39 protein-coding genes (1 of these 39 running past the window's edge) are annotated in these 57,671 nt (G+C 47.9%); 20 read left to right on the forward strand and 19 right to left on the reverse strand.

Annotated features, from left to right (window positions below):
* The 4 genes from COW15_RS18795 to pfaD all read left to right on the forward strand — a co-directional run.
* Positions 1–4,798, forward strand: a 4,798-nt coding sequence (locus COW15_RS18795; RefSeq protein ID WP_293634950.1) for a phosphopantetheine-binding protein, incomplete at its 5' end; no start/stop codon positions are given.
* Positions 4,795–7,065 (forward strand): PfaB family protein, encoded by a 2,271-nt coding sequence (locus COW15_RS18800; protein ID WP_293634952.1) that lies wholly within the window; start codon positions 4,795–4,797, stop codon positions 7,063–7,065. The genes COW15_RS18795 and COW15_RS18800, both read left to right, overlap by 4 nt.
* The gene (locus COW15_RS18805) at positions 7,062–12,986 is read left to right on the forward strand and encodes a beta-ketoacyl synthase N-terminal-like domain-containing protein (RefSeq protein WP_293634954.1); all 5,925 of its coding nucleotides are present in this window, start codon (positions 7,062–7,064) and stop codon (positions 12,984–12,986) included. The genes COW15_RS18800 and COW15_RS18805 overlap by 4 nt, the downstream gene beginning before the upstream one ends.
* Positions 12,987–13,080: 94 nt before the next feature.
* Positions 13,081–14,727 carry an eicosapentaenoate synthase subunit PfaD gene (gene pfaD, locus COW15_RS18810; RefSeq protein ID WP_293634956.1) on the forward strand — a complete coding sequence of 549 codons (1,647 nt, stop codon included), beginning with the start codon at positions 13,081–13,083 and terminating at the stop codon, positions 14,725–14,727.
* Between the two features lie 334 nt (positions 14,728–15,061).
* Here pfaD and COW15_RS18815 read toward each other — a convergent pair whose 3' ends face one another.
* The 3 genes from COW15_RS18815 to COW15_RS18825 all read right to left on the reverse strand — a co-directional run bounded on the left by COW15_RS18815 (position 15,062) and on the right by COW15_RS18825 (position 16,856).
* Positions 15,062–15,982: a redoxin family protein gene (locus COW15_RS18815; RefSeq protein ID WP_293634958.1), complete on the reverse strand. Its 921-nt coding sequence runs from the start codon at positions 15,980–15,982 to the stop codon at positions 15,062–15,064.
* Between the two features lie 77 nt (positions 15,983–16,059).
* Complete coding sequence (locus COW15_RS18820; RefSeq protein ID WP_293634960.1) at positions 16,060–16,539, reverse strand: carboxymuconolactone decarboxylase family protein; 480 nt, start codon at positions 16,537–16,539, stop codon at positions 16,060–16,062.
* Positions 16,540–16,682: 143 nt separating this feature from the next.
* Positions 16,683–16,856 (reverse strand): NAD(P)H-dependent oxidoreductase, encoded by a 174-nt coding sequence (locus COW15_RS18825; protein ID WP_293634962.1) that lies wholly within the window; start codon positions 16,854–16,856, stop codon positions 16,683–16,685.
* A 101-nt stretch (positions 16,857–16,957) separates the two neighbouring features.
* On the opposite strand from COW15_RS18825, the gene COW15_RS18830 reads away from it, so the two are divergent.
* Positions 16,958–18,349 carry a PLP-dependent aminotransferase family protein gene (locus COW15_RS18830; protein WP_293634964.1) on the forward strand — a complete coding sequence of 464 codons (1,392 nt, stop codon included), beginning with the start codon at positions 16,958–16,960 and terminating at the stop codon, positions 18,347–18,349.
* A gap of 362 nt (positions 18,350–18,711) precedes the next feature.
* Here COW15_RS18830 and COW15_RS18835 read toward each other — a convergent pair whose 3' ends face one another.
* From COW15_RS18835 to COW15_RS18845, 3 genes are all read right to left on the reverse strand, one after another.
* Positions 18,712–19,134, reverse strand: a complete 423-nt coding sequence (locus COW15_RS18835) for a DUF3224 domain-containing protein (RefSeq protein WP_293634966.1) — start codon at positions 19,132–19,134, stop codon at positions 18,712–18,714.
* A gap of 147 nt (positions 19,135–19,281) precedes the next feature.
* Positions 19,282–20,067: a hypothetical protein gene (locus tag COW15_RS18840; protein WP_293634968.1), complete on the reverse strand. Its 786-nt coding sequence runs from the start codon at positions 20,065–20,067 to the stop codon at positions 19,282–19,284.
* Between the two features lie 215 nt (positions 20,068–20,282).
* Complete coding sequence (locus COW15_RS18845; protein WP_293634970.1) at positions 20,283–21,410, reverse strand: polysaccharide deacetylase family protein; 1,128 nt, start codon at positions 21,408–21,410, stop codon at positions 20,283–20,285.
* Positions 21,411–21,753: 343 nt separating this feature from the next.
* Here COW15_RS18845 and COW15_RS18850 point away from each other — a divergent pair, with 343 nt between their 5' ends.
* Both COW15_RS18850 and COW15_RS18855 read left to right on the forward strand, forming a co-directional pair.
* Entirely contained in the window at positions 21,754–24,390 is a 2,637-nt protein-coding gene (locus COW15_RS18850) for a TonB-dependent receptor (protein ID WP_293634972.1), read from the forward strand.
* 67 nt (positions 24,391–24,457) lie between these two features.
* Positions 24,458–25,969 carry a tryptophan halogenase family protein gene (locus COW15_RS18855; RefSeq protein WP_293634974.1) on the forward strand — a complete coding sequence of 504 codons (1,512 nt, stop codon included), beginning with the start codon at positions 24,458–24,460 and terminating at the stop codon, positions 25,967–25,969.
* Between the two features lie 9 nt (positions 25,970–25,978).
* Here the strand turns inward: COW15_RS18855 and COW15_RS18860 are convergent, their stop codons facing one another.
* A complete protein-coding gene (locus tag COW15_RS18860; protein ID WP_293634976.1) occupies positions 25,979–26,908 on the reverse strand; it encodes an AraC family transcriptional regulator in 930 nt (309 codons plus the stop codon).
* A 426-nt stretch (positions 26,909–27,334) separates the two neighbouring features.
* On the opposite strand from COW15_RS18860, the gene COW15_RS18865 reads away from it, so the two are divergent.
* From COW15_RS18865 to COW15_RS18880, 4 genes are all read left to right on the forward strand, one after another.
* Positions 27,335–28,633: an MFS transporter gene (locus tag COW15_RS18865; protein WP_293634978.1), complete on the forward strand. Its 1,299-nt coding sequence runs from the start codon at positions 27,335–27,337 to the stop codon at positions 28,631–28,633.
* Positions 28,630–29,505: an ROK family protein gene (locus tag COW15_RS18870; protein WP_293634980.1), complete on the forward strand. Its 876-nt coding sequence runs from the start codon at positions 28,630–28,632 to the stop codon at positions 29,503–29,505. The genes COW15_RS18865 and COW15_RS18870 overlap by 4 nt, the downstream gene beginning before the upstream one ends.
* A 117-nt stretch (positions 29,506–29,622) precedes the next feature.
* Positions 29,623–32,400, forward strand: a complete 2,778-nt coding sequence (locus COW15_RS18875) for a family 20 glycosylhydrolase (protein WP_293634982.1) — start codon at positions 29,623–29,625, stop codon at positions 32,398–32,400.
* 171 nt (positions 32,401–32,571) lie between these two features.
* On the forward strand, positions 32,572–32,814 hold the full coding sequence (locus COW15_RS18880; RefSeq protein ID WP_006080930.1) for a hypothetical protein: 243 nt from the start codon (positions 32,572–32,574) through the stop codon (positions 32,812–32,814).
* 143 nt (positions 32,815–32,957) lie between these two features.
* Here COW15_RS18880 and COW15_RS18885 read toward each other — a convergent pair whose 3' ends face one another.
* Entirely contained in the window at positions 32,958–33,584 is a 627-nt protein-coding gene (locus tag COW15_RS18885; RefSeq protein WP_293634995.1) for a fumarylacetoacetate hydrolase family protein, read from the reverse strand.
* A 201-nt stretch (positions 33,585–33,785) separates the two neighbouring features.
* On the opposite strand from COW15_RS18885, the gene COW15_RS18890 reads away from it, so the two are divergent.
* Complete coding sequence (locus COW15_RS18890) at positions 33,786–35,813, forward strand: methyl-accepting chemotaxis protein (RefSeq protein WP_293634997.1); 2,028 nt, start codon at positions 33,786–33,788, stop codon at positions 35,811–35,813.
* 26 nt (positions 35,814–35,839) lie between these two features.
* On the opposite strand, the gene COW15_RS18895 is transcribed toward COW15_RS18890, so the two are convergent.
* The 3 genes from COW15_RS18895 to COW15_RS18905 form a co-directional block, all read right to left on the reverse strand.
* Positions 35,840–36,853, reverse strand: coding sequence for a succinylglutamate desuccinylase/aspartoacylase family protein (locus COW15_RS18895; protein WP_293634999.1), 1,014 nt, complete (start codon positions 36,851–36,853; stop codon positions 35,840–35,842).
* A 140-nt stretch (positions 36,854–36,993) separates the two neighbouring features.
* On the reverse strand, positions 36,994–37,551 hold the full coding sequence (locus COW15_RS18900) for a MarR family transcriptional regulator (protein ID WP_293635056.1): 558 nt from the start codon (positions 37,549–37,551) through the stop codon (positions 36,994–36,996).
* A gap of 220 nt (positions 37,552–37,771) precedes the next feature.
* Complete coding sequence (locus COW15_RS18905) at positions 37,772–38,335, reverse strand: alkylphosphonate utilization protein (protein ID WP_293635001.1); 564 nt, start codon at positions 38,333–38,335, stop codon at positions 37,772–37,774.
* A 320-nt stretch (positions 38,336–38,655) separates the two neighbouring features.
* On the opposite strand from COW15_RS18905, the gene COW15_RS18910 reads away from it, so the two are divergent.
* Positions 38,656–39,369: a DUF2461 domain-containing protein gene (locus tag COW15_RS18910; protein ID WP_293635003.1), complete on the forward strand. Its 714-nt coding sequence runs from the start codon at positions 38,656–38,658 to the stop codon at positions 39,367–39,369.
* Positions 39,370–39,510: 141 nt separating this feature from the next.
* Here COW15_RS18910 and COW15_RS18915 read toward each other — a convergent pair whose 3' ends face one another.
* Positions 39,511–40,101: a TetR/AcrR family transcriptional regulator gene (locus COW15_RS18915; protein WP_293635005.1), complete on the reverse strand. Its 591-nt coding sequence runs from the start codon at positions 40,099–40,101 to the stop codon at positions 39,511–39,513.
* A 183-nt stretch (positions 40,102–40,284) separates the two neighbouring features.
* Here COW15_RS18915 and COW15_RS18920 point away from each other — a divergent pair, with 183 nt between their 5' ends.
* The 5 genes from COW15_RS18920 to COW15_RS18940 all read left to right on the forward strand — a co-directional run bounded on the left by COW15_RS18920 (position 40,285) and on the right by COW15_RS18940 (position 47,119).
* A complete protein-coding gene (locus COW15_RS18920) occupies positions 40,285–40,911 on the forward strand; it encodes a glutathione S-transferase (protein WP_293635007.1) in 627 nt (208 codons plus the stop codon).
* Positions 40,912–40,977: 66 nt separating this feature from the next.
* A complete protein-coding gene (locus COW15_RS18925; protein ID WP_293635009.1) occupies positions 40,978–41,646 on the forward strand; it encodes a glutathione binding-like protein in 669 nt (222 codons plus the stop codon).
* A gap of 231 nt (positions 41,647–41,877) precedes the next feature.
* Positions 41,878–43,284: an RsmB/NOP family class I SAM-dependent RNA methyltransferase gene (locus COW15_RS18930; protein WP_293635011.1), complete on the forward strand. Its 1,407-nt coding sequence runs from the start codon at positions 41,878–41,880 to the stop codon at positions 43,282–43,284.
* A gap of 287 nt (positions 43,285–43,571) precedes the next feature.
* Positions 43,572–43,730 carry a hypothetical protein gene (locus COW15_RS18935; protein ID WP_007646662.1) on the forward strand — a complete coding sequence of 53 codons (159 nt, stop codon included), beginning with the start codon at positions 43,572–43,574 and terminating at the stop codon, positions 43,728–43,730.
* Between the two features lie 266 nt (positions 43,731–43,996).
* Positions 43,997–47,119 (forward strand): NAD(P)-binding protein, encoded by a 3,123-nt coding sequence (locus tag COW15_RS18940; protein WP_293635014.1) that lies wholly within the window; start codon positions 43,997–43,999, stop codon positions 47,117–47,119.
* A gap of 65 nt (positions 47,120–47,184) precedes the next feature.
* Here the strand turns inward: COW15_RS18940 and COW15_RS18945 are convergent, their stop codons facing one another.
* A complete protein-coding gene (locus COW15_RS18945; protein ID WP_293635016.1) occupies positions 47,185–48,858 on the reverse strand; it encodes a diguanylate cyclase in 1,674 nt (557 codons plus the stop codon).
* A gap of 207 nt (positions 48,859–49,065) precedes the next feature.
* Here COW15_RS18945 and COW15_RS18950 point away from each other — a divergent pair, with 207 nt between their 5' ends.
* Positions 49,066–49,917 (forward strand): DMT family transporter, encoded by an 852-nt coding sequence (locus COW15_RS18950; RefSeq protein ID WP_293635018.1) that lies wholly within the window; start codon positions 49,066–49,068, stop codon positions 49,915–49,917.
* Between the two features lie 63 nt (positions 49,918–49,980).
* Here COW15_RS18950 and COW15_RS18955 read toward each other — a convergent pair whose 3' ends face one another.
* The 3 genes from COW15_RS18955 to COW15_RS18965 all read right to left on the reverse strand — a co-directional run bounded on the left by COW15_RS18955 (position 49,981) and on the right by COW15_RS18965 (position 52,642).
* Positions 49,981–50,520: a YfaZ family protein gene (locus tag COW15_RS18955; protein ID WP_293635020.1), complete on the reverse strand. Its 540-nt coding sequence runs from the start codon at positions 50,518–50,520 to the stop codon at positions 49,981–49,983.
* A gap of 185 nt (positions 50,521–50,705) precedes the next feature.
* The gene (locus tag COW15_RS18960) at positions 50,706–51,218 is read right to left on the reverse strand and encodes a GNAT family N-acetyltransferase (RefSeq protein ID WP_293635022.1); all 513 of its coding nucleotides are present in this window, start codon (positions 51,216–51,218) and stop codon (positions 50,706–50,708) included.
* Positions 51,219–51,271: 53 nt separating this feature from the next.
* A complete protein-coding gene (locus COW15_RS18965) occupies positions 51,272–52,642 on the reverse strand; it encodes a magnesium transporter (RefSeq protein ID WP_293635024.1) in 1,371 nt (456 codons plus the stop codon).
* Between the two features lie 147 nt (positions 52,643–52,789).
* Between COW15_RS18965 and COW15_RS18970 the strand changes: the two genes are divergently transcribed.
* Positions 52,790–53,275, forward strand: coding sequence for a glutathione peroxidase (locus COW15_RS18970; RefSeq protein WP_293635026.1), 486 nt, complete (start codon positions 52,790–52,792; stop codon positions 53,273–53,275).
* 607 nt (positions 53,276–53,882) lie between these two features.
* On the opposite strand, the gene COW15_RS18975 is transcribed toward COW15_RS18970, so the two are convergent.
* From COW15_RS18975 to phoR, 3 genes are all read right to left on the reverse strand, one after another.
* A complete protein-coding gene (locus COW15_RS18975; protein WP_293635028.1) occupies positions 53,883–55,703 on the reverse strand; it encodes a M1 family metallopeptidase in 1,821 nt (606 codons plus the stop codon).
* 414 nt (positions 55,704–56,117) lie between these two features.
* A complete protein-coding gene (locus COW15_RS18980; protein WP_293635030.1) occupies positions 56,118–57,089 on the reverse strand; it encodes a phosphate ABC transporter substrate-binding protein PstS family protein in 972 nt (323 codons plus the stop codon).
* Positions 57,090–57,314: 225 nt separating this feature from the next.
* Positions 57,315–57,671 carry the 3' portion of a phosphate regulon sensor histidine kinase PhoR gene (phoR, locus tag COW15_RS18985; protein ID WP_293635032.1) on the reverse strand. 942 nt of this gene lie beyond the right edge of the window, so 357 of the gene's 1,299 nt are visible here — the last part of the coding sequence; its start codon lies off the right edge, out of view; it ends in the stop codon at positions 57,315–57,317.

Consider the following 57,671-nt stretch of genomic DNA (forward strand, 5'->3'; position numbering starts at 1 on the left):
GACCCAAGCTAAGATGGCCAAATCCCTCGCCACAGGCAGCGTGACTAGCCAAGTGCAATATGTGGATCGCATCGTTGAAACGGTTGTCGAAAGAGAAGTCGAAAAAATTGTTGAGAAAGAAGTCATAGTCGAAAAAGTGGTTGAGAAAATAATAGAAGTGGAAGCGAATCAAGTGGCAGCTGTTGAAATGAAACAAAAACTCCTAAGCGTTACGCAAGGCTTAAGCAATCACCAGCAGCAAGCGACGGCGCAGTTAAACCCAAGCACAGCAAGCGTCAGCGGCGATGCGTTAACGGCATTTTTCAGCGCACAATCTCAAGCGGCGCAGTTACATCAACAGTTTTTAGCTATCCCGCAGCAATATGGCGATACCTTCACGACACTGATGACTGAACAAGCCAAGATGGCGAGCCTTGGCATTGCAATCCCAGAAAGCCTGCAACGCTCAATGGAGATGTTCCACCAGCATCAAGCGCAAACCCTGCAAAGCCACGCCGAATTTATGCAACTGCAAAGCAGTAGCAGCCAAGCGGCCTTGGCGATGTTAAACAATGCGCCGATTCACTTCATCCCTGCGGTTGCAAGTCAGCCACGAGCAACTGCGCCGGCTCCTGCACCTGTTGCTACATCGACAGTGGCACACAATGCCGCACCAGTAGCGGCTCAGGCTGTTGCGACGAGACCAGCCGTTAGCACACCCGTTGCACCTGTTATGCAAACGGCTCCCGTTGCTTATGCACCTGCTGCGACAGTACAAGTTGCGCCAGCAGCTCCTGCCGCACCCGCATTAGTCATGCCTGCTGTGGTGATGCCAGAAGTGACACCTGTGGCACCAACAATGAACGGTTTAAGTGCTGAAAAAGTACAGCAAACAATGATGGCTGTGGTGGCCGATAAAACAGGCTACCCCACTGAAATGCTGGAACTTGGCATGGATATGGAAGCCGATTTAGGTATCGACTCTATCAAGCGCGTTGAAATCTTAGGCACAGTGCAAGATGAACTGCCGGGCTTACCAGAGCTCAGCCCAGAAGATCTGGCCGAGTGTCGCACCTTGGGTGAAATCGTAAGCTATATGAATAGCAAATTACCAGCAGCGGGAGCTATTGCTTCGGCAGCTGCGCCAGTTGCTCAAACCATTGCGGCTACTGCATCTAACGCTTTAAGCGCTGCACTTGTTCAACAAACCATGATGGCTGTGGTCGCCGATAAGACAGGCTACCCCACTGAAATGCTGGAACTCAGCATGGATATGGAAGCCGATCTAGGTATCGATTCAATTAAGCGCGTTGAAATCTTAGGCACAGTGCAAGACGAACTGCCGAGTTTACCTGAACTCAGCCCAGAAGATCTGGCCGAATGTCGTACCTTAGGTGAAATCGTAAGCTATATGAATAGCAAATTACCAGCAGCGGGAGTTATTGCTTCGACAGCAGCGCCAGTTGCTCAAACCATTGCCGCTCCTGCCGCAAGCGGCTTAAGCGCTGCTCTTGTTCAACAAACCATGATGTCTGTGGTGGCCGACAAGACAGGCTACCCCACTGAAATGCTGGAGCTCAGCATGGATATGGAAGCCGATCTTGGTATCGATTCGATTAAGCGCGTTGAAATCCTAGGTACAGTACAAGACGAACTGCCGGGCTTACCTGAGCTAAATCCTGAAGATTTGGCCGAGTGCCGTACCTTAGGTGAAATCGTTGACTACATGAATAGCAAGCTGCCCGCTGCGGGATCTGTTATTGCTAAGCCGATTACAACAGCAAATGTAGTCACTCAAGTGGTAACAGCCGCGCCTGCCGCCAACGGTTTAAGCGCTGCATTAGTGCAACAAACTATGATGGCTGTGGTGGCTGACAAAACAGGCTACCCCACTGAAATGCTGGAACTCAGCATGGATATGGAAGCCGATCTCGGTATCGATTCCATCAAGCGCGTTGAAATCTTAGGCACAGTGCAAGACGAACTGCCGGGTTTACCTGAGCTGAATCCTGAAGATCTGGCCGAGTGTCGCACCTTAGGTGAAATCGTTAGCTATATGCAAGGTAAGTTAGGACAGAATACTGCGGCAAATGTGGTAAACGTCGCTGTCGCAGTTGAACCAGCTATAGATTTGCCACCACATGATTTACCCCCACACAGTGAGGTGGTGCTAAAAAAGTTGCCAGCGGCGGCTGAGCTAACGCAACTATCAGCGCAAGGTGAGTCGCAAAAGGCTCTAACACGCGTTTTTGCTAAAGATGCCTGCATTATCATCGCTGATGATGGTCACAATGCTGGCGTACTTGCCGAGAAATTGCATGCTCAAGGTCTAGTGGTTGCGGTTGTGCGCTCACCAGAAAGCCTTGTAACAGGTGCATCGCCCCTCGATAGCCACATTGCCAGCTTCACCTTGGCCGCGATTGACGATGCTAGCATTAGCGCAGTGATTAATGAGATCAAAAAGTTAGGTACGGTTGCAGGCTTTATTCATCTGCAACCACAACATAAAACCTCCGCCGATGCGAAAGGTTTAGTGTTGTCCAATGCCGCCAAAGCGTCGGTCGAGCAAGCCTTCTTGTTCGCTAAACACTTGCAACCTTTGTTGATTACGGGACAAAGCAGCTTTATCAGCGTCAGTCGTATCGACGGTGGATTTGGCTACCTCAACCACAACCAAATTGCCCGCAGCGAGTTAAACCAAGCGGCATTGGCAGGCCTAACGAAAACCTTGAGCCACGAGTGGCCAAGCGTGCATTGCCGCGCCTTAGATATCGCGCCCGCACTTGATGCCAAACAACTGGCCAATGCGGTGATCGCAGAGCTATTTGCAACCGATAAGCTATTGGAAGTCGGTGTTAGCCAAGGCGCTGCCCAAGCACTTGAGCGCGTGACCTTAGTGGCAGGCAAGGCCGATACCCGCCACGGCGCGGCGAACTTGACGAGTGCAGATAAAATACTGGTGACCGGCGGCGCAAAAGGCGTGACCTTTGAATGTGCGCTAAGTTTGGCCAAACGCAGCAAGGCGCACTTTATCCTTGCCGGCAGAAGCAGCCAACAAGCGATTCCCGCTTGGGCACAAGGTAAAAATAACAGCGAACTTAAAGCCGCTGCTATTGCTCATATTCAAAACTTAAATAAACAAGGAATTGGCGAGAAACCCACGCCAAAACAAGTGGATGCCTTAGTATGGCCAGTGCAAAGCAGCCTAGAAATTGCAGCAGCACTAGCAGCCTTTACCGCAGTAGGCGCGAGCGCTGAGTACTTAAGTCTCGATGTTAACAACCCTGATGCCATCGCCAGCACTATAGTGCCGATCACCGAGTTATCGCCTATTACTGGCATTATCCATGGTGCGGGCGTACTCGCCGATAAACACATCCAAGACAAAACCTTAGATGAGTTGGCACGGGTGTATGGCACTAAGGTCACAGGCATTAGCAATCTGCTAGCCGCACTGGATTTAGATAAGTTAAAACTGGTTGCTCTGTTCTCATCGGCGGCGGGTTTTTACGGCAATACCGGCCAAAGCGATTACGCTATGTCCAACGACATTCTCAACAAAGCCGCACTGCAACTGGCACAGCAACTGCCTAATGCCAAGGTGATGAGCTTCGATTGGGGTCCGTGGGACGGCGGCATGGTGAATCCTGCGCTGAAAAAGATGTTTATCGATCGCGGTGTGTATGTGATCCCGTTAAAGGCGGGTGCTGAGTTATTTGCTAGCCAATTGTTGAGCAACACAGGCGCACAATTGCTGGTCGGTACTGATATGCAAGGCACAGTTCCAAGTGACGAACCAGCAACTCAAGGTAGCAATCTAAAAAAGCCTGAAGCGGATCTGACCACTGACGCGTCGGATCCGCATGCTTTGGCATCAACACTTGCTGCTATCGCTTTCACGCAACCGCTAACACTGCAGCGCACACTGGACCCTAAGGCAATGATCTTTGTTGAAGATCACTGCATTAATGGTAATCCCGTATTACCAACTGTGTGCGCGATTCAGTGGATGCGTGAAGCCGCCTTTGATGTGCTTAAGCAGCCTGTCAAAGTGCAAAGCTACAAGCTGCTGAAGGGCATTATTTTCGACACTGCCGTGTTACAAAATGGAGTGTTAGAAAGTGCAGCCCCCATCATGCTGGAACTTGAGCTAACGCCCTTGGATAATGCACAAGCATTCAATGCCTTAATCAGCTTTGAAGGTCGTCCGCAATATCAAGCTATTTTAGTGGTTGATGACACGGCTAGCAGCTTGAACAAAGCAACTGCTTTTGACGCGCAAAGTTTAGCGGGACTTTCTGTCATCACAACCGCGGGCAGCCTTTACAGCGATGGCACGCTGTTCCACGGCCCAAGACTGCAAGGTATTGAGTCAGTGTTGAAGTTTGACGATGCGAGCTTAGTCGCCAAGGTGAACCTACCCCATGTTGCGTTAGCGGACTGCGGGAGTTTTGCACCCAATCTCACCCCTAAAGGCTCACAAGCTTTTGCGGAAGATTTGTTGCTGCAGGCGATGCTGGTATGGGCGAGACTCAAATATGGTGCGGCGAGTTTGCCATCAAGCATTGGTGAGTTTATCTCCCATGCGCCATTTGCCTTTGGCGATAAAGGTCATCTAGTGCTCGAGGTGGTAAAACACTCTGGCCGCACCCTTGAAGCCAATATCACGCTATATCATCAAGATGGCCGCTTAAGCTGCAAAATGAGCAACGCCAAAGTCACCATCAGCAAAAACCTTAACGGTGCGTTTTTAGCGAATAAAGTTGCCAATAAAATTGCTAATAAAAGCATTGAAAGCGTGGAGGCAAAAGTCGAGTGAACTTAGCCTCTCCTTTAGCGACGACAAATAACGCCAAGCCACTGCGTATTGCAGTATTGCTTGGCGATGCGCTCAACCTTGACTCTCACTCAGCCCAAATATTAGGGAGGTTTGCGGAACATGAAAGCGTTCAGATTTGCGCTTTAGATGCCGACCTCTCGCCAACACATGGACCAAAAGCACATGAACCAATAGTGCATGAGCAAAGGTCGCTTACTGCATTATTGAGCCAAGCTGTGGCGGCCATTGAGCAAGGCAAGCTGGTTGAACTTAAATTCAATGATGGCAATCAGCCGCAGCCTTTGACTCAGTCTTTATATTTGCTCGATGGTTTAACCGCCGCCAAACTGCGCCTGCACGCCCACGGGTTTATTGCGGGCTTTGCCGCAGGCAATGAGGCAACAAATGGCGTGAATGCGGCTGTTGCTAATACGGAAGCAGTTGCTAATGCGGCAGCTGTTGCTAATAAGGCATTAGCGGCGGCAAAGCGCAGCCCTGCACAAACCGTTCAGCATCAGCTTGTCGCCAACACACTCAACGAGGCATTTGTTGCGCTGCGCCAAGGCGTAACCGCCCTCGCTGCGCGAACACAAGCGCCGCTTCATGGTAAAAAAGGGGAAAATAAGCAAACGGGTTATTGGTTTAGCGACCAACATCAAGCGCGGGTGTTGTGCCTAAATCTTGTCGCAAAAACGTCAAGTCAAACGGATGAGCCTCGACATCTAAACCAAAGTATTGTGCTGACCCAAGGCACACAAGCTATCGCGCCCAAAGCTCTTGTTGATGAAAATCGGCTGTTTGTGCCGATAAGCGCTGACAATATTGATGCACTCATAGCGCAAGTATTGCAACTAGTTAACACTCAAGAAAATGGTGCGGGCACACTGGAAAATGGCGCCGGCTTGCACGCTGACTTTCGCGCTGAGCAACTCAAACCTTGGTTTGAACGCTACGATGCCAACGCACCTCTGGCATTGGTCTTGATGGCGGCATCGATTGATGACCTCAAACTGGAAGCCAAAGCTATGGTTTCGGCGCTTGAAAGTGATGCTGTTCGTCATCATGGTCAACACTTTAAAACGCCAGCGGGTAGCTGTTTCACCGCTAAGCCGCTAGGGGATGCAGGACTTACCTTTGTATACCCCGGCGTTGGCACTGTTTACGCCAATATGTTCAATAACTTGCATGAATATTTCCCCACGCTGTATCACCAGCTAGAACGTGAAGGCGATTTAAGCGCCATGCTGCAATCTCCGCTGATTTATGCCGCAGATGTTAAAGCTGCGGCCAACATGAGCCTAAGCCAGCAAGCGATTAGCGGCGTGGGTGCCAGTTATTTATTCACGAAACTGTTGACCCAAGTCTTTAATATTAAGCCAAAAATGGCGCTCGGTTACTCAATGGGCGAAGCCGCCATGTGGGCAAGCCTTAATGTGTGGCAAACGCCCCATGCTATGATCAACGCCACCGAAAATAGCGATATTTTCAACCATGCCATTTCTGGCGAGCTAACCGCAGTGCGCCGAGCATGGCAGCTTGCGGATGATGAAGCCATAGTGTGGAACAGCTTTGTGGTGCGTTCAGGTAGCCATGAAATCAAGGCATTATTGCCAGAGTTCCCTCGCGCCTACTTAGCCATCATTCAAGGTGATACTTGCGTCATTGCCGGCTGCGAAACAAGCTGTAAAGCCCTGCTTGCCAAGTTAGGTAAGCGAGGGATTGCTGCCAATCGCGTCACGGCAATGCATACCGCGCCTGCCATATTAGTCCATGGGCAAGTACAAGATTTCTATACTCAAGCACTAAAACCCGAGGCACTGAAACCTAAGGCGCTGAAAGCGGCGGCGCAAGATCTGCCTATTCGCTTTATCAGCGCAGCGCAAACTGCGCCAGTAATCGTGGATAGCCACAGCATTGGCCGCGCGATTGCTGATACCTTTTGTTCGCCACTCGACTTTAGTGCGCTCATTCAAAATGCCACTGAGCAAGGCGCAAGGCTATTTGTAGAAGTGGGCGCCGATAGGCAAACCAGCACACTCATAGATAAAATTAGCCACGCCCACGCAAGCCAAAACACTGCGAACGCGGCGACAGCCGCAATTGCTTGCAATGCCAAAGGTGCTGATGCGATTACCAGCTTACTCAAGTGTTTAGCTCAGCTAATAAGCCACAGAGTGCCGCTGTCGCTCGCGCCGATCATTCAGCCAATAAGTGCTAACGCAGCCCCTTTATCATCAGCAGTATTACCAGAAGGAGAACCCCAGTGAGTTCTCAGCATTCCCCTACGATTGATAAAATTACCGTGCCTACCATTGCGTCAAAAATTGCGATTGTCGGTCTCGCGACTCAATATCCTGACGCCGATAATCCCCAAACCTTTTGGCAAAATCTGCTGGATAAAAAAGACTCACGCACTCAAATCAGCCGCGAAAAACTCAATGCTAATCCCGCCGATTATCAAGGTGTGCAGGGTCAGTCTGACCGTTTTTACTGTGATAAAGGCGGCTACATCCAACACTTCCAGTTTGATGCCAAAGGTTATCAACTACCTGAATCCGCCTTTGACGGTTTAGATGAAAGCTTTTTATGGGCACTCGATTGCAGTCGTAAAGCCCTTCAAGACGCAGGGATTACCCCAAGCGATGCCGTACTGGCGCGCACAGGTGTCGTAATGGGAACCTTGTCGTTCCCCACCGCCCGCTCCAACGAACTGTTTTTGCCTCTGTATCATCAAACCGTTGAAAAGGCGCTGCAAAACAAACTTAACCAAAGCGCGTTTCAACTGGCTGATTTTGGCAACTCAGTTAACGACTTCAATGCCAATAGTCAAACCTTAAACATCGCCAATGGCGCGGTTGCCCACACTGCCTCAAAGCTGGTCAGCGATGCACTCGGTTTGGGTGGTACTCAGTTAAGTCTGGACGCCGCCTGCGCCAGCTCGGTTTATGCGCTCAAACTCGCCTGTGATTACCTAACCACAGGCAAGGCCGATATGATGCTAGCGGGCGCGGTATCGGGCGCCGATCCCTTTTTTATCAATATGGGATTCTCGATTTTCCACGCCTATCCAGACCACGGTATTTCGGCGCCCTTTGATAGTAACAGCAAGGGCTTATTCGCCGGAGAAGGCGCAGGGGTTTTAGTCTTAAAACGCTTAGAAGATGCCGAGCGCGATGGCGATAACATCTATGCCGTCGTCAGCGGCATTGGTTTGTCGAACGACGGTAAAGGCCAGTTTGTATTAAGCCCCAACAGCAAGGGCCAAGTGCAAGCTTTCGAGCGCGCCTATAGTGCGGCAAACACACTGCCCGCCAATATCGAAGTGATTGAATGCCACGCCACCGGCACGCCGCTTGGGGATAAGGTCGAACTCGCCTCGATGGAACGTTTCTTCGAGGACAAACTCGCGGGCTCTGCAGTGCCGCTGATCGGTTCGGCAAAATCCAACTTAGGCCATTTACTCACCGCCGCTGGCATGCCGGGGATCATGAAGATGATTTTTGCCATGCGCTCGGGCCGACTGCCGCCAAGTATTAATTTATCGGCGCCGATATCCTCACCTAAGGGTTTGTTTAGCGGTAAAAATCTACCGACAGAAATGCATGCTTGGCCCGATAAAGCCGGCAATGACCGCCGCCACGCGGGCGTTTCCGTGTTTGGTTTTGGCGGCTGTAACGCGCATTTGTTGCTGGAATCCTATGCTGCCAATACAAACAAAAAGAATGAACAAGCCGCTGCCGCTGTAAGTTACCAGCACACGCCATTAAATATCATTGGCTTAGCATCGCACTTCGGGCCTTTATCTTCGATTAATGCACTGGATAACGCGATTAGTTCTCAGCAAAACGCCTTCATTCCACTGCCTGAAAAACGCTGGAAAGGCTTAGATAAACATCCTGAGATCTTAGCTAACTTTGGCTTGCCTGCTGTACCGCAAGGCGCGTATATCGACCAGTTCGATTTTGACTTCCTGCGCTTTAAAGTGCCGCCCAATGAGGATGACCGCCTGATCTCCCAGCAACTGCTGCTGATCAAAGTGGCCGATGAAGCGATCCGTGATGCCAACTTAAAACCCGGCGGCAAGGTGGCCGTATTAGTGGCAATGGAAACCGAACTCGAATTACACCAGTTCCGTGGCCGCGTAAATCTGCACACTCAACTGGCAGACAGCCTTAAAAAACAAGGGATAACACTCACGCAAGCCGAGTATATCGCCCTTGAAAAAATCGCCATGGACAGTGTGCTCGATGCCGCCAAACTGAACCAATATACCAGTTTTATTGGCAACATTATGGCGTCACGCATCGCCTCCCTGTGGGACTTTAACGGCCCAGCCTTTACCATTTCGGCGGCCGAATTGTCAGTCGCCCGCTGTATCGATGTGGCCGAAAACCTCTTGTCCCAAGAATCCTTAGATGCCGTAGTGATCGCCGCCGTCGATTTAAGTGGCAGTCTAGAGCAAGTGGTGCTTAAAAACGCCGTATCGCCAGTGGCATTGAAGGCAACAGACACTGGCTGGAAAGTCGGTGAAGGTGCCGGCGCGCTGGTACTCACTGCTGAAAATTCAAATACTAATGTTCTACTTAATGATGCCAATAGCAGCAGTTATGGCAATTGTTATGGTCACATCAGCGGCCAAGTATTTGGTGCGATTTGTGACCCACAAGGCAACAGCAACACGGCGCGAATTTGCGATGACTTGTTAACTCAAGCCAAGGTGAGTAGCAGCCAGATTAGCTTGATTGAAACCAGTATTGCGGTTGAGCAACATGCCGATTCAGAGCAAGCACCCAATACCCTGCTGCCGAGTGTGAGTGAGCGCAGCCAAGCCGCAGATAGCCTAGGCCACAATTTTGCCGCGGCGGGAATGGCGAGTATTTTAAGCGCGCTGCTTCAGCTTAAAAATCATGGGCAACTTAACAAGCATTCTTCTCAAGCTCAGCAGCACGCGCTCGTTGCCACCTTTAGCCAAGGTAAATGCGCGCAGTTACTGCTCAGTCAAAGTGCCACGCAAGCGCACAACTTGCAGCAAAGACTCGCGCAAGACTTAACGCTTTCTGAGCAAAAACACTTAATAAAACAAGTAACGCTCGGTGGCCGCGATATCTATCAGCATATCCTGGATACGCCGCTCGCAGGCCTTGATGCTATACAACAAAAAGCCCGAGCCATGACGGCATTGCCAGCGCGCAGCCAGCGCAAACATTTGGCCCAAATAGCGAGCAAAGACACGAATAGCTTTGCAACAAGCAGCCCAACCACGGCTCAACAAAAAGAGACATTAAGCAGCATGCCAATTAATGCCCTAAGCACCAATAAAAACGCCACTCAAGCAGAGCTAAAAGACGCGGCATTTTTAAGCAATCAGCAACTCGCCCGTGAAGCCCATTTAGCCTTTTTACAAAGCCGTGCTGAAGGACTGAAACTGGCCGATGCCTTGATGAAAGCCCAGCTTGCCAGCGAGTTAGCCGTCAATGGCCAAGCTGCACCAGTACAACAGCAAGCCATTGTTCAGGCATCTGCGACAGCGGTTCTTCCACATCCTGTGCTTTATCCCAATCATGCAAAAGTGCCTGAGTACACGCCGCCAACACCGATAAGCAAGCCTTGCATTTGGGATTATGCGGATTTAGTCGAGTACGCCGAAGGGGATATCGCTAAAGTATTTGGCCCAGATTATGCCATTATCGACAGCTATTCGCGCCGTGTACGCCTGCCAACCACAGACTATTTACTGGTATCTCGGGTAACGAAATTAAACGCCCAGATGAACCAATATCAGCCTTGCACTATGACCACAGAATACGATATTCCTGTGGACGCGCCGTATTTGGTCGATGGCCAAATCCCTTGGGCCGTGGCGGTCGAATCGGGTCAATGCGACTTGATGCTGATCAGTTACTTAGGTATCGACTTTGAAAACAAGGGCGAGCGCGTTTATCGCCTGCTCGATTGCACCCTGACCTTCCTTGGCGACTTACCACGCGGTGGCGACACCCTGCGCTACGACATTTCCATCAACAACTTTGCCCGCAATGGCGATACCTTGTTGTTCTTCTTCTCCTACGAATGTTTTGTGGGCGATAAGCTGATCCTGAAAATGGATGGCGGCTGCGCCGGCTTCTTCACCGACAAGGAACTCGCCGACGGCAAAGGCGTTATTCGCACCGAAGCTGAAATCAAAACTCGCAACCTTGCGCTCAATAATCCCAATAAGCCGCGCTTTACTCCGTTGCTTAACTGCGCACAAAACCAATTTGATTACAGTCAAATCCATAAACTGCTCAGCGCCGATATCGGTGGCTGTTTTGGCGGTGCCCATGCGGCGCATCAAGCCCAATATGGGTTGCAGCCCTCTTTATGTTTTGCCTCCGAAAAATTCCTGATGATTGAACAAGTCAGCCATCTTGAGGTGCATGGCGGCGCGTGGGGCTTAGGCTCAGTGCAAGGCCATAAGCAGCTCGAAGCCGACCATTGGTATTTCCCGTGTCATTTCAAGGGCGACCAAGTGATGGCGGGATCGTTAATGGCCGAAGGCTGTGGTCAATTACTGCAATTCTTTATGCTGCATATTGGTATGCATGCCAGTACAGAAGAAGGTGGCGTCAAAAATGGTCGTTTCCAACCACTCGAAAATGCGTCACAAAAAGTGCGCTGTCGCGGCCAAGTCTTGCCGCAATCTGGCCTGCTCACCTACCGCATGGAAATCACCGAAATAGGCATGAGCCCGCGCCCGTATGCTAAGGCAAATATCGATATTCTGCTCAATGGCAAAGTGGTGGTGGATTTCCAAAACCTTGGGGTGATGATCAAAGAAGAAGCCGAATGCACTCGCTATATTGCGGATAGCGATACCAGCACAACTAGCAATGCGGCTAGAAATGCTGCTTCGGCTGCGACGCTGGTTTCGACAACAGCCGCATCATTAGCCGCGCCGCTGATGGCGCAGCTGCCCGATTTAACCGCGCCAACCAACAAAGGCGTAGTGCCGCTTAAGCATGTAGCTGCTCCAGTCGCGCCTGCGGATTCAAAGTACGCCAACCGCGTGCCAGACACCCTGCCGTTCACGCCATACCACATGTTCGAATTTGCCACTGGCGATATCGAAAACTGCTTCGGCCCCGATTTCAGCATCTATCGCGGCCTTATTCCACCGCGCACGCCCTGCGGTGACTTGCAGCTCACGACTCGCGTCATTGCGATTGACGGCAAACGCGGTGAGCTGAAAAAGCCCTCTTCGTGTATCGCCGAATATGAAGTGCCTGCAAATGCTTGGTATTACGATAAAAACAGCCATCACGCCGTGATGCCCTATTCTGTGCTGATGGAGATATCACTGCAGCCAAACGGCTTTATCTCAGGCTATATGGGCACGACCTTGGGCTTTCCCGGCCAAGAGCTGTTTTTCCGTAACTTAGACGGTAGCGGTAAGCTGCTGCGCCACGTGGATTTACGCGGCAAGACAATCGTAAACGACTCACGTTTGTTATCGACTGTGATTGCAGGCAGCAACATTATCCAGAATTTCAGCTTCGAATTAAGCTGCGATGGCGAGCCTTTCTACCAAGGTAAAGCGGTATTTGGTTACTTCAAGGGCGATGCGCTGAAAAACCAACTTGGCATAGACAACGGCAAGATCACACAGCCTTGGCATGTGCAAAATGGTATAGCCGCCGATAGTCAAATCAATCTGTTAGATAAACAGCATCGCAGCTTTAACGCCCCACAAGGCCAGCCGCACTACCGTTTAGCGGGTGGTCAGCTTAACTTTATCGACAAGGCCGACATAGTGAAAGCCGGCGGTAAAGCAGGCCTTGGCTATTTATACGCCGAACGCACCATTGACCCGAGTGATTGGTTTTTCCAATTCCATTTCCATCAAGATCCGGTAATGCCAGGCTCATTAGGGGTTGAAGCCATTATCGAGCTGATGCAAACCTACGCGATTGACCAAGACCTTGGCGCGGGCTTTAAAAATCCAAAATTTGGGCAGATATTATCGGATATCAAATGGAAGTATCGCGGCCAAATTAACCCATTAAACAAGCAGATGTCGCTGGATGTTCACATTACCAGCGTGACAGACGACAATGGCAAACGCATCATCATGGGCGATGCCAACTTGAGTAAAGACGGCCTGCGAATTTATGAAGTCAAAGATATCGCCATCTGTATTGAAGAAGCCTAATGAGTTTACGCTGTTAGAAAAATACGAATAACGAATAGTTGCACCGCCTTGGCTATCCACATCACCAAGACGGCACAAAAAAATGGGAACACCTATGACTAGCCATACTCTCGATCAATTTAATAGCAATAACGAAAAACTCAGCCCTTGGCCATGGCAAGTGAGTGATGTGCAGTTGAGCTTTGATATCGACGCATTAGGCAAAAAACTCAAAGACTTAAGCCAAGCCTGTTACTTAGTCAATCACAGTGAAAAAGGCTTAGGCATAGCGCAAACCGCCGAAGTGACCACCAGTGACAGCCAAGCGCCATTGGGCTCACACCCAGTCAGCGCCTTTGCGCCTGCCCTTGGCACCCAAAGTTTAGGCGACAGTAATTTTCGCCGCGTACACGGCGTCAAATACGCTTACTACGCCGGCGCTATGGCAAACGGTATTGCCTCGGAAGAACTGGTTATCGCCCTTGGCCAAGCGGGCATTTTGTGCTCATTTGGCGCGGCGGGGTTAATTCCATCCCGCGTTGAAGCGGCCATTACCCGCATTCAAGCGGCGCTGCCCAATGGTCCCTACGCCTTTAACTTAATTCACAGCCCGAGCGAGCCCGCATTAGAGCGCGGCAGCGTTGAGCTGTTCTTAAAACACAAAGTGCGTACGGTCGAAGCCTCGGCATTTTTAGGTTTAACACCGCAAATCGTCTATTACCGCGCGGCAGGTTTGAGCCGCGACGAACATGGCGAAATCGTCATTGGCAACAAAGTGATTGCTAAAATCAGCCGCACCGAAGTCGCGACTAAATTTATGGAGCCGGCGCCGGCCAAAATCCTCCAGCAATTAGTGAGTGACGGTCTTATCAGCCAAGACCAAATGACGATGGCATTACTGGTGCCCATGGCGGACGACATTACCGCCGAAGCCGACTCAGGCGGCCATACCGACAATCGCCCACTCGTGACGCTATTGCCGACGATTTTGGCGCTTAAAGATGAAATCCAAGCTAAGTATCAATATAAAACGCCCATCCGCGTGGGTGCTGGCGGCGGCGTCGGCACACCCGATGCAGCACTAGCCACCTTCAACATGGGCGCGGCCTTTATCGTCACAGGTTCAATCAACCAAGCGTGTGTCGAAGCGGGCGCGAGTGAACACACACGTAAGTTACTCGCCACCACAGAAATGGCCGATGTGACTATGGCGCCTGCCGCCGATATGTTCGAAATGGGCGTGAAATTACAAGTGGTTAAGCGCGGTACTCTATTCCCGATGCGCGCCAATAAGCTGTATGAAATCTATACCCGTTACGATTCGATTGATGCAATCCCCGCGGACGAGCGTAAAAAACTCGAAGAGCAAGTGTTTCGCTCATCACTCGATGACATTTGGGCGGGCACTGTCGCCCACTTTAACGAGCGCGATCCTAAGCAAATCGAGCGCGCACTGGATAACCCCAAACGTAAGATGGCGCTGATTTTCCGCTGGTATTTGGGTCTGTCGAGCCGCTGGTCGAACACAGGTGAAGTCGGCCGCGAAATGGATTACCAAATCTGGGCAGGCCCAGCGCTCGGCGCATTTAACGCTTGGGCAAAGGGCAGTTATTTAGATGATTACCGCGAGCGCAATGCGGTGGATTTAGCCAAACATTTGATGCAAGGTGCGGCCTATCAAGCACGCATTAACTTGTTGTTATCCCAAGGGGTAAGCATTCCAGTAAGCCTGCAACGCTGGAAGCCATTGCAACGCTGCTAGTCCTATTTGATAAGCGCCTATCGAGCGGGTTGAGAAAAACTTAACCTGCTCTTTTTGGGGTTCAATTTTTAGTTCAGTTTTTGCTCGACACTGTCGCTTCAGTGGCACGCCGTAAACCCATCCTTGGGGGCTCAACGGAAAAATCCCTTTTCCCAATGGCTTACTAATGGGTGACATACTTGCGGGGAGTGACCTAGTTTCCAGTCATGCCCGCGAGTCGATTTAGTCACAGGTGAGGCAATCCCAGAAAGGCCTCTATTGCCTGGCAGTACCCATAGCTAATCGCTGCTACATGCTTTCAGCCGTGAACATTTCTTAATCTGTGGGTCGTTGTTTAATCTGTAGATAGCTGCTTAATCACGACATCCTGATTGCTAAAATCACTAATACGAGCCGTGACCTTGCCGTCTTTGACTCTGATCAACATAGGAATGCTCCTGATATTAAACTCAGTAAACAGAGTACCGGCGGTATCTATGCTAAATGGCACTTGCATGTGATAAAGCTGGTTGAACTCTGTCAGCGCCTGCTCGTCAGTCCATAGATGATTAACAAACCCATGCCAAGGCTTGTTTGGCAACCGCTGCTGCAAACCATTTAAACCGTTCTGCACTTGCTTACATTGCTGCGCCATCCCAGGCCTAGAGTCGAGTAGATACCAGTCGCACCACGTCGCGGTGAAAAACAGCAAATGTTCACCCTTCTGCCAAGGCGCCAGTAGCGCCTGTTTCTCTTCGTCGCCAATGGCATTTGTGGTTGCAGAGCTCAGCTTATGACCTTTTGCTAGCATGCTCAGAAAACGGTCAAGATTAGCGTCAGACTCGTGGGTAGTGTACACCACCTCACCTTCGCTATTTAGCAACACGCTATAGGGCGTGCCAACGAGCCCGAGTTCAAGCCCCAGTTGGCCTTCGTTGTCGAGCAACACTGGCATGCTCAGGCCAAAGCGGGCGATAACCTCATCGATTTTTGCGCGTTCTTCATTGATGTTGATGTTGACCGCAACAAAATCCACCTTGTTTTTAAATTTCTGTTGTAACGCCTCAAAATGAGGCATCTGTTGCATACAGGGTTGACACCATGTCGCCCAGAACTTGATATAAGTCGGTTTACCTGAATCTAAGCTGCTAAGGGTGACAATCTGCGCACTGTCTAGCTGCCCCAGTTGAACCTCGCGGTAATCCAGCTGCTGCGCCTGTACTGACCAACAGAGTAATAGCACAATCAATGCACCTAAGCGTTTAAAAATATTCATGTTATCTCCATTAAAAAATGGCCTTTCAGCAGCAAAAAAACGATCTTGGGTCCTCTTTTTGCCACTGCGACTTTAGCCTAGTTCAAACCAGCCTTATTCAGGCCAAAGGCGGTATCCGCTGAGCCCGGCTCCGCCAACGACAGAATCTGCAACCGATTCCACACATTAATTATGCCTATCAGATAACACAGCTCTGATATCTCTACCTCACTGAAATGCTCTCGGGTCGAACGGTAAAGCTCATCACTCACCCCTAAATCGGAGAGTTTCGTCAGCGCTTCGGTCAGTGCCAATGCCGCTTTTTCTTTGGCGGTAAACAGCGGAGACTCGCGCCAAATAGCCACATGGTACAAACGTAGTTCACGTTCGCCTTTTATTTTTGCCTGTTTTACATGCATGTCTAAACAGAAAGCACACGCGTTTAGTTGCGAGGCGCGGATATCGATCAGGCTCTTAATCAAGGGATCGATTGATGTCTTATAACCGGCCATAGAGGCCTCACTCAATGCTTGAGTTAGCTTAGGGGCGGTCACGAAATGGTTCACTCGGTTGCTCATGCTCTTGTCCTCTGATACTAAATATAGGTAAAACTGGGGTCATAAAAAACGTTACAGTTCGAGTAGCTCGACGGCCTGCAGTGCATCGGGCAAAGCGGTTTCACGACTCAGTAAATCGTGAGTGCCATCGACTCGGATTACGGTCAAATCGGTAATGCCGATATAGGCCAATGCGGTAATGGCAGCTTCGATAAGTCGAGAGGATTTTCCTGAAGCTGCGGATAACGGCTTTTAAGCTGAGCCAACAGACGAGCTGAGACCCTTCTCGATGATGAACCTTCAATATTGGGGCTGACGGTAAGATGCAACAGTTTCATATATCGCTCCAATGCGAAGGCTGATGTTCATGTGGCTCAGTCTAGCCTTATATGCCATATTAAAAAGGTACAAAAACCATGAAAATGAGTAGGACATCTGAATGGGCTATAAAGACATATACCAGCGCTATACCCAAAGTATTCTGTCGGGAAGCCTAAAGCCTGGGGAGAAAGTCCCTTCTATCCGGGTGCTGGCACAGGACTTGGGGGTCGCAAAGAAAACCGTAGAGACGGCTTATGACATTCTGATTGGCGAAGGTTATCTTGTGAGCCAAGGCGCCAAGGGCACCATAGTTAATCCTGATCTAGACATACAGAAAACGCCGACAGCGGCGACCCCGCCACTTGAAGATGCAAAGCTGCAAGAGCTACTCGACCTGAGGGACACCCCAGGTTTTCTGCGTCTGGGCATTCCGGCGCTGGATGTTTTTCCGCACAAAAAATGGCTACTGTTATCAGGCAAGGCAATACGTACTATGCGTCCTGAAGATATGATCATTCCTTCAGCCATGGGATATGAACCGCTGCGTCACGCTATTGCCAATTACGTTAATATCTCGCGCGGGCTTAATTGCGCTGCCGAGCAGGTCTTTATCACCAGCGGTTACAAACACAGCCTTGCACTTATCCTGCAGGCGATGACCAGCCCCAAAGACAAAGTGCTGTTCGAAGACCCCGGCTATTTATTTGGGCAAAAACTGCTCAAGCGCATGGTGCTTAACCTGCATTATGTGCCAGTGGATAGCGAGGGACTGGATGTCGATTACCTTATTCGTAATCACGCCGATGCCCGTTTTGTTATTACCACCCCATCCCATCACAGCCCGCTGGCTGTCACTCTGTCACTGCCGCGACGTAACCGCTTGTTACAGTGGGCACAAGATACAGATGCTTGGATAATTGAGGATGACTATGATGGCGAGTTTCACTACACCCGCAAGGTGATGCCAGCGCTAAAAAGTCTCGATACCCAAGAGCGGGTCATCTATGTCGGTACTTTCAGTAAAACCATCATGCCATCGATGCGGGTCAGCTATCTAGTGATCCCCAAAGCCCTTATCGGCAAATTTGTGGAAACAGGCGAAATTGTCGAAACTGGCCAGCCACTGTTGCCACAGAAGATCCTGACCGCTTTTCTAGCTGAAGGGCATTTCTTCAAACACCTGAAAGCCATGCGCCCCCTTTACCAGCAAAGACGAATGATGCTGTATAACGCGCTGCAGCAAATCTACCCAGGGATATTTGAATTTGAGCAAACGGACGGTGGCATGCACATTGTCGCCTTACTTAAAAAGGGCACCCTAGATAGCAAGCTCGCCAACATTTGGCAAGAACATAAGCTGATGGTGTTTCCCTTATCCGCTTGGTATGCCGGTACCAGCCGCCGCTATGGCTTAATCATGGGTTATACCAATGTGCCTTCAGAGCAAGAAGCACTACGACTTGTCTCCCTGCCCTACAAGGAGACAATGATACTGCTGGCAACAAGCTGACAGCCGATTTAGCGTGATGCAAATGCAACAGACCTTGATACTAAACAACCCAAACTCGCTGATAGGTGTTTGCCTATAGAAATTGATGAAAGATTTATATACACGTATTGCAAGGATTTTTAGCGAAAAATGACTAATCCCCTCTTACAGTCTCTCCAATTCAGGTAAGACAAATGCGGCTACCCAAGTTAAAACAATAACACACTGTCCTTTCGGCTATCCTTCGAGCAGGGATATTAACATTGAAATCCAGCCTGCATCCCTGAGGCTGTTTATGCTCTATCAAGCCCATCCAAAATAGCGTCGAGCTAAAATTCCATCAATGACAAAAAAACGATATGAAAGCTAATGCCAGATACAAGCTAAAATTCGGGCTCAGCGCGGGTTTCAAAACCAAACTGGAATTCATAAAAATGCTGACCATTTTCGATATTAATGGCCATAGTGCCAGTTAACCCCTGCAGCTCACCCGCGCCAGAATGGGGAACCACTTCTAAGATCAGGCGATTTTGTCCATCGGTCATAATACCAAAATGCTGCAGTACAAAACTGCCCTGCTTACCGCACAAGCTACCCACCACTTGTTCAATCGCCACATAACCCGCCGAGCCTTTTACAGCGGTCATCGCACTGAGCATTTCCCCTTGACTACGAGCCTCAAGTTCACCGTAAAAGGTTTTATCTAACATCATTCTGCCAAGAGCAATACCATTAACGCCAGTTGCATAGGTATTACTGGGGGTGAGTTTCACATCGAATTTTCCGGTGATTTGTTTTGCGTCCATCGCACTCTCCTTGTTTTGATCTTGAACTGTGTATTCCCAAGTTTGGGTTCTCAAAAAGCAATAAACGCAAAATCACATCTAGGACCTAAGCGAGTTTATCGAGCGAAAAATAACTTAACATAGGATCCTGTATAACCCAAGTTTCCACTAGTTGATCTCGGATTCACTCACTGTCATCTCAACCGTCTTAACGACTTTAGGCTCCTCAGACATAGCTTGGCTCGGCGCCCTATCTCGATAAGTCACTGTCACTTTGTATGGTGATTCAAAGGGATATACAGGTTCAATACTATCGACTTCAATTCGATCTCCTAACATGACGCTGCCCAAATGATTCAGAGTATTATGGTCATAATCGAGGCTAAACAAGCCAAGATACCAAAATACCCCAGAACCTTGAGTCGTCACAATAAAGGGCGCGACAAAGGGCATGGCCTGCATTTTAGGATCATCCTGAACGGGTGCTTGATTTTCAGTATCGGGATTGAGTGCGGGATCGAAGTTGAGTGGCGTAATACGCATATAATCGAGCAAGACCCGGCCCTTCACTTCATCATCCTGATAATCACCCATGGCAAATTCCGTTTGTTTAATCTTGATAAAATGGGTTAACACCACAGACTTATTCCCCTCTGGTAATTTGACTTCGAAGGGGTTCGCGGTATTTAAACTAAAGAGTTTACCCATAACCTCCGAGGCATTTGCCACAGGTTTTATCTCACTGGGTACGGCAAACTCGGGAGTATTTAGCGTCTCATTCTCCACCGCATCGGCGTGTTTCTTCGCCATAGCCTCATCGTATTGCATCACCCCACCGTCTTCCATCACCATAAAAATATCATCATTGGTCATGTTGAAACGGTAAATGCCAGCGGCAAGTATGGCTAATACCACTAAGGTGCCCGCTAGGGTCAACTTTACAAATGTACTCATCTTTTCTCCCCCAATCACGCGCTTTATGCGCTGCTTTTCTAACACAGATCAACTTCAAATCAATGTCGGAGCAGTATTACAGATACCGAGTTAAAGCGGAGTGGGGAAAGTGTAAAAAAATGACGCTATTTTGAGTTTTGTCAGGCTGAGTTCAGCAACATGCCCTTTACTCGGCGAATATGATGGGCCGAGTAAATACTCAGCCCAACACTTAGCTATTTCTCGTTTTTCCACAAGGCTGGGGTTTGGCTCGGTTGCCAATTACTTTGGGAAAAATGCGCTTGCACTAAGGAATAAATTTTATCTTGATAGGAGACAAAATCAGGCTGCTGATAATCATGCTGATCCTGCCAAGCGGGGGCATAGTTATCTAGCGTGTCGAAACGGTATCCTTGGCGCTGCGCCTCTTCCACAAAGCGTTTAATTTTAGGCAAGTTGATGGTCGCACCTTGACCACGATGGGCATTCTCAAATAAGAAGTCATGGGTCAAGATCACCACTTTACCGTCGTGTAAACCATCGCTGCAGTCTAAGTTCGGTGTGCGACTGTTCAGAGGGTTCATCGTCGTTGGGGCACAAGTGTTGATCACTTGATTGATTTTATTCACCAACTCAACCCCATCGGCCATGGTTTCAGCAGGAAATGCGACGCCCCAATTTTCGGGGCCCCAATCAAAGTCCCAACCAAATATCTTATAGTCACTCTCGGCGAGCATATTTTGAATTTGCACCGCAACTTGCGAACTGTTGGTAGAGGTTTCGGCGGTACAAGCAAAAGCTGGGTCCCAAGGCGGCACAGTATCTGAGGTTGCACACAAGCCGTCGCCTTTGAGTTTACTGGTCACTCGCCAGCCATTGGTGTAGGGTAAACGCGCCAATTTAGTCATCTTGTTATTGGGATAACTGGCAGCATTAGGAATAAGTTCGGCCACTTTGGCGGTGTTCGTCACGAAGTAGGTAAAGTCGGTGGCCGCATCTTGATAGGATTTAACCGGCCAGAGGCCAACTTGATTACAATATGCCGCCCCCGATTGCACGCCATCGGTGCAGTTATGCAGCATATGATCGTAGCTGTGGTTTGCCAGAATATGACCATCGTCTAGCAAACGTTGCAGGGCAACGGTCGCTAACACCTCGTTTTCATCCCCTTCGCCATACATATGGAACGCATTGATAAAGAACGTCGCCTTGATATTGGCGTCCTTTAACGCGTCTAACAGCCCTAAGGTTGCATCAATTGGACCATCATCAAAGGTGAGGTAAATGGTTTTATCGCTGGCGTGGGCAAGACTTACGCTCGCTAAACAGAGTCCAACTGCGGCGACTATCGATTTCAGTTTCATGAATTCATCCTGTAGATAATGCTTGAAGCTAATGTTTTAAAATAAATGAGTTAACGCCCACTATGTCCAAACTCGCACGCAGTGGCGGCACTCATTCGCTCGGCATATCTATAGTGAGTAATCCAGATGGCGTTAGTTATACCATCCTAGCAACAAGCCATACTTTTCTACGCTAAGTCGATAAATCTCCATCGCCACTCAAGTTGAAATCATCTTTTCCCCCGCGTTAAACACAATAGAAAAATACCAATCCTAGTGTGAAAAGTACCGCATCAACAATTCGATAACAGGTAAGTTAACTGCAGAAAAAAACAACACTAAAGCACTACAGGGACGCTATAACATGTCAGAAGGTCAATTATTTAAGAGCTCTTTGCTCGCACTTTGTATCGCTAACGCCTTATTCGGGATGAGTTCAACCGCAGTCGCGGCGGAGCAACAAGAGGCAACGGCAGAAAATATGGAGGTGATCCAAGTACGCGGCATACGTCGCTCGATTGAAGCCTCATTGAATACCAAACGCTTCGCCGACTCCACGGTCGATGCCATCACCTCGGAGGACATAGGTAAGTTTCCCGATAAAAACATCGGTGATGCGCTGCAGCGAATTTCAGGAGTCACAGTCGATAGGCAATACGGCGAAGTAAGCGGCGTTACCATTCGCGGTACTGCGCCAGAGCAGAGCCGTATTTTGCTGAACGGTCAAACCGTTGCTAGCACCTCTTGGTATGACCTTGGTCCCGCCACTCGGACCTTCAACATGGAATTATTGTCAGCCGAGCAAGCGAGTGCGGTTGAAGTGCACAAGACGCCAACCGCGAGCCTTGAAGAAGGTGCGCTGGGCGGCACAGTCGATCTCAAAACCCGCAAGCCCTTAGATCTCGATGCCCACACCTATCAAGTGGCTGGCGAGCTGAGCCAAAGCAGCCTGTACGATGAAACAGACCCGAGCGGCTCTTTCCTCGGGAGCTGGAAAAATGACGACGAAAAGTTCGGCATTTTAGGTGCCTATTCAGTGGAGAAAATTACCAGCGGCCGCCAAGTGCTGGAATCTCTCAGTGGTTATTATGAATACTTCGCCGCCGATCCCGCGCAAAATCAAGAATCTACCGTTGGCGCTTGGGGCATAGGCTCGCAGGCATTTAGGGCAGAACGTGAACGGACCAGCGCCCAAGTCACACTGCAATTTGCACCAACTGACAATACCGAGTTCACCTTAGATTACTTTAATTTTGAACTCGATATCCCCCACGTAAACCATAACTTCTTAACCGTTGGCGCCCGCGGTTCAGGCTCCACCAACGTAGTGAACAACGCCCAAGGCGGCACAGCATCGGCAACGATTCTGCCGGCGTATGCGTCGATTATTTATAACCCTGTGGTGCGCCACGCGGTCAATATGAAATCTGACGTACTCAACTTGACCGGAAAATACGTCGGAGACAGTTTTACGGTGAGCGGCGTCATTGGCCAATCGACCTCGGATGGCGGCACCCAAGGTGGTTCATCTTCTTGGTGGATCCCAGCGACGGATCAAGGCGGCAAAATTGGCGACCCCGCCTTCCCTAACGGACAAGGCAGTGTCGATGGCGGCTTTAGTTACGATGCCACGGGTCCCTATCAAGTGGTGCTGACCAGTTTAGATGCCAACGATGCCAGTCAATTTAAGCACGCCCAAGAAGCGAACTACGAAACCACAGTGCAAGATCATAAAGTGACCTATGCACAGTCCGATTTCGAATACCAACTCGACCATGATTTTATTAATAAAATTGCGGTCGGGATTAAGTACAACACCAGTGATTTCGAGCGTAATGCCTTTAACCGTAACCCCGCAGAAATTCTAGGTTTCGTGCCCAATGGCAACCTCGCTAACTGGAGCGATGGCGTACTGTCTGGGCTACATTCCCAGAGCGGTGGCAATGTACTCGACTCCTATGCCAAGTTAGATGAAGACAAATGGTGGGCCTTTATCAGCGAGAAATACGCCAATGGCGAGTTAGTGGAAGTCGCCGATCTCGGTAACACCTTCACTGTCGAAGAGGATATGTTGGCCCTGTACGCTCAAGCGGATTTCAGCGGCGAATTCTACCGCGGTAACTTTGGCGTGCGTTACGTTAACACGGACCAAACCTCAACCGGTTTTGCCGATGGCAAGCCCTACAATGAATCCGTCAATTACGATAATTGGCTACCGAGTATCAACGTCGCCTTCGATCTGCAGGAAGATTTAATCCTACGAGCCTCGGCCTCTTCCGTGATGGCGCGTAACAACTACAGCGATCTTAAACCAGGCTTAGCCATAGCAAAAAACTTTGGTACTGCGACCGGCGGTAATCCCAATTTAAAACCCTATAAGGCGAATCAAGCCGACCTTGGCATCGAATGGTACTTCACTGAATCTTCTATGCTGTCGGCGGCCTTGTTCTACAAAGATATTGATAACGTAGTGTTTGTCACCGAGTCGGTTAAATATGTCGAAGGCTGCGGTGCCTCAGAATCCGAGTGGGATAAATGCCGGGTTACCGCTCCAGAGAATGGCGGTAACGGCTCTGTGACTGGGCTTGAAATCCAGCTGCAACATAACTTTGAAAGCGGTTTTGGCTTCTTGACCAACTACACCTATGTTGACAGTAAGAGCACTCGCCCCGATGGCACAGAACAGATGATTGAAGGTGTGTCAGAAAACGCCTTCAACGGCTCACTCTTCTACGAAGATGATCTGTTCAGCGCCCGTATCGCCTATAACTGGCGTTCAGAATACTTAGGCGTGGGTAACATTCAAAACGTGTTAAACGACAGCTACCAACAAGTGGATGCCTCGATTATTTGGCATGCGATGGAGAACTTAGATGTTTCACTCGAAGGGGTAAACTTAACCAATGAAGTGGTGCAATCCTATGATGTTAAATACGGATTAACCCAAAACACCATCGAATTTGGTTCACGCTATTTCGTCGGTGCCAGTTACAAATTTTAAACTTGAGTCACAGCATAGCCGACCTTAGGGTCGGCTTTTTGCGTTGATAATGCAATGGGGATAAGCCATGAAAGTGAAGCGAACAATCAGAAAAATCATTATCTTAGGTGGCGGCACCGCAGGCTGGATGGCCGCGGCCGCACTCGCGAACAACCCCGTATTTGCCGCCATTGAACTCTGTTTAGTGGAATCGGACAACCTAGGCACCATAGGCGTTGGCGAAGGTTCGACGCCACACTTAAAACGCTTTATGGACAACTTAGGCATTAGCGAAAAAGATTGGATGGAACAATGCCACGCCAGCTATAAAACCGGCATCGATTTTATCAACTGGAATGGCGACGGGCAGCAATACTTTCATCCCTTCTATTTTCAACTGGATGTGAAACCCGCCGAGGTGTTCTTCGTCAACGCCAATGCGAGACGCCGAGGACATGGTCATGCAGTAAAACCCGACGATTTCTTCTCCAGCGGTGTGTTGGCAAAGCGTAATCTCAGCCCCACCCCCCGCAAGACACTGCCGAGCGCCAACGAATACGGCTATCACTTCGATGCGACTGAGCTGGCCCACTACTTAAAAAATTACGCCTGCCAACGCGGCGTGCGGCAGATCATTGGTGATGTGGTCGAGGTTTCAACCACCCAAAACCAATATATCGAGGCGCTCACCCTGGCCAGTGGTGAACAGCTGAGCGCCGACTTTTTCATCGATGCCAGCGGCTTTAGTGCTAAATTAATCCATCAATCCCTCGAAGTGCCCTTTCAATCCTTTGCCGATGAGCTACTCAACGACAGCGCGGTAACCGTCCCTATATCCTTAGAGGTAAGCCAAACTGTCGCGACTCAGCCACAGGTCAAATACCATACCCGTGCCACTGCGCTGAGTGCGGGTTGGCTGTGGCAAATCCCCCTCACCCATAGGACGGGAAATGGCTATGTTTACAGCAGTCGCCACCTCAGTGCTAACGCCGCGGCCAAGGAATTGTTGCACAGTGTTAATCTGCCAGAATCGACCCCAGTGCGTTTTCTCAAAATGCGGGTTGGTGTCAGTGAAAAAGCCTGGCACAATAATGTACTGGCGATAGGGCTGGCACAGAGTTTTATCGAGCCGCTCGAGGCCACGTCCATCATGATGACCCAGTTCACCCTAGAAAGATTTATGGCATTATTCGAACGTTATCAATTAAATAAGCAAGCGGCAGTCTTAAGTCGACAAACACTCAATCAGGCGGTGATGCAGTTAGTGCTCGGGGTAAAAGATTACATTCAGGCTCACTATGTCACCAGTCAACGCAACGAGCCCTATTGGATAGCGGCACGGAAAATCGTCCTATCCAAGAGGCTGACTCAGTTACTGCAAGCTTGGTATCGCGGGGAAGACTTTGATCTGCTGCTTTACCAATACGATCAGCAGCTCGCCTACTTCCGCCCCTCTTGGTATGCGCTGTTAGCGGGGATGGATTATCGCGATCCTAAGCTTAAGCGCCCCTTTGAGCCGATTTCAGCGGACATTACGGCGCAGGCCATCCGCTATTGTCAAACCTTAGTCGAACAGTATTTCCACCCGAGTCCTCAATGATGCCGAGGCCTAAATCGCCCTTTGTTTGCTACTAAAGCGCTGACGAAAACTGCTCGGGGTCACGCCCTTAAACTGGATGAAGCGGCGATTGAAATTAGATAAGTTATTGAAGCCACACTGATCGCTGATGGTTGAAATGGGACTCTGATTAGACAGCAGTAACTTACAGGCCTTAGCGATCCTGAGCTGATTAATAAACTCGGTTAAGGTTTTTTCGGTGCGTTTTTTAAAGAAGCGATGGAAGTGATTGGTGCTCATGTGCGCCAACTTTGCCAACTCCTGTGCCGACAGAGCCTGAGTGTAATTGTCATAGATATGCTCGATCACTTTATCGAGCTTCTTCACGGTAAAGTCGAGCTTACTGCCATGGGTGAACAAGGTGCTCGATAAGAGTTCTTGCAGACTATCCTGTTGTAATAACGCCAATAATTCCAATAACAAAATATAGCGTTTAAAGGGATTAGCCGTCTCCATCGCCATAAACACGCTATGGGCCTTACGCGCCGTTTCCTCACTAAACAATACGCCACGTTTAGCATGGGTCAAAAGTGAATGCAAAGACGCTAACTCACGCTGTTCATTGACAATTTGGTGTAGCCAGGCCGCTGGAATTTGTGCCACATAAACCACTTCCTGCACCCTCGCATTCGAAGTGCCGTCTTTTAGCGCGTTACCATTTGATATCTCGTCAGCTGAAACATCAAGGTTGGCCTCGGATTGCCAGCCATGGGGCATGTCGGGGCCAATGATCACTAAATCATAATCACCATAACGGGCAATATGATCGCCGACATAACGCATACCGTGGCTGTTGAGGGTTAAGCAAATTTCGTACTCGGGATGGTAATGCCAGTTGAGCTCCATATGATCCCATTCATAGCGAAAATAACGCCAAGAGCTGTTTTCATCGGGGATCACTTTTTCACACAGAGGTTTCATCCATTAAACTCCAGTTGCTCATTCCTTTAATCGAAGATGCTGATGTCTCACGCATTATTGTCCATAGCGCCAGCCCCTAGCGGTAATACCCAACAACGTCACTCTAATACTATTCTATCCATTGTTAACTAAAGGTAACGATTTTATTAGCAAACACTGAATTTACCCTCCCATGACCGTCAGCTAAGCTAGACGTTCCACTTCCGAGCGGTACCAATCCCAAAGGCCCAAAGGTGGCCGTTGTTTCATTGATGCGCCTCGAATTAACACATCTTGAGTTAAAGCCCCTTGGGCGCGCTGAAACTCGTATCTTCAGCTCGCTTGGGTATAGATGTGTGAAAAGTATCGACAGAGGCACTATGCGTATCACCACGGAAGCGGACAGCAGGTCACAATGAATTTCACTTAATTCAATTGGCTAAGCACATGAAACACAAACTTATCATACTGTTTGTCCTCTGCACTTTCTTCGTGATCTCCTTGATGACTAACAGCATGGGGCCGATTTTCCCCGCCTTAATTGACAGTTATGCCATCGGCCTGACGTTGGCAGGATTATTTCCCTTTGCGTTTTTTATCGCCTACGGCGTGACATCGATTCCGGCGGGGATGTTAGTGGATAACTATGGTGAGAAACGGGTGATTATCTTAGCCTTTACCCTAGCGTTTATCGGCGCCGCCACCTTTGTGAGCTTGCCCACTTTTAGCGTCGCCATGTTTAGCCTGTTTTGTATCGGCACTGGCATGAGCTTATTACAGGTGGCGGTGAATCCTTTGCTGCGCCAAGCCGCTGGGCCGGAACATTTTGCCTTTTTCTCCGTATTGGCCCAGCTCGCCTTTGGCGGCGCCGCGACCTTAGCGCCACTGGTGTATCAGCATTTTGTCGCCTTAGATCAAGCCACCTCAGTGAACACTAACTATGTGCAACAGCTATTGCCCGAGAACATGAGCTGGCTCGCCATGTATTGGCTGTTTGCCGTGGTGGCGCTCGCCATGGTGCTCTTCGCTAGCCTAGTGAAGATGCCCAGTATGGATAAGCTTGCCAGTGATTCGGCCGGTGCCCTCGATACCCATCTGCGGCTCTTCAAAGATAAAACTGTTTTGAAATTTTTCTTCGCGATTGCCGCCTATGTCGCCCTAGAGCAAGGACTCGCCAACAGTATCTCAGTATTTTTGTCGCAATATCATGGCCTTGATACCTTAAGTGTCGGCGCCAATGTGGTCAGCGACTTTTGGTTTTACATGACACTCGGCTGTTTACTCGGTTTGCTGCTACTCAAGCTTATCGACAGCCAGATCTTGCTGCTCAGTTTTTCCCTTAGTTCACTGGTTTGTTTTCTGGTGGCGATATGGGGACCGAGCCAACTAGCATTAATTTGTTTCCCATTGGTTGGCTTTTTCATTTCTATCATGTGGTCGGTGATCTTCTCGTTGGCGCTCAATTCGCGCACTCAAGATCATGGATCATTCGCCGGCATTCTCTGTACCGGCATTATCGGCGGTGCATTTATCTCGCCGATCATAGGCATAATTAGCGAGCTATCCGGCGAGTTACGGCTCGGGATGTTAGTGCTGTTAATCCCTATGGCTTACATAGCCTATGTCGCATTAACGGCTCGGCCACTGATTAAAAACACGACGATATTTTCGGCTAAATCGACCTCAAAAGATGCCGACATAGGTCCTATTGCAACCACTAACACGAGAGGCAACAAGCTATTATGAGCGTCCTATGTTTAGATCTTGGGGGAACTAAACTGATGTTGGCACAGGTGGAAGGTAAAACCTTACTCGACACTTGGCGCTATCCCGTTCCCGCCGATGGCAACTTTGAGCAAGTGTTCGATTTTCTCGTGACCTGCATCCACAGTCACCTCACGCCCGAAACCTCTGGCATTTCCATCGGTATCCCAGGCATGGTGGATATGCAGAGCGGCACCTTACTCGAAGTGCTCAATATCCCGGCGCTGACGGCGACTCAGTTAGCCCGGCAACTGCAAAATACCTTTGAAATTGACGTCGTTGTGAATAACGATGCTAACCTCTTCGCCCTCGGCGAAGCTGTGCTCAACAGTAATCAAGACATGCTCGGCATTACTTTAGGCACAGGCGTGGGCGCTGGAGTGATTTTTAATGGTCAGCTGTACTCGGGTAAACATTGCGCCGCAGGTGAAATCGGCAGCCTGAATTATCGCGATGGCATTATTGAGCACTACTGCTCGGGACAATACTTTACCGCCCACCATCAAATGAGCGGTGAACACTTATATCAAAAGGCCTGCGAGGGTGACAGCCAAGCACTGCAAGTCTTCGCCCATTTTGGTGAACACTTAGCGCACATGATCGCCCAAACCTTACTGGTGTACGATCCCAAAGATATCGTCCTTGGCGGCTCAGTCAGCCAAAGCTTTCCCTTTTTTATTGAAGCACTTAAACAAAAATTGCACAGCTTAGTCTATGGGCCGCAACTGGCTGACTTGACGATTTCCGCCAGCCAGCATCACAATGCTGCCCTCATAGGCGCCGCGCAGTGGTTTTTACAACAACAGAAAATCAAGCGATTTCAACTAACATCACAATGCCCCAACAATTCATAGGCGCCGCGCAGTGGTTTTTACAACAACAGAAAATCAAGCGATTTCAATTAACATCACAATGCCCCAACAATTCATAGGCACCGCGCAGTGGTTTTTACAACAAAAGGACCTCACTCAATGAAAGGGAAAATAAAGTGGCAGAGAATGAAGACAGCCTTGGCCTGCGGGATAGTGACTGTGCTTCCCTTAACGCCAGTGCTTGCAATACTCGCTATGCCATCAGTACAGGCCGCCAACACTGCGCAAGCTGCGGACAGCAGCGTGCTTAATCAATTGGCCGATAAACTTCAGCTGAGCTATACATTAACCGCCAGTCATCTAGAAACCTGTCCCGCTAAAGAAGCCCAATGCTATCGCTCCGCCATTGAGCTGACCCTGCCCGCTCAGCTATCTAGCGACAAGCTATCTAGCGACAAGCTATCTAGTGACAAGCTATCCAGTGAAGAGCTAAATCATGGCGACTGGCAAATTTATTTCAGCCAGTTATCGCCCGTTTATTTAGTCGACTCGGGTGACTTTAGCATTGAGCATATCAATGGCGATTTACACAAAATCACTCCTAAAGCCAGCTTTAGGGGATTCGTCGCCAATCAAGTTTATCGTATTGAGTTTTATAGCAAGGGCAGCCAAATCACCCGCTCCGAGTTTATGCCAAACTTCTTTGTCGCTATGGGCGATAAGGCGCAACTCATAAAGAGCACTCAAACCCGACTCGATAAAGAGACGGGGTTAGCCGAGCAAGATTACCTCGCGCCTTTTAATGCCGATAAACAATTCTTACTGGCAAAAAACGATAACACGCCCTTCGTCGATGGCCCGTATTTAGCCGAGCAATATCAAGCCTTAACCGCAGATGCAAACGCAGACAAGGCGCCTGACATTAGCGGCAAGCTCATCCCCACGCCACTTCATAGCCAAAGCCTAAACTCGGCGCCTTTATCCCTTGCCAAAGGTTATCGACTCACGGCTGCGACTGTCGATTTTAAAGGACGGCAGGCGGCGTTTGATTACCTCGATTCTTTAGGCTTTTCGGCCAAGGACAGAGGCACGCCGCTGTTATTGCAACTCGATGCGCAAGCTCCTAACTTTGCTGGCAGTGAAGTCAGCGCCAGTGAAACAAACCGCCATGAACTCAAAAATGAGGCCTATCGGTTAACCGTAACGGCCGAGCAAATCAGTATTCGAGCGAGCAGCGATACTGGACTCTTCTATGGCCTCCAAAGCCTCGCTGGGCTGATCAGTTTAAGTGACGATCAACTCGTCGCCATCGATATTCAAGACCAACCTCGCTATGCCTTTCGCGGCCTGCATATCGATTTAGCCCGTAACTTCCACTCGCTCGATTTTATTAAACGCATCATTCCACAGCTCGCCGCCTATAAAATCAATAAACTGCATTTGCACTTAGCCGACGATGAAGGCTGGCGTTTAGCCATCCCCGGCTTACCCGAACTCACAGACGTGGGCGCAAAACGTTGTTTCGATTTAACCGAGCAGACCTGTTTATTGCCGCAACTGGGCAGCGGTATAGCGGAGGTTAATTCAGTCGATGGCTACTTAACCGTGGCGCAATACCAAGCCATTTTACAACTGGCCGATGCTCACCATATCGAAGTGATCCCCTCACTGGACATGCCGGGGCATTCCCGCGCGGCGATAAAATCCATGGAGGCGCGTTATCACCATTACCTCGCCAAGGGAGACAAAACTAAGGCGGAGGAGTTTTTACTGACTGAATTTGCGGATAAAACCCAATATTCTTCCCTCCAGTATTACCATGACAACACGCTCAATGTGTGCCTGCCGAGCACCTATCATTTTATCGATACTGTGATTGATGAAGTCAAAAAAATGCACCAAGCCGCGGGCGTTCCCTTAGTGCATTACCACATAGGCGCCGATGAAACCGCGGGCGCTTGGGTCGACTCTCCTGCCTGTATCGCCATGCACCAACAAAAAGCCGATGAATTAGCCGGACTGCACTCGCTCAATGGCTACTTTATCGAGCGCGTCGCTAACATGTTGGCAGAGAAAGGGATTATTGCCGCAGGTTGGAATGATGGCATGGGCGAAGTGCGCCCCGAAAACATGCCAGCCCCAGTGCAATCCAACGCTTGGTCACTGATCTCCGACAACGGCCATCAAATCGCCCATAAACAAGTCAATCTCGGTTGGAAGGTCGTGATCTCAACGCCGGAAGTGACCTATTTCGATTTTCCCTATGAAAGCCATCCAGATGAGCGCGGTAATCACTGGGCCTCGAGGGGAATAGACAGTTTTAAGGTGTTCAGCTTTATGCCCGACAACCTGCCCGCCCATGCCGAGCGCTGGCACAATAGCTTAAATCAGCCATTTGTGTCGGACGATAGCCACAGCCAGCTCAAACCGGGACACAGTTTTTACGGCTTGCAGGGGCATCTTTGGAGCGAAATGGTGCAATCGGACGAGCAAGCAGAGTACATGCTATTCCCGCGCATGATAGCCCTTGCCGAACGGGCATGGCATAAGGCGCCATGGGAATTGGCCTATGATTATCAAGGTAAAGTTTATAGTCAGCATACTCAACATTTTGCCAGCCAACTCAAGGGCCAAGCCGAGCAAGTGCTCAAACAGGATTGGCAAAACTTCGCCGCAATTTATGCCAATAAAGTGCAACCTAAGTTAGCGAAAGCGGGAATTTTTTACCGCATAGCACCACCTGGGATCCGTATTGAAAATCAGCAGTTAGTGCTCAATAGCTTATATCTCAATGCCGAGCTGGAATACCAACTCGATTCAGGACCTTGGCAAAGCTACCGCCAAGCGTTCAAGCTTAATGATGTCAAACACATCCGTGCCAGAGTCAGAGATGGCGCACGTTACTCCCGCCCATCGACTTGGCAAGGCACCCTCTAGTCGTTTCTCGTAAAAAGTCGGCCATCATATGTGATGGTCGATGGATTAAGTATGAGCTTAACGCTCTTACATTGAGGCTTTTCAATAACAGCGCAACTCAGGCTATAATCTCACTATTCGCGATGACACTCTCGTGATAACACTTTATCAAGCCTAAGGATCCGCCAACCGATGACAACAGCTTCTACTAGCCCCTTTGCCGTGTTAAATCAAACCACTGCGACCTCGTTTAATGAGCAGAAGAATCTGATTAAGCGGGTATTTAAAGGTAAGCCAGTGCAATGTCCCAGCTGTAAGCAGACATTAAAAGTGATATTGCCTGAGCAGGCAAAGGCAGAACAAGCGGCAGGAATATACTGTGCTAAAGGCTGCACCGATATCGAACTCGATATGGAAGCCGTCGCAGGACTCTAGCAAATTAGAATCAACACTTTTGACTTAAAACTTTGGAATTAACACTACGGCGGTATTAAAAATAACTCGCCGTAGCAGCACTGATTGCTTAGCTATTTATTGACATTGTTCGTGCGAAATTCAATCTTTTCAAGACTCAAGACTCAAGACACTTGCCATTGCCACTCGAGTAAAGGCTCAGCACCCGCTTGCAGACCACGGCTCAGCCTGACGTTAAATACACTTTTAGCGGGAATCACACCCACGCCCTTGGGGGTGCCTGTCATCACGATATCGCCGTCATCGAGACTGATAAAGGCTTGCAGCTCAGATAATATGGTCTGAGGTTTGTAGATCATTAAATCGATATGCCCCTCTTGCACCAAGTTGTCGTTGATACTCAAGGTAAAATGCAGTGGTGCCTCGACATCATCAATCGCCACAAAGGGGCTGAATAATGCCGCACCATCGAAGGCCTTTGCCCGTTCCCAAGGCAATCCCTTGGCTTTTAACTTGCTTTGCAAATCACGTTTAGTGAGATCTAACCCAAGGGCGACGCTGCTAAAACGGCCATCTTGAAACATAAAACACAGCTCAGTTTCATAGTGCAAGGTTTCACCTTGATGCTCGGCAAGCAGTACAGTCGAAATCGCCGAATTGGGCTTTAAAAACACCACCATATCGTCGGGTATATCATTGCCTAACTCATGGATATGATCGACATAGTTACGCCCAATGCAGACAATTTTTGTCGGTACGACACGCTTTTCACCCAACACGACTGATTTCATCTTCAATCCTTTTACGCTACAGTTGAGATTGTTTTCAATAATCAAACCAAGAAGTTAACCTTAACTAGGGTTAAACTCACAGTATAACTAGTCACTTTACTTGTGACGAACTCTGCTACACTTGAATTAATATTTCAATAAAAACAGCGATCTAATCACTCATATCTTTTCAGGGACTGCCATAGAAGAGGTTTTCGCACTATGTTAACGCTTACCATAAAACAAAAAATCATTTTTAGCTTTAGTGCCATCGGCGCCCTGCTCATCGCTGGCAGTAGCTTCTTCTACTATTCACTCTCACAGGTACAAACCGCCTACCAAAATATCGAAACCTTAGCCGTACCGGTGCAAAAGCAGAGTAATAGCTTGCAGCTGGTACTGTTAAAAATGTCACGCCTTGCCACCTTGGCCCATAGCCAGCAAGACACCGTCGCCTTAACCAAAAGTCAGCAAGCGTTTACGGCGCTGCAGAAAAAATATCAAAGTATCGAAAATGAGTTAACTGAGCGAGTGGCTGATCAGTCTAAGATGCGGACTTCCCTGCAAGAGGCGCAGGCAAGATACCAAGCCTATTTGCAACAAAGCCAAGCCATGTTTAGCGCGAAACTCGCCAATGAACAAGCAAAGCAGCAGTACCAACAATTTTTCCAGCGCTTTAACGATGCTAGGACCAACGCCAGTAATGCGATGATCGATCTCGAGACCCTGTCCATCCCCGATAATCCCACTCTGCTCGAAGAAATTATCGGCACGGGCACGCGTATCGACGACATGCTGTATACGCTAACCAACACTATGGGAGAGCTGATCCACACCCAAAGTGTGGAGGTGATCCAATCGCACCAGCAGGATGTCAGCATCTTACTGGGTAACCTCACCACTAACTTTACCTTTTTAAAACAACAAACTGATGGGCTTGATACCTTAGGCTTGCTGCAAACCTTCGAGCAGCAATATGCGATTATCAATACCTTACTCGCGGCGCCTGCCGAGCTTTATAAAGCACAGGAAGCCGTGGTTGAGGCGCAGCGACAAGCCGAGCAACATTACCTCGATGCCGATAAAGAATTTAACGCCAATAATCTCGCCTTAGATAAGCTAATCACCTTAGCCGACCGCCGGTTTAGCAGCCTGCAAAACATTGCCAGCGATGCAATTGAGCAAGGGCAAACCTTAGCGATAGTGCTCGCATTGGTGTTCATCGTTATGGTGAGTTTTATTTCCTTCTTTACCTCCAAGGCCATGCTCAATCCGTTAGCCTTAGTGAACAGCGCACTCGCGAGCATCGCCCGTGGAGATTTATCAAAACGCATCCATAAACGCCATGACGATGAATTTGGCACTCTGATCGATAATATGAATACCCTGAGTGACGATCTTGCCAAGTTACTCACCAATATCAGCCAAAATGCCCATTCGCTGGACAGCTCAGCCACCCAAACCAATGAGCAAGGCCAGCGCATCGCCAATGCCGCAACGGCGCAAATTAGCCGCGTCGATGAGACAAAAGCCTTAGCAGAACAGATGTTTACCAGTTCTAATTTGGTGACAGAACAGGCCAGTGAATCGGCGAAGCAAATCAGCCAAGCCTCGAAATACGGCAATCAAGTGAAGCAAATTGCCGATGATAATCGCAATAAAATCGCCGAACTGAGTGCTCGTTTAAGTAGCTCGGTTGAGGTCATGTCCCGCTTGAGTATTCAAAGCGATAATATAGGCAGCATTTTAACCACCATCAGCAGCATTGCAGAACAAACCAATTTACTGGCACTGAACGCCGCCATTGAAGCCGCCAGAGCGGGGGAACATGGACGGGGTTTTGCCGTCGTGGCCGATGAAGTGCGCTCCCTTGCCTCACGCACTCAAGCCGCTACCGCTGAAATTCAAACTATGATCACGGCCCTGCAAAAAGAGACCTCTATCGCAGCCGGTGCAATTACCACAGGTCAAAATCAGGCAAACGAATGTGTCGGACAGAGCCAAACCCTGCAGGATGCTATCGCCCACATAGAAAGCACTTTGCACACGCTCAATGATATGAGTCTAGAGATCACCCACGCCGCCCATGAGCAGTTAGATTACAGTCAACGTATTGAATCGAGCATGAGCGAGGCGGCGCAAGCGGCGGATCAAAATGCCAATGAAGCCATGGACATGGCCAAACGCAGCAACGAAGTGACCACGCTTGCCCACTCGCTCACCAGCTCAGTGGAACGTTTTAAGTTGTAGATGGCCTAGAATCTAGAATCTAGAATCTAGGCATATTCCATTAAAAACTCATCGAGTTGCTCGTTGGCGATCTCAATTTCGTCGCCTTCAAACTGGGCGATATGGAACATGCCCTCACCTTCGTTGGTAACGGGAATATTGCTGATCCCTATGATGATACCGTCGGTTGGCGCACGGATGGCCACACTGTCACCGCCGTGGGGACTGACGATATGGGCAATGATATACCCTTTAGTCACCCGCTGGCCGAGCTTGAGCTTCATATTAACTAAGCCATCGGATTCGCTGCGCACCCAATAACTGCGAATAGCGCTGACACTCGATCCCTTATTGCTCACGCGTCCCTTGAGCATGCCTAAACTGCGCATCACATTGAGCACGCCCTTAAGGCCGGATTTTATCGACAATTCACTGAAACGCAGCGCCTCGCCCGCCTCGTACAAAATGCATGGAATATTCTGCTGGTTAGCATAACCCCGCATCGAAACACTGCGCGCTTTGGAATGCATGATCAGCGGCGCACCAAAGGCATTGGCCATGCCCAGCATAGTCTCGTCACTGGTGTCACAGCGAATTTGCGGCAAGTTATCGCGGTGAATCGCACCCGTGTGTAAATCAATCACATGGGTTGCATGGACTAGTAACTGAGTGGCAAACAGATTGGCTAACCGGCTTGCCAGCGCCCCTTTGCTGGAGCCTGGGAAGCAACGGTTGAGATCCCGCCTATCGGGTAAATAACGGGATTGCTGAATAAAACCAAACACATTCACAATCGGTACCACAATCAAGGTGCCCGTCAGATTCTTGGGATTGACTCTGGCTAATAGTCGCCGACAAATCTCGATACCATTGAGTTCATCCCCATGAATGGCGGCGCAAACCAGTAGTGTTGGGCCGGGTTTGGCCCCGTGAAACACTTCCACATGAATATCGAGTTGCGTATCGGTATACAACTTAGCGGCGGCCAGCTTGATCCCCAGTTGAGTCCCTGCTGTGACTCGTTTACCTGCTAATTCAAATGCTTCACGTCTTTTTACCATGACAACTCCCTTGTACTATCGCATGTTGTCCCGCGCGGCTGATCCATATTGGCCAATAGCGCTCGGCTATCGCCTGATGTCTAACACTAGAAACTAAAATAGAAACTTAAAACTAAAAACTCACGTGAGGTTTAAAGCATTTATTGCGGTTCAAATTGGTTCAGCCAAGATTTTAAAATCTGCAGCAACATAGGTCTATCTTCGGCACTCACGCCCGCTAACAGCGCACTCTGACATTGAATATGCTGCGGCAGTGCCTTATCAATGAGCGCCTTACCCTCGGCAGTTAACGAGACATGGACGGCGCGGCGGTCTTCCTTACTGTGCGCCCGTTCGAGCAGCCCCTTATTTTCGAGTCTGTCTAAACGGCTCGTCATAGCGCCAGAACTTAGCATCATGCTCTGATAAAGCTGTGAAGGCGAGAGCGTAAATGGCTCACCCGAACGCCTTAGGGTGGCAAGCACATCGAACTCGCCCTGACCTAAGCCAAATTCACCGTGGCATTGCAGCAGTACCACTTCAATATACTTAGTTAAACGCGCGATTCGCCCAAGCACAGCCATAGGGATCAAATCATTCGTTACCCCTTGCTGCCGCCATTGGTCGACAATTCTATCGAGACCATCCGCTTGGGTGTTCATAGCCCCTTGCTCCTCACCTGCCAGACTAGTGCTATTGGGCCGAGTTTTAGCTGTCATAGGTTTTATTGCCATAGGTTTAGTTGCCACTGGTTTATCTCTACGTAAAGATTCTTTATATCTTAGTCATTTTCTCACAGAATTAAAATACCAATATCACGCTACCCGCTGCGTATCTTAAGTACCTAAGTAGACATAAAAAAACCGCCGTGTCGATTAACGAGCATGGCGGTTTTTTATGGTGCGCTGCTCGATAAATCGAGCCGACACGAATTGAAACTTAAGACTTTTTAACGAAACATGTCAGGATCACAATGCGAGTACCGTTAACACGGCCTTCGATATGCTCTGGGTTGTTGGTCAAAGCAATGTTACGCACTGCTGTGCCGCGCTTAGCCACAAAACTCGTGCCTTTCACGTTTAAGTCTTTGATGATCACGACAGTATCACCAGCGTTGAGCACGGCACCATTACTGTCTAACGTTGGGGTAGTGTCGTCACCTGCAGTGGCAACTTCCGCATCGCCCCACGCTTTTAAATCGTCTTCCAGATACAGCATATCCAGCAAATCCTGCGCCCAGCTTTCGCCATTTAAGCGCTTAAGCATGCGATATGACATCACTTGAACTGCCGGTACCGGGCTCCACATGCTGTCGTTTAAGCAGCGCCAGTGATTCATGTCCATGGTATCTGGCGCGGCAATCTGGCCACTACAGGTTTCACAAATCATGATCTCATTGTCACGACCATCCGATGCGGGTAAGTCATAAATTGAAAGTTCGATTTCGCTTCCGCAGAGTTCACACTTGCCGCCACAGCGACTTAGCAGTTCATTTTCAGTCATTTTTCTGTCTATATGCTTATTAAAACGCGGATTATGCCATAAATTGGCTTTTTACGGCAGGGGGCCTTGGCAAGATAACCTTATTTTTTATAAGTTTTATAAATATCTCCCCCACAATCTTAGTAATTAGCCTTTTAAATTCATAGACTAATGCTTAGAGAAGGACATCAAATAAAATCTACGTGAAGATCTTCCCTGGGCATGGCAGTATGGGGCTATCTTTAGCAATCCCTGAGCAAATGCGAGCAGATCCTCACATTCATTTCTAAGTATCAGTGCAGTTTATGCTCGCTGCAGATGCATGATTAAGGTTCACCGAAATGGTCACACACACAGCTAAAACGCCTCTAACAACTGGCGCTACCTTCTGCATAGCCAGTATGCAATTTTTACAGCAATTGGCGCAAAATAACTCCCGCGACTGGTTTAAGGCCCATCAGGATGAATACGAAAATACGGTACGTAGCCCTGCATTAGCTTTTATTACCCAAATTCAACCCTTTATTATTGAACTGTCACCAAGGCTGACTGCCGTGCCGAAAAAAGTCGGTGGCAGTTTAATGCGCCCCCAGCGAGACAGCCGTTTCAGCAAAGATAAAACACCCTATAAAACCAATGTCGGCATTCAATTTCGTCATTTTCAGGGCAAAGATGTGCATGCGCCGGGACTGTACTTACACATTGCCGAGGATGGTTGTTTTATTGCAGCGGGGATTTGGCACCCAGAATCGAAGGCCTTAAATGCCATTCGCACTTGTATCGATGAGAATCCCAACGGCTATAAAAAGGCGTTACAAACCTTGCAGAGTCATGGATTTAACATGGACGGTGACAGCTTAACTCGACCACCAAAGGGGTTCGATAAAAACCACCCTATGCTGGCCGAACTCAAACGCAAAGATTTTATCGCCATAAAAAATATCGCCTTTGAGGAACTCTGCCGCCCAGATGCCGCCAGTTTCTGTGCCGAGCAATTTGCCCACTGTTCTCAATTAATGGCCTATCTGTGTTTCGCGCTGGACTTGGACTTTTAAAAATGGACTTTTAAAAAATAGGCTTTAAAAAAATAGCTTGCTAAAGCAACATGGCCTAGGCAAAAACCTAGGCCATTCAAACAACAACTTGTGCCGTTAAACGGCTTGATTTGTACTTAACTTAAACTGCACTATTTGCACTTAAACCTTTGTATTTAAAGTGCCTAAGTAGCCCTGTAATACTGCGAACGCATTGTCTAGCAGCTCATATTCCCCCGCCTTACCTAGCACTCTAATCCCTTGTAATTGCAGTACTAAAAATGCAGCGATCTGATGCGGTTGTACATGGTCGAGTAGCTCTCCCCGCGCTTGGCAAGCTTGCAACACTTGAGTAAATGAGGCCTGTAGCCGGCAAAATAATCGCTGACATTCCTGCAGTACACCCTCATCGTCGAGGCTCTTTTCAAGCACGGCATTTTGCATAAAACAGCCGTATTTTTGTTCCCGCTGCAGGGCAACAAAACGTACTAGATAAGCTTCTATTTCGGCTAAACCCGCTTTTTCATGCAGCAGGGTATCTGAGGCGCCAAAGGAGTAGTTATCGAGGTAGAAACTGAGACACTCGCGGTAAAGATTCTGCTTGTCGCCGAAACTGTTATAGAGGCTAAATCGATTGATGCCTAAATAACCGACGAGATCGGAAATCGAGGTTTTGGCAAAACCCTTCTGCCAAAATAACTCCATCGCCAATATGAGTTTTTCCTGCCGATCAAAATTACAACTTCGTGCCATAGTCTGTATCTACCGTAAAAAACCACTGACTACGCCCATCATAGTCAGCCTAAATCCAAGGGGCAAAACATTCTTGACTGATCGTTTAGATATGCGTAGATTTTATCCTAACCGATCGTTCCGATAAAGCTTAATATGTGCCTAGATAGCATCAAGCAAAAGCTAAAAACTCAAGGATATTAGATGAAACTCTATGAACTAGCCCCTACGCCCAGCGCTCGCCGCGTCAGTATTTTCCTTGCGGAAAAAGGTATTGATATCCCGAGGGTTAACGTCGATATCCGCGGCGGTGAAAATTTAAGTGCCGAGTTTAAAAGCAAAAGTTTAAATGGCCGCATTCCACTGCTCGAACTCGATGATGGCAGCTACCTGTGTGAATCCATCGCCATTTGCCGTTATTTAGAAGAAATCCACCCAAGTGTTAATTCGCTGTTTGGCAATAACACACTCGAACGTGCCAAGATTGAAATGTGGCAGCGGATCATAGAGTTACAAGGCTTAATGGTAGCATTTCAAGCCTTCCGTAATTTAAGCGGCATCTATAAAGACAGAGAAAACTGTGTCGAAGCATGGGGCAAAGAATCCCGCCAAAGGGTGATTGACTTCCTACCGACCTTAGACCAACAATTAGCCAAATCGCCCTTTATTGCCTGCGATAGATTCAGTATTGCGGATATTTCGGCTTACGTTTTTATCAGCTTTATTAAGAATTTAGACATCGAAGTCACTGATAGCTTGCCGCATCTTAAGGCTTGGTTCATCACTATGGCGCAGCGTCCTGCCATAGTATCGTTAACCCCTAAAAAATAGCGACACTAAAGCCTGAATGGGCCCTAAAGTGAGTAGCTATAAGCGTTATAACCTAAAGGAATCATCATGATAGATTTATACACAGCCGCGACCCCTAACGGTTTTAAGATCTCCATCGCATTGGAAGAAATGGGGTTAGAGTATCGCGTCCATAGGCTAGATTTCAGCACCAACGAGCAAAAACAGCCCGAGTTTCTGGCCATCAACCCCAATGGTCGGATCCCCGCCATTATCGACCGCGACAACGAAGATTTTGTAGTATTCGAATCGGGGGCTATTCTGCTGTATCTTGCCGAAAAGACAGGTAAATTGCTGCCCGCCGATCCTAAAAAACGCTCTCAGGTCATCCAATGGCTCATGTTCCAGATGAGCGGTGTTGGCCCCATGATGGGTCAAGCTAACGTATTCTTCCGTTATTTCCCAGAGAAAATCCCCGCCGCCATTGACCGTTATCAAAAAGAAGGCAGGCGTTTATTCGAAGTGATGAATACCCAACTCGCAACACATCACTATCTTGCTGGTGACGAATACACGATTGCCGATATCGCCACTTGGCCTTGGGTGCGGATCCACGAGTGGAGCGGCATCAATATGGAAGGTTTGACTCATCTGCAACGTTGGTTGGATGAATTAGCACTCAGACCCGCGTGTCAAAAGGGCATAGTTACGCCGCCACCGGTGGAAATGAGCGATGAAGAACGGGCTAAGCAAATCCAAAAGATGGTGACCAAATAATATCAACTAAACGGCTATTGTCCGATCGCCTGCCAATAGCCGTTAGATACAAAATCACTGAGCACCAGTGGCTAGCGCACTTAAAGCCCCGCAAACTTAGGCTAAATAGGGGCTTTTTTACTGCCGGTTTTTAGGTAAAACTGCTACACTCTGCGCCACTTATTTTCTTCTCTGTGATGGCAATTATTCTCCCATTTGCCCCAATACAGGGACATGATTCAGGCTAGATTTATGGGTAATCCAAACAGCTTCTCATCCGGCAATGCATTCAACTCAAACACATCATCGGCATTAAATGTAGAGGCGAACACCCCAGCGCAGAAACGTGCGCTCAGTTACGCCAGCACAATTAAGCAATTATTCGATGAAATTCAAAGCAGTAAAATGCCCGCGGACCGTATTCTGGCAAACTACTTTAGAGAACATAAAAAACACGGCTCCAAGGATCGTAAAATCATCCGTGAATCCTTGTTTAGCCTGTTTCGCTGGTGGGGTTGGTTTAAACAACTCGGAGAACCACAGTCATCGACCGTCTTCTTCGCCAACCTGAGTGCCAGTGCGCTACTCGAAGCCCATGCTTGGCGGGATATTGCCTGCGCTTGGCATGAATTATCACAATCAGCAATAGATTATCGGCAAGCTCAAGCACTTACCGTTGAAAGTCTCGACGATAAACTAGCGCTGATGCGGCAGCTATTCCCCAACACTGAATTTAAGCCACAGGATTTATTACCCGATTGGTTCTGGCAGGTTTGCCCTATTGATACGGCGCAGCAACCGCAATTCATCGCCGCTATGTCCAGCCGTCCACCAATTTGGGGACGGGCACAGGGGATCACTAGCCAAGATGCGGCGACACAACTGCAAGCACTCGGCATAGAGGCAAGTTTTGGTCATTACTTTAGCGATGCGATTAACCTTGGCAACAAGAGCATGAATCTTAATGAAATTGAGCTATATAAAGACGGCAAGATTGAGATCCAAGATTTAGCTTCACAGGTGATAGGGCAAATTTGCGCGCCAGAGCCCGATGCCCATTGGTGGGATGCCTGCAGTGGAGCGGGTGGTAAGACCCTGCAACTGCGTTCTTTGATGTTAGCTAAAGCCGCTGCCCCCTACTCAGCCGGAAGCCAAACCCACTCAGCCGGAAGCATAATCTCATCGGATATTCGCTCCAGTGCCCTAGATGAACTGACTAAGCGTGCGCAAAGAGCCCACTTTAACGGCATTAGCGTGGCCCGTTGGAAGAGCGATGCCCTCCCCGTGCCTGCGGATCATTTCGATGGTGTGCTAGTCGATGCCCCCTGTAGCTGCACTGGCACTTGGCGACGCAATCCCGATATGCGTTGGCTCGATAGCATTGAAGCCGTAACAGATAAAGCCGCGTTGCAGCTCGATATTTTAAGCCGCAGTAGCCGAGCAGTGAAAACCGGTGGCGTTCTCGTTTATGCTACGTGCTCCTTATCGCCCATCGAGAACCAAGATGTAGTGACGGCGTTTTTACAGCAACATCCAGAGTTCACGCTCACGCCAATCCACCATCCTTTTACCGGTGAACAAACAGAAATGTTGACCGTCTGGCCCTTCGAAGCCAACAGTGATGGCATGTTTGTCGCCAAAATGCATCGAAGGACATAGCACTAACTCATTATTTTTTATCGGATCTTAGCGCCCGAAATTATGGGTGCTAATCATCACCTAACAAAAACACTCACCGATATAGTTCTAAATACCAATTATATATCATATAGATAGACATAAAAAGTCACGATAAAATCCAGAATAAACCCAATAGTATGGATAAAGCACAATCTTGGACAAAACTTTTCACCATCAATGATGAAAAATTTCGCTTTAGCTTCATCTCACCTTTGGGTAAAAAGATCGGGTGCTGAGAATGGCACAGATATTTTGGAATTTTGACCATGTCACACTCCTATGAATTTGACGACGATGATGCGCCATGGGGCGATAACGTCAAAGGTAAACAAAAGAATAAACGCGTAAAACAACGTCGCAGGGATACTAAGCGCCGTTACTCTGACGAGACTGAGGTGGATTTTTATCAGCATAAATCGAAGTAGCGTGAATTGTACTGATTTATTTTATTAAATTAGTACCCTATGAAAGCCAGTCAAATCCGAGCAAGTTGGCTCCCTTCCAACTTGCTAGTTATACCAATCTCCACACCTGTTTTCCCGCCGTAATAAATCAATTGTAAAATCAATAGGCTAAATAGCTTATTTGCCCTATGCTTTTTAGAGTCTGTTAATATAATGCAACGATTAATAAACTCAATGTATTGATAACTATACCATAATGACTCTCTCCAGGTTTAAAGGATGATCCCATGGAAAAGCAACGCCCCGATTTTATCTATCCCCAAGGCAGTATGTTGATGCACTCCCCCTTAGTGTTAAATAAAGCCGATATGTATGGTTTTTTCCTGAAGGGGAAACAAGTAAATCTGCAACTTTCTATCGATAGGACCTTGAATCAAGTTGCCAGTAGCGCAATGTATTTTAAGGTGTTATCCCCTTACGTACTGACCACTTTCACCCAGATTGAAAAAGCGTACTCAGCTTCCCCAGAAGACAGAGCCAAGGGCTGGATCCAAGAAACGGACATCATCACTTGGGTCATGGTCGGGCGGCAGGATAGCAGCGACAGTACAAAGATAAGCCAAGTGTATTTTCAACCGCTGCACATTTGGGTGAACGATGCCATGGCCTTGATCAACGGCCGCGAGCTTTTTGGCTATCCCAAATATTCCTGTGAATACACTATGCCGGCGGTGGGTGAGCCCTTGACTCGACTGTCACTTGCAACCAAAAGCTTTTTACATTTTTCGCCAGAAACCGAACTCGCCCTGCATCCATTGATTGAAGTAAATTGTGATGCTAAGCCCGAGGCGCAGCTTTCAACCCTTGAGGCCATTACTCAAACCTGGCAACTCTTTAAAGAACAAACCGATTTTATCCCAGAGCTTGACCTGCTAGGCGAAGAGCAACTCTTTCAGCTATTATTTAAACCCGCTATCGATCAAGTCTTCCTCAAGCAGTTTCCCGACTCATCTGGTCAAAAAGCGGTGTATCAGGCCATAGTCGCCGCGCCCGCCCAAGTGAATAAAGTGCACAGTGTTGCCTTACTCGAAAATGATTTTGTCGCAACCCTCTTTGACAATGCCAGCTTTCCGTTAAAGGACACGCTCGGGGTTGAGATTGGCGAGCAGCACGTATTACTGCCCTACCATGTGAACTTCGATTTTGAAGTGCCGCCCGGTGAAGTGTTAGTCGATAACTCCGAGATCAAAAAACAGAAAATCGCCATTCTCGGTGGCGGTGTCGCGGCAATGACCGCAGCTTGCTATCTGACCGACAAACCCGGTTGGCAGAATCAATATCAGATCGATGTCTATCAACTCGGCTGGCGTATCGGCGGTAAAGGGGCGAGTGGCCGCAATGCCGCAATGGGGCAACGTATCGAAGAACACGGCCTGCATATTTGGTTTGGCTTCTATCAAAACGCCTGCGCCTTAATGCGTAAGGCCTATGAAGAGTTAGATAGACCGGCGGACGCACCACTAGCAAGCTTTTTTGATGCCTTTAAACCCCATAATTTCATCGTATTACAGGAAGAAGTCGATGGTCGTTCGGTAAGCTGGCCAATCACTTTCCCGACGCTGCCGGGCGTCCCTGGTGATGGCACCGAAACCCTCACCTTCTGGAAAGTGGTAAAGGCCGCCTTTGCTTGGATAAAGGAATGGCTCAAGGACATGGATGACCTGCTCGATGCCGATGAAAAAGCCATGGCAACCCCTAAAAACTGGCTCGATAGCAGTTGGTTTGAGCGCTTGAAAGATAAGCTAGAGGATTCGGTCGAAGATGCTAAAGAATCACTCGATGCCCTCGGCGATAAGCTTGAATGCCATTTTAATCAAATGATTGGCCGCGAATGCGATGAGCATGTTCACAGCGAAAGTGACGATGGTTTTGTGGAATCGGCCGTCGACGCCCTGCACCAAAGGTTAGTTAAACGTTTTGGCGATCATTTAGATAATAATGACGAACTGCGCCACTTATATATCGCCGCCGATCTCGGATTAACGATATTAAAGGGTATGTTTGCCGACGATGTATTTGAAAAGGGCTTCGACGCTATCAATGGCTATGACTACCGCGAATGGCTAACTCTGCACGGCGCGAGCCAAAAATATACCGTCGACAGTGCGCCAGTGCGTGGTTTTTACGACTTAGTGTTTGCCTATGAGAAAGGCAACTTCGACAAACCCAATGTCGAGGCAGGCACAATTATCCGCGCTATGCTGCGTATCGCCCTGTGCTATCAAGGTGGCGTAATGTGGAAAATGCAGGCGGGTATGGGCGATGTGGTCTTTACTCCTTTTTACGAAGTGCTCAAACGCCGTGGTGTCAACTTCCACTACTTCAATCGAGTCGATAATCTCGAATGTCACCATCAAAGTATTCAAGCAATTGAGATCACCGAGCAAGTCGCCTTAGCGCCGACAGTCACAAGCTACGATCCTTTAGTCGATGTTAAAGGTCTCGCCTGCTGGCCGAGTACCCCCAATTATGAGCAACTTGAGCCTGAGCAAGCGGCACTGCTCAAAGCCCATAATATTAATCTGGAACACTTCTGGAGCGATTGGGACAACATATATGAAACTCACTTTGGCAAAGCCCTGCCAAAAAAACGCTTAGTCAAAGGCGTGGATTTCGACAAAGTGATCTTCGGTCTCTCCATAGGTTCTGTGCCCCATGTCGCCAGAGAAGTGATGGCGCACAGCCCCGACCTCACACTTTGCGTTGATAAGGTGCAAACCGTTGCCACTCAAGCCTATCAACTGTGGATGAACCAAGATCTTAATGGAATAGGCTGGCCGAATTATTCTGAAGATAGCGAAGAGCCAGTACTCTCCGGTTTTACTGAACCCTTCGATACTTGGGCATCGATGGATCAATTATTGGATAAAGAAGATTGGCGCGGCTTAGCGCCTAAAAATGCCAGCTACTTCTGCTCGGCATTACCCGTCGAAGCCTATCCACCTCGCTCGGATGTGGAGTTCCAACAACGCAAAACCTTAGAAGCTAAAGCTGGTGCTATCAACCAGCTCAATACCGAAATCCATAAACTTTGGCAAAATGTCGGTGATAGCTTCCCTTGGGAATGGCTACACGATGAACAAGACCGCCAAGGCGTTGCCCGCTTCGATAGCCAATATTGGCGTGCGAACGTGGATCCCTCAGAGCGTTATGTGCTCTCAGTTAAGGGCAGCTCACAATACCGCATCACCACCGATGGCACTGGGATAGATAACTTGTATATGACGGGGGATTGGATAAAAACCGGCCTCAATGCGGGCTGTGTCGAAGCGGCCACTATGGCGGGTATGCACACCGCTAAAGCCATCTGTGGCCACCCCGCAATAATCAAGGGCGAAAAGGATTTCTAGCTATTAACAAATAAAACGGCGTGAATATTCCACGCCGTTTTATTTTAATAGGATGATTCACACCCTTAACTTAAATGTAGACTCACATCAATACCTTGGGTCTGCGCATACTCTTGACGACGTTTTTCCATCCGGGATTGGTATAAGCTGGTATCCGCTAACCGCAACCACTCGTGGGGCTCTTCCACCTCAGTATTTAACGAGACCCCAAAACTAAACTGACAATCCCTAAACCCCTGCTCCGCCACCAGCGCCGTTAAATTTGTTAAGGTATTCAGCAAAGTTGAAGTCCCATTGGCGGGGAGAATAATCACCAATTCATCGCCACTGATGCGATAAATTTTAAGGTGCGCAATATCTGTCGTTTGCAATAACTGCACTAAGGTTTGCAGCAAACGATCGCCTTCTTGATGCCCTAAGGTATCATTAACTGTCTTTAAACTATCCACGTTCAGTAGCACTAAGGCTAGAGATTGCACGGCTTTATTGGCAAAACCTAGTTGTGAATTCATATACTCATCAAAGGCATACCTATTACCGACATGGGTAAGCCCATCGAGACGCGCCTTCTCCCAAGCAATACCCAACTCTTCGATATGGGCCTTGCGCTCCTCGGCCAATAATTTAAGCTTATTCGCTAATGCGAGGGACAAGAGTAAGGCATCGGCCGTCCCTCCTATTAAGGTGGCAAGTTCGGCATGCTCAATAAAATCGGGGGTTATCCCCATGTTGCCAGGCAAAATAATCACCGCAGGGAGCAATAGGCAAGTAAAAGCCAAGATAAAATAGCGGGCGGGGGCAAAGCCTTTCATCAAACACACATTACCGCAAGTGATCGCTAGGGCAATCCATAACATGATCAGCACTGAGGCGATAATCGCCGTATAGGATATCAACCAAATACTGCTAGGTAATGCCACAATGCAGGCAAACATCAGGCATTGACTCATTCGCCATAACCGAGGTGAATAGCTTGGCAATTGGAGAAAATGCTTGTAGAACATGATATTAAATATCGGCAAACCGATAAAAAACAGATGATGTAATTCGAGTAAATGGAAATGAAATAAGTGAGCGGGTATATGGAAGGTCAGTGCCCATCCGCCAAAATACGCTAACACATAGAGGCCATAATAGAGAAAGGCTTTATCAAAAATAGATATGTAAATCAGTAAATTATATAACGCAATAAACAATAATCCGCCCAAACATAACAACACTGCCATGGCGAGCCTATCGGACACAAGCTGATGCTGCTCCACACTCTGCAATGTTAGCTCGGGGGCCGATGAATAATAACGACTATTGAGTTTGACGACTAACCAATAATCCGTGCCCGTCTTAAGTTTGACCTTACGGCCATAATCGAACAAAAACTCATAGGGCGCACTATAACCACTGTGGGCATATTGAGCACTACCATCACTGCCCAGTAGCCAATAATCGACAGATTCCACTATCGAATTACTCGCATCGACGACCCACTCGTTTTGGCGGCTATTGATTAACACTGGGGTGATCATCCAGTAATCTCCCCCCGTTAAACTGACCGATGTAGCTTCATCGAGTCGTCCCATCCAATGGGGGATCTCATTGTAGTTTTTCGGTGGAGTTTGATTCACTCCAACATGGAACAAATAAGGGGAATCCAACGCAATTTCAGCGCTTAAGGAAAAAGGACTAAATGTCCATAAAATCATAAAAAAGCACCAGTACGAGTTTTTTTTAAGTGTCTTCATAGGTAAATAGGTTCGAATACTGGATTATTTTCACATTGAAAATAAAACTAGAGCGTTAACTTTATGTTTACATCTAATTTTTTACAATCAGTTAGACTAAATTAGTCGGATATCGAATGTCTTATGATGGTATTTTAGCCGTAAAGTCTAAGACGCGGCCTAAAATGCCCACGTACGACCCTATATTGATTTCTTGCTGTGGAAACTATGCCTCCTCTACTGATGATTTTAGCTGCACAACTGTTGATTGCCAGCGGTAACCTTTTGGTCAAACTGCTCGAAACTGACGCACCGGTTTTCCAACTTGTGCTGTATCGTCAATTGTTTGCCACCCTGTTAGTCCTCCCTTTTGTGTGGCGTCTTCAGGGAAACCTTAAACTAAGCCCATTTTATAAGGTACATCTTGCAAGGGCGCTATTGATTGGGCTTGGTAACGCTATCTTTATGCTCGCTATTATGCATCTCCCCTTAGCGACAGTAACCGCCGTGATTTATACCTCGCCTTTATTGCTTCTCGTGTTGTCGGCATTATTTTTAAATGAGCGCATTGGTTATCGACGTACCGTCGCTGGGATCATTGGTTTTAGCGGCATTTTACTTATCAGCCAACCAAGTGAATTTAACCTGTATATAGGTTTAGCTTTTTTCGGTGCCATGACATCAGCATTGAATAGCTTGATTTTAAAGGCCTATTCGACCCATGAACATCCTTTCTCCATGCTTTTTTGGTCTAATGCCTTTGCGATGATATTTCTAATACCGGCGACACTATATGAAGGAGCCGATTTTAGTGTGTCAGTAGCCCAGGTGGGACTCACGTTAGGGCTATTTTATATTGGTATGACTTATCTCATCATCCATGCCTATCGACGTGCCGATGCGAGCCAAATGGCGCCTGTAGAATATACCGGATTGATTTTTGCGGCCTTGCTCGGCTGGTGGGTACTCGATGAAGAACTCAGCCTAGTGATGTTAACCGGTATAGGATTAGTCATTTTCTCGTCCATATTGCCCAGCTACAGCGAGCTAAAAGCAAAATGGAAAAGCCGGCGAAGTTAATCCTTAGCCGGCTCTTGACATCAACACTGCAGAATTAGCGCAGCGAGATCAAAACGATTTGTTTTAGAAGCGGTATTTACCGCCGATGTAAATGCCATCCTCAAAGGTGAAATCACGGGCATTATCGTATTCAAAGGCGATTTTACGGTAACCAACATAAAGCGCCATATTTGGCGTGACACGGTATTGTACCTTTGAATCTAACTGGTAATAACCATCGACATTACCAAAGGACAAGACTTCAGGCGCATAGTAGGCGGCGGCATGCAAAGAAATATTCGGCCCCATGGTCAGGATATAACGACCGCCAACGGATATGGCACTGCCGTTTGGTGCATCATCGGACCAAAGCTGACTTAACTGTGCCCCCACCTCAAAATGATGCACGCCAGCATCATGGGTCATGTGCATAGCACCTTGGGCAATATGACCACTCTCATCTGAATAGATATACCCTAATACTGCATTAGTATCTTTATTCATCTGCAGTTCTAATTCGGTAGAAACTACATCGTTGTTTAACCCAAGATTAAATTCTGACGCACTCACTTGCAGCGCTGCTGCACTCAATAATAAGACACTTGCTACTCTGAACTTAGCCATAAAAACACCTCGATAATGACTGTGGATAATGGCGCGGATCATACCGAATTAAAAAAGAAAATCTGCATATTTAGGTGATAATAGCTGAGATTTTTGGGGTTTAGCATTAACTAAAACATCTTCAAAACAACTGAGAAACGAACCGATTCCAATTTAAAAACATTTATACCAGTCACATTAAATATCTAATTGGTATGCACTACTGGCACTCTATCTCCCACTAAAGATTGCATGACGATTTCAACATCGACATGCTCTTTAAGGGATAAGTAATACCAACCCACAGTGTTTCCTGTACCCCGGATACTTAAATAGTCACGCCAAAATTGAAAGCCCGCTTTCAGTAAATTGGCTCGGCTTGAGGTGTTCTCCGCACGAATGGTCGCAAATAACATGGCAATACCGAGGGATTTTGCGACTTCAATACGTTTGAGCGTTAATCCTTGTGCAATGCCTTGGCGACGATAACCGGGTGAAACAACAAGATAACCAAGTTCACCAAGGATACCCGATCCCGCCTTAATCGCCGCACACCCGACTATATCCCCCTCAATCGTCTTAGCGAGGATCACCGCTCTTGAGTGGAAAAAGGACTCATGGTCTAACGGATGGGCATTATCATCACGGCTATCGACCAGAGTGGCTGCCAGTGCTAAGTCTTCTTGCTTATCACAAAGTACAAACTGAATACCATTCATGATTAGATTAACTCATTGATATCAAAACGATGTAAATAATCATTCTACAGAACTCAAAGATATAGCAAGGTCGCCATACCTAAGAAAGTGAAAAAGCCAACCACATCCGTCACCGTCGTTAAAATCACCGACCCCGAGAGTGCCGGATCTTGGTTAAATTTCTGTAATGCCATAGGCACAAATACACCTGCCAAGGCGGCTACCGCCATATTGATCAGAATCGCGCAGCCAATCACTATGCCTATCGTACTGTCACCAAACCACCAACCCGAGACGAGACCGATAACAAGTGCCCATAAAGTACCGTTAACTATGCCTATACCCAGTTCATTCTTCATCAGGGAAAACACGTTACCCACGGAGATCTGCCCCATAGCCATACCACGGATCATCAGGGTCAACGACTGGCTCCCCGCAATGCCCCCCATGGAAGCAACTATCGGCATCAGCACGGCTAACGCAATAACTTGAGACAGCACATTCTCGAATAAGCCTATCGTCGCCGAGGCTAAAAATGCCGTGAGCAAATTAATCCCAAGCCATACTGCACGGCGCTGGGCACCCTTCATAATCGGTGCGAACAAGTCGTCGGATTCATCCATACCCGCCGTGGCCATCAATTGCGACTCATAATGTTCACGCACTAACGCCGTAGCCGTTCGCAGCGTGACACGGCCAATTAACTCACCTAGCTCATCAATGACGGGTAGCTCAATTTCGCGACTATGTTCAATCGCTTCGGCGGCTTCAAGCAAAGTCGCATCCGCCGTCAAGGCGCGGCTATCTTCAGATAAAATCGATACTAAGGGCTCATCGGGATCATGCTTAAAGATATCGTAGCGCCTAACCGTACCGAGGTACTTATCTTGATCGTCAACAATAAACAAATTGTCGTTGCAATCGAGTTCAATTCGACGGAAAAAGCGCTGCGCCTGAGCCACTGTCGCCTTATCACTGAGCACTAGCATCTGGTGATCGGTATAACGACCGATTTCATTCTCAGAATATTGATCGTAAAGCTCAAATCGTTGCCGCTGGCGCTCCCCCATCTGTGCCAAGGCACGATCGGTAAAACTCTCGGGGAGGTAATCACTCCACTCAATCAAATCCTCAGGACTTAATTGGGCAAATAACAGATCCACTTCGTTTTCAGGCATCTGTTTTAGGATCCCCATACGGGGATCGGCACGCATCAAACTCAGTACAGTGACTCGCTCACTAAATTCAACTTGCTGCCAACGTTCATAACGTTCATCTAAGGGCAATGACTCGAGTGCAAGCGCAATAGTGCCAGGCTCTAGTTCATTTAAAATTTCACTAAACACTTCAGCTTGTTCTTCGCCTTCAACTTCAGTGAGTTGTTGAACAACCTGCCCCACATCTGCCTGAGTATTTGTTTCATATTCGGCCTCATGTTCAATCACATAAATGCCCTTCTCTCACGGTAAAATTAACGTAACTATATTGATATTTAAGAAAATTAGCAAATATACAAAATAAGTTGCACACAAGTATATTGTTAGAAATCTATATATTGTTTATGCTAGCACAGACCACTAAAGGAGATGAACATGACATCCACCATTTATCGCTATACGGCAACCGATATAAAAGGCAACCCTGTCCCATTGGCCCAATACCAAGGTAAAGTATTGTTGATAGTCAATACCGCCAGTGAATGTGGATTTACGCCGCAATACAAAGGATTAGAAGCACTGTATCGGCAGTATCAGGACCAAGGATTAGTCGTGTTAGGTTTTCCTTGTAATCAGTTTGGTGCCCAGGAGAAAGCCGATGATCAAGGAATAGAACACTTTTGTGAGCTGAATTTCGGGGTCACTTTTCCGCTGTTTTCTAAAATTGAAGTGAATGGCGAACATACCCATCCGCTGTATCAATACCTAAAAAAACAGGCCCCCGGCGTATTAGGTACCGAAGGCATAAAATGGAATTTCACTAAATTCTTAATCAATCGTCAGGGCGAAGTGGTTGAACGTTTCGCTCCAACGACAAAACCAGAGGCCATCGCCGGTAAAATTGCCGCCCTATTAAAATAGTTCCGAGCTATCTATTTGAAAATTTGTATTTTATAAAAATTTTGATTTATTTTTGATTTTTTATGGAACTTAAACCGCACAAGCCCCCTCAAATATATTGAACAGCGAATGTCTTTTTCATGTTCATCATTCTCCCTGGGGCTTCTAGCGCGGCCCCCTTGACCTAGGAATAGGTCACTAGGCAACCATTTGGTTGCCTTTTTTTATATCAGTGATTTTTATGTAAAATAAGCATGGCCGTATTTCATCACTTGATCACGCCCCCATCACTTAACCGCTAAACTCCATTATCTTGGGCTTCGAGAAATATTTTTAATTTTTTTATGTCGTAGGTGAACTTTATTCAACACTGTGACTCTGACTATAGGTAAGGATTAACGAATAAGATTCAATGCAACTTGGATAGTGAAGCTTGTTGAATAAGCAGTTTCATCTACTCAAATGACACAGTTTCTGTTTTAGCGCATTAAGTCAAATTGGTTGGTCGTTCATCATCATCTCCCTTTGGGGACACAATTGAATACACGCTAGCGCACTGCATTCCTTTGTATCCCATTCTGATTTCCTTGTGGCAACCATTGGTTGCCATTTTTTTATCCTAAATAGTTTAAAATCCTAATGATTTATCTAGTTGCACTTGAATAGAAGGGTGATAACCTGGTCGAGCCTTAGTGTAGATTTCCGCCAACTCGACCTGATATCCCGCAATTTGCAACTCAGCGTAGAGTGGCCGCACAAACTTACCTCGACCAATATGCACCAAATAAGCACTTAGCGCGGGTAAAACAGGATCATAATGGTTCCGAATCGCCACCCTAAACCAATCACAGGCAATTTCCACATTCGTCGATTGGGTAAATTGGAAGGTTTCATCGAGATCCATCAGTTGCACTTGGCTTAGGACTTCAGGCAATTGGGTTAAAAAATACTGCCAATGGTGTACTCGCCAATCCTTAACCGTTAATTGACTTGCAGCTTTACCCTGTAGAAAACATGCCAGCGCATCATCGACTTTATCTAAGCTCGAAGAAGTCGGGCCACAATATCCTTTGGGTAAACCTTCACCATAAATCCACTCTAAAAGCTCGGCCTCAGTGATTTTATCTGAGTGTAATGGCAGTAAGGTTTGCCGCGCGTATTCAACAAAAACTTCGGTGGTAATCGCCTTAAAGGCAAAATGATCCACATAGTTGCGTAAAAATTTATCAAACGCCACTCGCCCTAGCCTATGCTCTAAGTCATGTACAAACATCGAAGCTTTATCATAGGTAAAACGATTAAAAGCCAGGTTGGGATCGCCCTGCTGCACATTCGCGGGCAAGGTTTGCCTGTGCTTAGGTAAAGAAGTCATTTCCTCTTTTAAGCGGCCAAACTCAATCACCCACTCCAATTCAGCCTGTTCCTTACCATAAACCGCTTCCACAATTCGATTGGTAAAATAAGTCGTAAAGCCCTCGTTTAACCAGAGATCTCGCCAGGTTGCATTGCTGACCAAATTGCCGGTCCACGAATGCGCCAACTCATGGGCCACGGTTGATACTAGACTCTTATCCCCTGCGATTAGGGTTGGCGTTAAAAATGCAAGCCGCGGATTCTCCATGCCACCAAAGGGAAAGCTAGGTGGCAAAATAATCATGTCATAACGATCCCACACATAGGGACCCAATAAAGACTCGGCAACCTCGAGCATATGTTCGGTATCTTCGAACTCGCGAGCCGCGGCGGCAAGCATACTCGGCTCAGTATAAATCCCACTGCGAGGACCTATCGCTTGGAATGCGAGATCACCTACGGCGAGTGCCATAAGATGCGTTGGAATGGGCTTTTCCATCTGAAAACTAAATACCCCATCGTGTGGCATTTCGGGATGGTTCATCGCACTCATCACGGCACGCATCCCTTTGGGGACTTGCACCTTAGCATCGAAGGTGACCCGCACCTTAGGCGTATCCTGCAAAGGGATCCAGCTACGGGCGTTAATCGGTTGTGATTGACTAAAAAGATAGGGGAGCTGCTTACCTGCGGTTTGCTCTGGCGTTAACCACTGCAACCCTTGAGCCTCCGGCGAGGTTTTATAGTGAATACAGATGTGGTCACACCGGACATTGGGTAAACTGACCACCAATTTTTGCCCCAGTATGGCGCTCGTTTCTTGAAGCGAAAATACGAGGGGTTCCCCCGCCAGAGTCGTCACTGCCAATAGGATTAAATCCCGAGTGTCTAACCATAATTCGCTGACTTGTTCCCGAAGGTAATGCAAAGAAAGCGTCGCTTTGCCGACCAGACACTGCTCGTCAAAATCGACAACGAGCGCCAATGACAGGTGAGTTACTTGCACCGCGTCGCTATTGGCAAAAGAATGATAATCTCGAGTGAAATCCCAAGTGGTTGATGTGGTCACATTTTGTAGTATTGGATCTAACGACATCGCCTCAATAACCTATATTTGATTAAGCTTCCTAGGCCATATTATCAACTGTGAATTTACAAACAATCAAATGGAAAACGACAACTCACGCCCTAAAGATGAGTAACATGTTTTATCAAATAAAAATAAATAGCAAAAAGTAAGAAAATTTTTTGCACTCTTGCTGAACTAATTTCAATAGGCCGAGTCAGATATTATGAACCGAATCTTTGCAATGAGTTTCTTCGTTCATCATCATTCTCCTTTAGATGGTTTCTAGCGCGACCGTCCCAAGATTCCGAATTGGAATTTACAGCAACCTACTTAGGTTGCTTTTTTTATGGACGTTTTATCGCAACTCGTAACAGCTCAATTGAAAACCACCAAAAACAAAAAGGACCTCCTAGGAGGTCCTTAGCTATTTTGCCGTTTAGACTAGAGGCGAATGCCGACTTGTTCTAAATCTTTAGCAACTACGCTCTTAGGCAGAGTCACATAACCGTCTTTTTCAACCACTTGCTGACCTTGCTTAGACAGCACATAACGGATAAATTCTTTTTCCATTGGTGCTAAGTCTTTGTTTGGTTGCTTGTTCACGTATACATATAAGTAACGTGATAATGGGTAAGTACCATTAGCTGCGTTTTCAGCAGTGGCTTCGATAAAGTCATTGCCCTTTTTCGCAATCGCAACCGCTTTCACACCAGCAGTTTTATAACCGATACCTGAGTAACCCACTGCGTTCAATGATTGAGAAACTGACTGAACCACGGAAGCTGAACCTGGTTGCTCGTTCACGTTCGCCTTAAAGTCGCCTTTGCACAGGGCGTGTTCTTTAAAGTAACCATAGGTACCCGATACAGAGTTACGGCCATAGAGCTGCACGTCTTTTGCTGACCAGTTACCGTCAAGACCTAAGTCACCCCAACGTTGGATATCGCTGCTACCACATTTGTGGGTAGAAGAGAAAATACCGTCAACTTGTTCAACGGTTAAGCCTTTGATTGGGTTGTCTTTATGAACAAAAACAGCTAAAGCATCAATCGCCACACGAATTTGGGTTGGCTTATAACCATAATGCTTTTCAAACGCTTCGATTTCATTAGGCTTCATCTTGCGGCTCATTGGACCGAATTGTGAAGTGCCTTCAGTCAGAGCTGGTGGCGCTGTAGAAGAGCCCGCAGCTTGAATTTGGATATTAACGTTAGGATACATCTGTTTAAATTCTTCAGCCCACAGAGTCATCATGTTGGCTAAGGTATCTGAACCTACAGATGAGAGGTTACCTGATACACCACTTGCCTTCTCGTAAGTTGGCAGAGATGGGTCAATAGATGCCATGGCAGTGGCAGAGAATACACCAGCGGCTGTGAGGGTCATCGCGCCGACAAGCTTTTTCAGTTTCATTATGTGCTCCAGTAGTAAGCTAACTAATTTCTAACTTAAGTTTCTTCAGACGCAGCCAGTATCAATCGCTACAGTGACAATTCTATGTCGGTGATATGACACTTAGATGACAGTGTCATATTTTTATATTTTTTAAGTTCGCAGGCCTGCAACTCTGAACTATAAAAATAAAACAGGCCATAATGGCCTGTCTTAAAAAAGAATATTCATATAAACATCAAACGTTTATTTTTGACGTTCGATTAAATGAAGTGGGATCACAAAGCTAAAAGTGCTGCCTTTACCTAATTCACTACTGATATTGAGTTCACTATGATGGTGATTAAGTGCGTGTTTGACGATCGCAAGTCCTAAACCACTGCCACCGGTTTGCCTTGAGCGGGCGCTGTCGACACGGTAGAAACGCTCCGTTAAGCGGTTAATATGTTGCGGCGCAATCCCTTCACCCGTATCTGTCACACTAAAGAGCCCACCCGTCGCCACACTGCGCCACTGCACTGTGATTTTTCCGCCCGGCTCAGTGTAACGAATGGCATTAGAAATCAAATTAGAACAAGCGCTTCGAAGCTGCAATTCATTACC

It is taken from the genome of Shewanella sp. CG12_big_fil_rev_8_21_14_0_65_47_15 (genome assembly GCF_002783505.1).
Classification (GTDB): domain Bacteria; phylum Pseudomonadota; class Gammaproteobacteria; order Enterobacterales; family Shewanellaceae; genus Shewanella.

What these genes read in the sequence shown, in the direction of transcription:
- pfaD (WP_293634956.1), top strand. Translation starts at nt 13,081, where the DNA reads ATGACTAGCCATACTCTCGATCAATTTAATAGCAATAACGAAAAACTC.
- COW15_RS18815 (WP_293634958.1), bottom strand. Translation starts at nt 15,982, where the DNA reads ATGAATATTTTTAAACGCTTAGGTGCATTGATTGTGCTATTACTCTGT.
- COW15_RS18820 (WP_293634960.1), bottom strand. Translation starts at nt 16,539, where the DNA reads ATGAGCAACCGAGTGAACCATTTCGTGACCGCCCCTAAGCTAACTCAA.
- COW15_RS18825 (WP_293634962.1), bottom strand. Translation starts at nt 16,856, where the DNA reads ATGAAACTGTTGCATCTTACCGTCAGCCCCAATATTGAAGGTTCATCA.
- COW15_RS18830 (WP_293634964.1), top strand. Translation starts at nt 16,958, where the DNA reads ATGGGCTATAAAGACATATACCAGCGCTATACCCAAAGTATTCTGTCG.
- COW15_RS18835 (WP_293634966.1), bottom strand. Translation starts at nt 19,134, where the DNA reads ATGGACGCAAAACAAATCACCGGAAAATTCGATGTGAAACTCACCCCC.
- COW15_RS18840 (WP_293634968.1), bottom strand. Translation starts at nt 20,067, where the DNA reads ATGAGTACATTTGTAAAGTTGACCCTAGCGGGCACCTTAGTGGTATTA.
- COW15_RS18845 (WP_293634970.1), bottom strand. Translation starts at nt 21,410, where the DNA reads ATGAAACTGAAATCGATAGTCGCCGCAGTTGGACTCTGTTTAGCGAGC.
- COW15_RS18850 (WP_293634972.1), top strand. Translation starts at nt 21,754, where the DNA reads ATGTCAGAAGGTCAATTATTTAAGAGCTCTTTGCTCGCACTTTGTATC.
- COW15_RS18855 (WP_293634974.1), top strand. Translation starts at nt 24,458, where the DNA reads ATGAAAGTGAAGCGAACAATCAGAAAAATCATTATCTTAGGTGGCGGC.
- COW15_RS18860 (WP_293634976.1), bottom strand. Translation starts at nt 26,908, where the DNA reads ATGAAACCTCTGTGTGAAAAAGTGATCCCCGATGAAAACAGCTCTTGG.
- COW15_RS18865 (WP_293634978.1), top strand. Translation starts at nt 27,335, where the DNA reads ATGAAACACAAACTTATCATACTGTTTGTCCTCTGCACTTTCTTCGTG.
- COW15_RS18870 (WP_293634980.1), top strand. Translation starts at nt 28,630, where the DNA reads ATGAGCGTCCTATGTTTAGATCTTGGGGGAACTAAACTGATGTTGGCA.
- COW15_RS18875 (WP_293634982.1), top strand. Translation starts at nt 29,623, where the DNA reads ATGAAAGGGAAAATAAAGTGGCAGAGAATGAAGACAGCCTTGGCCTGC.
- COW15_RS18880 (WP_006080930.1), top strand. Translation starts at nt 32,572, where the DNA reads ATGACAACAGCTTCTACTAGCCCCTTTGCCGTGTTAAATCAAACCACT.
- COW15_RS18885 (WP_293634995.1), bottom strand. Translation starts at nt 33,584, where the DNA reads ATGAAATCAGTCGTGTTGGGTGAAAAGCGTGTCGTACCGACAAAAATT.
- COW15_RS18890 (WP_293634997.1), top strand. Translation starts at nt 33,786, where the DNA reads ATGTTAACGCTTACCATAAAACAAAAAATCATTTTTAGCTTTAGTGCC.
- COW15_RS18895 (WP_293634999.1), bottom strand. Translation starts at nt 36,853, where the DNA reads ATGGTAAAAAGACGTGAAGCATTTGAATTAGCAGGTAAACGAGTCACA.
- COW15_RS18900 (WP_293635056.1), bottom strand. Translation starts at nt 37,551, where the DNA reads ATGACAGCTAAAACTCGGCCCAATAGCACTAGTCTGGCAGGTGAGGAG.
- COW15_RS18905 (WP_293635001.1), bottom strand. Translation starts at nt 38,335, where the DNA reads ATGACTGAAAATGAACTGCTAAGTCGCTGTGGCGGCAAGTGTGAACTC.
- COW15_RS18910 (WP_293635003.1), top strand. Translation starts at nt 38,656, where the DNA reads ATGGTCACACACACAGCTAAAACGCCTCTAACAACTGGCGCTACCTTC.
- COW15_RS18915 (WP_293635005.1), bottom strand. Translation starts at nt 40,101, where the DNA reads ATGGCACGAAGTTGTAATTTTGATCGGCAGGAAAAACTCATATTGGCG.
- COW15_RS18920 (WP_293635007.1), top strand. Translation starts at nt 40,285, where the DNA reads ATGAAACTCTATGAACTAGCCCCTACGCCCAGCGCTCGCCGCGTCAGT.
- COW15_RS18925 (WP_293635009.1), top strand. Translation starts at nt 40,978, where the DNA reads ATGATAGATTTATACACAGCCGCGACCCCTAACGGTTTTAAGATCTCC.
- COW15_RS18930 (WP_293635011.1), top strand. Translation starts at nt 41,878, where the DNA reads ATGGGTAATCCAAACAGCTTCTCATCCGGCAATGCATTCAACTCAAAC.
- COW15_RS18935 (WP_007646662.1), top strand. Translation starts at nt 43,572, where the DNA reads ATGTCACACTCCTATGAATTTGACGACGATGATGCGCCATGGGGCGAT.
- COW15_RS18940 (WP_293635014.1), top strand. Translation starts at nt 43,997, where the DNA reads ATGGAAAAGCAACGCCCCGATTTTATCTATCCCCAAGGCAGTATGTTG.
- COW15_RS18945 (WP_293635016.1), bottom strand. Translation starts at nt 48,858, where the DNA reads ATGAAGACACTTAAAAAAAACTCGTACTGGTGCTTTTTTATGATTTTA.
- COW15_RS18950 (WP_293635018.1), top strand. Translation starts at nt 49,066, where the DNA reads ATGCCTCCTCTACTGATGATTTTAGCTGCACAACTGTTGATTGCCAGC.
- COW15_RS18955 (WP_293635020.1), bottom strand. Translation starts at nt 50,520, where the DNA reads ATGGCTAAGTTCAGAGTAGCAAGTGTCTTATTATTGAGTGCAGCAGCG.
- COW15_RS18960 (WP_293635022.1), bottom strand. Translation starts at nt 51,218, where the DNA reads ATGAATGGTATTCAGTTTGTACTTTGTGATAAGCAAGAAGACTTAGCA.
- COW15_RS18970 (WP_293635026.1), top strand. Translation starts at nt 52,790, where the DNA reads ATGACATCCACCATTTATCGCTATACGGCAACCGATATAAAAGGCAAC.
- COW15_RS18975 (WP_293635028.1), bottom strand. Translation starts at nt 55,703, where the DNA reads ATGTCGTTAGATCCAATACTACAAAATGTGACCACATCAACCACTTGG.
- COW15_RS18980 (WP_293635030.1), bottom strand. Translation starts at nt 57,089, where the DNA reads ATGAAACTGAAAAAGCTTGTCGGCGCGATGACCCTCACAGCCGCTGGT.